General features: G+C 60.4%; 48 protein-coding genes and 1 pseudogene (2 of these 49 cut by a window edge). 28 read left to right on the top strand and 21 right to left on the bottom strand.

Features of this window, described 5'->3' with window-relative positions; genetic code table 11:
• From MLD24_RS01305 to MLD24_RS01320, 4 genes are all read left to right on the top strand, one after another.
• A protein-coding gene (locus MLD24_RS01305) for a Crp/Fnr family transcriptional regulator (RefSeq protein WP_248163289.1) crosses the window boundary here: on the top strand, window positions 1–401 show its 3' portion. It extends 292 nt beyond the left edge of the window; 401 of the gene's 693 nt are visible here — the last part of the coding sequence; its start codon lies off the left edge, out of view; the stop codon is at window positions 399–401.
• A gap of 44 nt (window positions 402–445) precedes the next feature.
• Window positions 446–1348, top strand: a complete 903-nt coding sequence (locus MLD24_RS01310) for a bile acid:sodium symporter family protein (RefSeq protein WP_227174434.1) — start codon at window positions 446–448, stop codon at window positions 1346–1348.
• Window positions 1349–1498: 150 nt separating this feature from the next.
• Window positions 1499–2620 carry a putative solute-binding protein gene (locus MLD24_RS01315; protein ID WP_248163290.1) on the top strand — a complete coding sequence of 374 codons (1122 nt, stop codon included), beginning with the start codon at window positions 1499–1501 and terminating at the stop codon, window positions 2618–2620.
• Between the two features lie 2 nt (window positions 2621–2622).
• Window positions 2623–4773, top strand: coding sequence for a TRAP transporter large permease subunit (locus MLD24_RS01320; protein WP_248163291.1), 2151 nt, complete (start codon window positions 2623–2625; stop codon window positions 4771–4773).
• Here MLD24_RS01320 and MLD24_RS01325 read toward each other — a convergent pair.
• From MLD24_RS01325 to MLD24_RS01340, 4 genes are all read right to left on the bottom strand, one after another.
• Window positions 4765–6744: an alkaline phosphatase D family protein gene (locus MLD24_RS01325; RefSeq protein WP_248163292.1), complete on the bottom strand. Its 1980-nt coding sequence runs from the start codon at window positions 6742–6744 to the stop codon at window positions 4765–4767. The genes MLD24_RS01320 and MLD24_RS01325 overlap by 9 nt on opposite strands.
• Before the next feature lie 9 nt (window positions 6745–6753).
• On the bottom strand, window positions 6754–8313 hold the full coding sequence (locus MLD24_RS01330) for a SpoVR family protein (protein WP_248163293.1): 1560 nt from the start codon (window positions 8311–8313) through the stop codon (window positions 6754–6756).
• A complete protein-coding gene (locus tag MLD24_RS01335) occupies window positions 8310–9596 on the bottom strand; it encodes a YeaH/YhbH family protein (protein ID WP_248163359.1) in 1287 nt (428 codons plus the stop codon). The genes MLD24_RS01330 and MLD24_RS01335 overlap by 4 nt, the downstream gene beginning before the upstream one ends.
• A 99-nt stretch (window positions 9597–9695) precedes the next feature.
• Window positions 9696–11618 carry a PrkA family serine protein kinase gene (locus tag MLD24_RS01340; protein WP_248163294.1) on the bottom strand — a complete coding sequence of 641 codons (1923 nt, stop codon included), beginning with the start codon at window positions 11616–11618 and terminating at the stop codon, window positions 9696–9698.
• A 57-nt stretch (window positions 11619–11675) separates the two neighbouring features.
• Here MLD24_RS01340 and MLD24_RS21500 point away from each other — a divergent pair, with 57 nt between their 5' ends.
• From MLD24_RS21500 to MLD24_RS01385, 8 genes are all read left to right on the top strand, one after another.
• Window positions 11676–11807, top strand: a complete 132-nt coding sequence (locus MLD24_RS21500) for a hypothetical protein (RefSeq protein WP_282450370.1) — start codon at window positions 11676–11678, stop codon at window positions 11805–11807.
• Window positions 11808–12094: 287 nt separating this feature from the next.
• Window positions 12095–13003, top strand: coding sequence for a glycine betaine ABC transporter substrate-binding protein OsmF (gene osmF / locus MLD24_RS01345; protein WP_248163360.1), 909 nt, complete (start codon window positions 12095–12097; stop codon window positions 13001–13003).
• A 15-nt stretch (window positions 13004–13018) separates the two neighbouring features.
• Window positions 13019–14203 (top strand): ABC transporter permease, encoded by a 1185-nt coding sequence (locus MLD24_RS01350; protein ID WP_248163295.1) that lies wholly within the window; start codon window positions 13019–13021, stop codon window positions 14201–14203.
• Window positions 14204–14207: 4 nt separating this feature from the next.
• Window positions 14208–15155, top strand: coding sequence for an ABC transporter ATP-binding protein (locus MLD24_RS01355; RefSeq protein WP_248163296.1), 948 nt, complete (start codon window positions 14208–14210; stop codon window positions 15153–15155).
• Window positions 15155–15895 (top strand): ABC transporter permease, encoded by a 741-nt coding sequence (locus MLD24_RS01360; protein WP_248163361.1) that lies wholly within the window; start codon window positions 15155–15157, stop codon window positions 15893–15895. The genes MLD24_RS01355 and MLD24_RS01360 overlap by 1 nt, the downstream gene beginning before the upstream one ends.
• Window positions 15896–16008: 113 nt before the next feature.
• On the top strand, window positions 16009–16869 hold the full coding sequence (locus MLD24_RS21630; RefSeq protein ID WP_344816003.1) for a GNAT family N-acetyltransferase: 861 nt from the start codon (window positions 16009–16011) through the stop codon (window positions 16867–16869).
• A gap of 77 nt (window positions 16870–16946) precedes the next feature.
• Entirely contained in the window at window positions 16947–17825 is an 879-nt protein-coding gene (locus MLD24_RS01375) for a hypothetical protein (RefSeq protein WP_248163297.1), read from the top strand.
• Window positions 17822–18301 (top strand): pilin, encoded by a 480-nt coding sequence (locus tag MLD24_RS01385; RefSeq protein ID WP_344816004.1) that lies wholly within the window; start codon window positions 17822–17824, stop codon window positions 18299–18301. Before MLD24_RS01375 ends, MLD24_RS01385 begins: the two co-directional genes overlap by 4 nt.
• A 7-nt stretch (window positions 18302–18308) precedes the next feature.
• Here the strand turns inward: MLD24_RS01385 and tmpT are convergent, their stop codons facing one another.
• Window positions 18309–18986 (bottom strand): thiopurine S-methyltransferase, encoded by a 678-nt coding sequence (gene tmpT, locus MLD24_RS01390; RefSeq protein WP_248163298.1) that lies wholly within the window; start codon window positions 18984–18986, stop codon window positions 18309–18311.
• Between the two features lie 88 nt (window positions 18987–19074).
• On the opposite strand from tmpT, the gene MLD24_RS01395 reads away from it, so the two are divergent.
• A complete protein-coding gene (locus MLD24_RS01395; protein ID WP_248163299.1) occupies window positions 19075–20037 on the top strand; it encodes a D-2-hydroxyacid dehydrogenase in 963 nt (320 codons plus the stop codon).
• A gap of 38 nt (window positions 20038–20075) precedes the next feature.
• Window positions 20076–21395, top strand: coding sequence for a YihY/virulence factor BrkB family protein (locus MLD24_RS01400; protein WP_248163300.1), 1320 nt, complete (start codon window positions 20076–20078; stop codon window positions 21393–21395).
• Here MLD24_RS01400 and MLD24_RS01405 read toward each other — a convergent pair.
• The 4 genes from MLD24_RS01405 to MLD24_RS01420 form a co-directional block, all read right to left on the bottom strand.
• Window positions 21392–22411: an HDOD domain-containing protein gene (locus tag MLD24_RS01405; protein WP_248163301.1), complete on the bottom strand. Its 1020-nt coding sequence runs from the start codon at window positions 22409–22411 to the stop codon at window positions 21392–21394. The genes MLD24_RS01400 and MLD24_RS01405 overlap by 4 nt on opposite strands.
• Before the next feature lie 121 nt (window positions 22412–22532).
• Window positions 22533–23768 carry a DUF445 domain-containing protein gene (locus MLD24_RS01410; RefSeq protein ID WP_248163302.1) on the bottom strand — a complete coding sequence of 412 codons (1236 nt, stop codon included), beginning with the start codon at window positions 23766–23768 and terminating at the stop codon, window positions 22533–22535.
• A gap of 190 nt (window positions 23769–23958) precedes the next feature.
• Window positions 23959–24699 (bottom strand): 16S rRNA (uracil(1498)-N(3))-methyltransferase, encoded by a 741-nt coding sequence (locus MLD24_RS01415; RefSeq protein WP_248163303.1) that lies wholly within the window; start codon window positions 24697–24699, stop codon window positions 23959–23961.
• 4 nt (window positions 24700–24703) lie between these two features.
• Window positions 24704–26053, bottom strand: a complete 1350-nt coding sequence (locus MLD24_RS01420; RefSeq protein WP_248163304.1) for an adenosylmethionine--8-amino-7-oxononanoate transaminase — start codon at window positions 26051–26053, stop codon at window positions 24704–24706.
• A gap of 310 nt (window positions 26054–26363) precedes the next feature.
• Here MLD24_RS01420 and MLD24_RS01425 point away from each other — a divergent pair, with 310 nt between their 5' ends.
• Window positions 26364–26861: a DUF2505 domain-containing protein gene (locus MLD24_RS01425; protein ID WP_248163305.1), complete on the top strand. Its 498-nt coding sequence runs from the start codon at window positions 26364–26366 to the stop codon at window positions 26859–26861.
• A gap of 68 nt (window positions 26862–26929) precedes the next feature.
• Here the strand turns inward: MLD24_RS01425 and MLD24_RS01430 are convergent, their stop codons facing one another.
• From MLD24_RS01430 to MLD24_RS01450, 5 genes and pseudogenes are all read right to left on the bottom strand, one after another.
• Window positions 26930–27676, bottom strand: coding sequence for an amino acid ABC transporter ATP-binding protein (locus tag MLD24_RS01430; RefSeq protein ID WP_282450371.1), 747 nt, complete (start codon window positions 27674–27676; stop codon window positions 26930–26932).
• Between the two features lie 13 nt (window positions 27677–27689).
• Window positions 27690–28355: an amino acid ABC transporter permease gene (locus MLD24_RS01435; RefSeq protein ID WP_227174465.1), complete on the bottom strand. Its 666-nt coding sequence runs from the start codon at window positions 28353–28355 to the stop codon at window positions 27690–27692.
• 67 nt (window positions 28356–28422) lie between these two features.
• Window positions 28423–29178, bottom strand: a complete 756-nt coding sequence (locus tag MLD24_RS01440) for a transporter substrate-binding domain-containing protein (RefSeq protein ID WP_227174467.1) — start codon at window positions 29176–29178, stop codon at window positions 28423–28425.
• Window positions 29179–29553: 375 nt separating this feature from the next.
• Window positions 29554–29736 (bottom strand): annotated as a pseudogene (locus MLD24_RS01445) (transposase); the annotation flags it as partial.
• 291 nt (window positions 29737–30027) lie between these two features.
• Complete coding sequence (locus MLD24_RS01450) at window positions 30028–31353, bottom strand: IS1182 family transposase (protein ID WP_248163306.1); 1326 nt, start codon at window positions 31351–31353, stop codon at window positions 30028–30030.
• A 349-nt stretch (window positions 31354–31702) separates the two neighbouring features.
• On the opposite strand from MLD24_RS01450, the gene MLD24_RS01455 reads away from it, so the two are divergent.
• The 5 genes from MLD24_RS01455 (at window position 31703) to MLD24_RS01475 (ending at window position 38952) form a co-directional block, all read left to right on the top strand.
• Window positions 31703–34291 (top strand): AAA domain-containing protein, encoded by a 2589-nt coding sequence (locus MLD24_RS01455; RefSeq protein WP_248163307.1) that lies wholly within the window; start codon window positions 31703–31705, stop codon window positions 34289–34291.
• Window positions 34288–35406, top strand: coding sequence for a hypothetical protein (locus tag MLD24_RS01460; RefSeq protein WP_248163308.1), 1119 nt, complete (start codon window positions 34288–34290; stop codon window positions 35404–35406). Before MLD24_RS01455 ends, MLD24_RS01460 begins: the two co-directional genes overlap by 4 nt.
• Window positions 35406–36935 (top strand): phospholipase D-like domain-containing protein, encoded by a 1530-nt coding sequence (locus tag MLD24_RS01465; protein WP_248163309.1) that lies wholly within the window; start codon window positions 35406–35408, stop codon window positions 36933–36935. Before MLD24_RS01460 ends, MLD24_RS01465 begins: the two co-directional genes overlap by 1 nt.
• Complete coding sequence (locus tag MLD24_RS01470; RefSeq protein WP_248163310.1) at window positions 36925–38352, top strand: sigma-54-dependent transcriptional regulator; 1428 nt, start codon at window positions 36925–36927, stop codon at window positions 38350–38352. Before MLD24_RS01465 ends, MLD24_RS01470 begins: the two co-directional genes overlap by 11 nt.
• Before the next feature lie 63 nt (window positions 38353–38415).
• The gene (locus MLD24_RS01475; protein ID WP_248163311.1) at window positions 38416–38952 is read left to right on the top strand and encodes a hypothetical protein; all 537 of its coding nucleotides are present in this window, start codon (window positions 38416–38418) and stop codon (window positions 38950–38952) included.
• Between the two features lie 45 nt (window positions 38953–38997).
• Here the strand turns inward: MLD24_RS01475 and metF are convergent, their stop codons facing one another.
• The 4 genes from metF to MLD24_RS01495 all read right to left on the bottom strand — a co-directional run bounded on the left by metF (window position 38998) and on the right by MLD24_RS01495 (window position 43691).
• Window positions 38998–39867 carry a methylenetetrahydrofolate reductase [NAD(P)H] gene (gene metF, locus MLD24_RS01480; RefSeq protein ID WP_227174469.1) on the bottom strand — a complete coding sequence of 290 codons (870 nt, stop codon included), beginning with the start codon at window positions 39865–39867 and terminating at the stop codon, window positions 38998–39000.
• A gap of 12 nt (window positions 39868–39879) precedes the next feature.
• On the bottom strand, window positions 39880–41274 hold the full coding sequence (gene ahcY / locus MLD24_RS01485) for an adenosylhomocysteinase (RefSeq protein WP_227174471.1): 1395 nt from the start codon (window positions 41272–41274) through the stop codon (window positions 39880–39882).
• A gap of 86 nt (window positions 41275–41360) precedes the next feature.
• Window positions 41361–42551 carry a methionine adenosyltransferase gene (gene metK, locus MLD24_RS01490; protein WP_227174473.1) on the bottom strand — a complete coding sequence of 397 codons (1191 nt, stop codon included), beginning with the start codon at window positions 42549–42551 and terminating at the stop codon, window positions 41361–41363.
• A gap of 135 nt (window positions 42552–42686) precedes the next feature.
• Entirely contained in the window at window positions 42687–43691 is a 1005-nt protein-coding gene (locus MLD24_RS01495; RefSeq protein WP_227174475.1) for a metalloregulator ArsR/SmtB family transcription factor, read from the bottom strand.
• A 210-nt stretch (window positions 43692–43901) separates the two neighbouring features.
• On the opposite strand from MLD24_RS01495, the gene tkt reads away from it, so the two are divergent.
• From tkt to fba, 4 genes are all read left to right on the top strand, one after another.
• Window positions 43902–45902, top strand: a complete 2001-nt coding sequence (gene tkt, locus MLD24_RS01500) for a transketolase (RefSeq protein ID WP_248163312.1) — start codon at window positions 43902–43904, stop codon at window positions 45900–45902.
• Entirely contained in the window at window positions 45902–46933 is a 1032-nt protein-coding gene (gap, locus tag MLD24_RS01505) for a type I glyceraldehyde-3-phosphate dehydrogenase (RefSeq protein WP_248163313.1), read from the top strand. The genes tkt and gap overlap by 1 nt, the downstream gene beginning before the upstream one ends.
• A 36-nt stretch (window positions 46934–46969) precedes the next feature.
• On the top strand, window positions 46970–48130 hold the full coding sequence (locus tag MLD24_RS01510; RefSeq protein ID WP_248163314.1) for a phosphoglycerate kinase: 1161 nt from the start codon (window positions 46970–46972) through the stop codon (window positions 48128–48130).
• A gap of 110 nt (window positions 48131–48240) precedes the next feature.
• Window positions 48241–49305, top strand: a complete 1065-nt coding sequence (gene fba, locus MLD24_RS01515; protein ID WP_248163315.1) for a class II fructose-bisphosphate aldolase — start codon at window positions 48241–48243, stop codon at window positions 49303–49305.
• A gap of 179 nt (window positions 49306–49484) precedes the next feature.
• On the opposite strand, the gene MLD24_RS01520 is transcribed toward fba, so the two are convergent.
• The 3 genes from MLD24_RS01520 to lhpI form a co-directional block, all read right to left on the bottom strand.
• The gene (locus tag MLD24_RS01520) at window positions 49485–50732 is read right to left on the bottom strand and encodes an NAD(P)/FAD-dependent oxidoreductase (protein ID WP_248163316.1); all 1248 of its coding nucleotides are present in this window, start codon (window positions 50730–50732) and stop codon (window positions 49485–49487) included.
• Between the two features lie 3 nt (window positions 50733–50735).
• Complete coding sequence (nhaC, locus tag MLD24_RS01525; protein WP_227174487.1) at window positions 50736–52211, bottom strand: Na+/H+ antiporter NhaC; 1476 nt, start codon at window positions 52209–52211, stop codon at window positions 50736–50738.
• Window positions 52212–52292: 81 nt separating this feature from the next.
• A complete protein-coding gene (gene lhpI / locus MLD24_RS01530; RefSeq protein ID WP_248163317.1) occupies window positions 52293–53258 on the bottom strand; it encodes a bifunctional Delta(1)-pyrroline-2-carboxylate/Delta(1)-piperideine-2-carboxylate reductase in 966 nt (321 codons plus the stop codon).
• Window positions 53259–53421: 163 nt separating this feature from the next.
• Here lhpI and MLD24_RS01535 point away from each other — a divergent pair, with 163 nt between their 5' ends.
• From MLD24_RS01535 to MLD24_RS01550, 4 genes are all read left to right on the top strand, one after another.
• Window positions 53422–54234 carry an AraC family transcriptional regulator gene (locus MLD24_RS01535; protein WP_248163318.1) on the top strand — a complete coding sequence of 271 codons (813 nt, stop codon included), beginning with the start codon at window positions 53422–53424 and terminating at the stop codon, window positions 54232–54234.
• Window positions 54235–54351: 117 nt separating this feature from the next.
• A complete protein-coding gene (locus MLD24_RS01540; protein WP_248163319.1) occupies window positions 54352–55299 on the top strand; it encodes a DnaJ C-terminal domain-containing protein in 948 nt (315 codons plus the stop codon).
• Window positions 55300–55312: 13 nt separating this feature from the next.
• Complete coding sequence (locus MLD24_RS01545) at window positions 55313–55651, top strand: chaperone modulator CbpM (protein WP_227174495.1); 339 nt, start codon at window positions 55313–55315, stop codon at window positions 55649–55651.
• A 282-nt stretch (window positions 55652–55933) separates the two neighbouring features.
• Window positions 55934–57094: the 5' portion of a DUF5666 domain-containing protein gene (locus MLD24_RS01550; protein ID WP_248163320.1), read on the top strand. 309 nt of this gene lie beyond the right edge of the window; 1161 of the gene's 1470 nt are visible here — the first part of the coding sequence; its start codon is at window positions 55934–55936; its stop codon lies beyond the right edge, outside the window.

Here is a 57094-nt window from a genome sequence, read left to right on the forward strand (position 1 = left end):
CCCATGAGGCCACCACACTGGTGGAGTTGCCCGGAGAAGGTTTTCGGCAGCTGCTGGAAGCCTATCCCCAGGCGTATCCGGTGGCGCTGGATCTGGTGAGTCGGCGGCTGTGGGCAGCCATGTCGATCATTGAGGACGATGCCCTGCGCAGTGTGGATGCCCGCATAGGTCGACGGCTGCTGTTCCTGGCCCAGATCCAGGGCGAAGGCGAGGCGGGCACCCAGCCGGTGACGTTTCGGCTGACCCGCGAGCACATTGCCAATATGATGGGGATGACCCGTCAGGGAGTACACAAGGTAATCAAAGGCTTTGAGCAGCGTGGGCTGCTGAGGCTGGATTATGGTCGGGTAACGGTGACCTGTCCGCGGGACCTGCAGGGCTACCTGCGAACCCTGGACTGAGTAACCCCGGCGCCACCAACAATAACAACAGAAGGAGGCTTAGCGTGGAGTCAAGCCCATTGATATCGATCGGATTGCCGATTTCCCTGTTCATCATCATGATCGGGATTGGCATGACCCTCACCCTGCGGGATTTCCGGCAGGTGACTCTTAATCCGAAGGGCATGATTGTCGGCACCCTGGCGCAGATTGTGATGATGCCGCTGATCGCTTTCATGATCGCCAAGCTGCTGGGTCTGGGGCCAGCCCTGGCGGTGGGTCTGGTCATCATCGCCGCCTGCCCGGGAGGGACCACCTCCAACCTGTTTGTGCTATTGGCCCGCGGCCACATCGCCCTGTCTATCCTGCTGACGGTGTCGGCCAGCCTGATCACCATTCTGTCCTTGCCCTATTTCACCAACTACGCCCTGCAGCTCTATTACGGCGAAGGTGCCGAGATCGCGTTGCCAGTGGGCAAGACCATTATCATGCTGGTGGCCATCGTGCTGCTGCCGGTCACCATTGGCATGGTGGTACGCACCCGGGCACCCGCACTGGCCCAGCGGGTGGAGGGCATTGTGAGTATTTTCGGCGGCGTGGTGCTGCTGTTTCTGGTGGTGTCGTTGCTGTGGGATGCCCGCGACCGCCTGCTGGACTTGCTGGCCCAGGCCGGACCGGCTGCCTTTATGCTCAATGCGCTGGGGGTTGGCCTGGGGCTGGCGGTCTCACGCCTGGTGGGGCTGTCCCAACGCGAGGCGCTGGCGGTATCGGTGGAGCTGGGCATCAAGAATGGCACCATTGCGTTGATGGTGACCCTGACGCTGCTGGAATCCAGCGAGATGTCGATTCCAGCGGTGGTTTACAGCGTGATGATGTTCCTGGTGGGCTTCGTGCTGGTGGGCTTCGGCCGACGCTACATTCCCTCGCCAACATCGTCGCAGCCATTGAAGGCGGAAGGCGCCGGCTAGTGTCCCAAGTGCCACAGTGAGAGGTGGGTCATTTCTGCTGGCCCTGAATGACAGGCTGAAGCCCGGGATTGCCTTGGTAACCTGAGATGTCCATCGGCGCCCCGCGAGGGGCGCTCTCAGGTATAACAACAAATCCCGGGAACGACGACCATGCCTGTTCGATTCTCCCTTGCCCAAGGTATGGGCCGCTGGTGCCTGCTCGCCATCGGCCTGCTGTTTACCCTGCCTGCCCTGGCCAACGATGCCCAACTGCGGCAGCAGGTTTACGATCAATCCCTGCCGCTGTCCGAGCGGGTTGAAGCCATGCAGGCCCTGACCGGTCTGGAGCCGGACCCGGAGCGGGTTTACCGGGTCTGCATCTGGGACATTTTTGGTCGCTCCGGCCCGATATTTGCGGCCGCGCAGGACCAGCGCAGCAAGATCATCCAGTACGGCATCAACGTCGATATGGTGCCGTACACCAGCGAATCGGTGATGGTGGAGGAGCTCAAGTCCGGCACCTGCGACGCTGCCCTGATGAGTGGCCTGCGGGCCCGGCTGTTCAACCGTTACACCGGAACCCTGGATTCCATTGGTGGTTTCCCGGAACGTTCACAGCTCCGCCTGGCCCTGCAGCTGATGGCCGATCCCCGCAGCGCCGAGCGGATGGTCAGCGGCAACTACGTGGTGATGGGGGTTGCCCCGGGCGGTGCCGCCCATGTGTTTGTCAACGACCGCGCCATCAACACCCTGGCCAAAGCCTCCGGCAAACGGGTGGTGGTGCTGGACTACGACCCGACCCAGGCGCGGATGATCGCCGGCGTTGGCGCCACCCCGGTGGTGGCGGACATCGTCAATGCCCCCAATATGTTCAACACCGGTGTGGTGGACGTACTGGCGGCACCGCTGGCGGGCTATGAGGTGCTGGAACTGCACAAGGGCATGGAGCCGGACGGCGGCATCATCGATCTGCCGCTCACCCACATCACCATGCAGCTGATCGGTCGGCGGGACATCATTCCCAACGAACTGGCCCAGTTCGTGCGCGAAGCCTTCTACGACGGTTTTGACCAGATCATTGCCCGGGTGGCGGAAGAGGAGAAAAAGGTACCCGAGCGGTGGTGGATCTCCATTCCGGAGCCGGATCGGGTGGAGTACGAACGCATGATGCAGGAGGCCCGGCTGCAACTGCGGGACGAGGGCTACTACAGCGGCGACATGCTGACCCTGCAACGCAAGATCCGTTGCCGGGCTGATGCCAGTCGCCAAGAGTGCAGCAATCCGGTGGAGTAACCATGGCCTCACTGGAGCAAAGCCTGGCCCGTCCGGGTGTGCTGGGGGGTTCCCGCTGGCTGTCCGGATTACCGATGCTGGTGATTCTGGTGCTGACGCTGCTGGCGTCCGTCGGCGAGACGCTGCATTCCCGTCTGCTGGAGATTGGTGGCGCCACCTGGCCGGACTATTTCAACCTGCGGGTCATTGATCAGGTCGGAGAGCCGGCCTGCAACCCGGAGCGAAACCTGGAGCAGGCGGTGGAACGGGCGGTCGCAGCCCGCCGCCAGGAGTTGGCAGACGACCCGTTTGCCGATGTGTTCGGTGGCCAGGTGGACCGCGGCGCCATCCGTGAATCCCTGGCAACCCAGGCAGAGGCCTGCCAGCGGGACTGGGCCAGCTGGCACCGGCTGCAGTCGCTGGATACTCCCGCGGTACGGGTGTTTGCCACCCTGGAAGCGGGATTGTCCCAGGCGGTGGTGCTGGTGACCGGCAACCGGCGGGTGTTGCTGGGGCTGATGCTGCTGTTCTGTGCCGCAGCCGCCACCCTGCGGCGCCAGCACATCGCCCTGAGGCCGGTGGAGAGCCAGCGCGATGACCGGGTCGCGACGGTTGCCCAGTTGGTGGCCAACTCGCTGCTGTTGGGATCGGCCTGGCTCTACCGCAATCAGGAACTGGCCCAGGCCGCGGCCGGGATGCCGATCGCCCACCTGTTCATGCACGATGTCTGGGTGGTCGGGTTTGGCGTACTGACCCTGATCTCACTGTGGCAGCTGGGGCGGCCCCGCACCGACCTGCCGGCCCATGGTGGCTGGGGGCGGGCGCTACTCAGCGTACCGCTTTACAGCATCATGTGCTTGAGCGCGGCGCTGCAGTTTGCCGGCCATGGCTTCTACCATGGTATCGCGGTGTACCTGAACATGATGGCGGAGCTGTCGGCGCTGTTTCTCAGCCTGGGGCTGTATGTCTGGGTGGGGATGCTGCTGGCCCGTACCCATCTGCCCCGCAAGGTGTTCGACCTGGTCCGGCCCTGGCAGTTGCCGCCCAAGTGGCTGGGTGTCGTGGTGCTGCTGCTGACGGCGCTGCCTACGGCCTACAGCGGAGCTTCCGGTATCTTTATCCTGGCGGCGGGGATGACGCTGTACCGGGAACTGCGTCGTGCCGGCACATCGGAACAGCTGGCGCTGGCCACCACCGCCATCTCCGGCTCCATGGGTACCATGCTGCGGCCCTGTCTGCTGGTGGTGATCGTGGCCACCCTCAACAACACCGTCACCACCGACGAACTGTTTTCCGCCGGTGCCCGGGTGCTGTTGCTGACCACCCTGATGTACGCCCTGTATGTGCTGTTCCTGGGTGGTCGATCGTCGCTGCGCATCGCGCCGTTGTCCCAGGCGATTCCCGGGACGTTGCGGGCGCTGGTGCCGTTGCTGCCTTATGTGGCAGCGTTCGCGGCGGTGGTGCTGGCCTGGGAATGGCTGTTGGGGCGGGGACTGGACGAGTTCTCCGCGCCGGCGATCCTGCCGCTGGTCATGTTGTTGATTGTGGCGATGGAACGATGGTGGCTGAAGGCGCCCGACCCGGAGTCAGCAGACGCTGCCCCGGACACCGTGCCGCCAACCGAGACGCCGCCGACCCCGCCCGTCGGTTTTCGTCAGGCGGTGCTGCGGGCCACCGACGATTCCACCGCGTTGATTGGTGCGCTGCTGATGCTGATGGCGCTGTCGGTCAGTGTCGGTGGTTTGGTGGAGCGCTCCGGGTTGCTGGCGCTGTTCCCTGAAACCCTGGGGGCGGTGTGGCTGACCCTGGCGCTGCTGATGGCCATGCTGGTGCTGATCGGCATGATCATGGACCCCTACGGCGCGGTGCTGCTGGTCAATGCCACGTTGGCGCCGATTGCCCTGGACAACGGCATTCATCCACTGCATTTCTGGGTGATGACGGTGCTGGCGTTTGAGATGGGGTACCTGACCCCGCCCGTGGCCCTCAACCACCTGCTGACCCGCCAGGTGGTGGGCATGCCAACCTCCTGGGAAAGTCTCCATGGCAGCTTCTGGCAGCGCAATTTCCGCTACATCCTGCCGGTGCTGGTGATGGGGACGACACTGTTGCTGGTAACCTTCGGCCCGGCTGCCTGGCCTGCATTCGGTGATCTGGTGCTGGCGCTAGGTTGACTCGCGGCTGGTGCGGCCGAGCTGCCTGGCGTCGGTTGTTGGTGCGTCAAATTCGGTGTCGCGGCCGTCGGCGCCGAGCTGGCGTATGCGCCGGGGCTGGCCGCTGGCGTCCAGGCACACCTCGCCGATGCCCGCGCCATTCCATAGCCGTTCGCCCCGACTGCGGCCCCGGGGGGAGCGCGGTCGTATGCGCATGCGTCGGCGCTTGGTGAACCAGTTCAGCGGCGACCAGCTGGCAAACAGCCAGCGGTTGATGCGGTCCAGCCAGTCCAGCAGGGCACCGGGAAACTGGTTCTTCAACCCGCTGCTGGTGATCTGCCAGATTCTCGGCGCATCCGGCCGGTGGCGCAGCCGCACGTCGTAGACGAAGGAATAGTGTACATCGCCGGACAGCAGCACGAAGTTGGCGGGGGTGCGGGAGTGCCGGAAAATGTTCAGCAGCACACTGGCCGCGCCGCGATGGGCCATCCAGTTTTCCGCATCCACCATCAGCGGCTGGCCAAACCAGGTGAACACCGCCTGAATCACTTCGATCAGTTTGACCCCGAACACCGGCGCAGGAGACACCACGATCACCGAGTCGCGGCCAATCAGCTCATGCTGGAACTCGGTCAGCGCCTCCCAGTCCATCAGTCCCGAAGGCCGGGCCCGTGACACCTCGCTGCGCCAGCGGCGGGTGCGGGTGTCCAGCACCACCAGCGGCGGGGTGGTGTCCAGAGTGTAGTGCCACTGCTGGCTGGCCAGCAGGGCGTCGATCAGTTGGTCGAGCGTGGCGGCGTCCAGGCGGCCGTCGCGGGTGTTGGCCAGCAGTCGGTTGAGGGTCTTGAGATGCTCACCGAAACGCTCCGGCGTATTGCCCCAGGCCTGGTTGACCAGGTAGCCGACCAGTGCGTTGCCGATGATGCGGCGGGAAAAAGGATGCTCGTACGCCGTCGATTCCCACAGTGCCGACAGGTTCCAGTCGTCGGTGATGTCGTGGTCGTCGAAGATCATGTAACTGGGCAGGTGAGCCAGTGCCCTGGCGGCCTGGGGCAGGGTCTGGCGAAAGGCCTGCAGGGTCTGGCGCTCTTCCAGGTAGCGGTCCCGTTCCCGGGGCAGCGAGACCGGTATGTGGTCGTCCACCAGCTCCCAGGGCCTGGGGGACCAGACCAGCAGGTACATGGCCATCACCTCGGCCAGGGTGATCAGATGGTTGCCGGCACTGGCGCTGGTGAAGACGGGTTTGCGGACGCCGCCGAAAAAACGTTCGGTGACCGCCTCGTTGAACTCGCTGTGGGGCAGTAGGTCGTCCCGGTGGTAGAAGCCGTAGGGATGCAGACGCAGCGCCTCGCTGTCGGCGGGCTCCTCTGCCGGCAGCGGTTCAACGGGCAGTTCGAGACGGCGGATGACTTCGTGGCAGGCATGGAGCATGGGGCCGGCCACGTCGTCGGCATAGATCTGATCGCCCGTCAGCATCAGCAGCGCCGGACGTTGTTCCGGAGTGCTGTTCTGCAGTTCCAGGTCAACCCGGGCCAGGCCATCACCGGCGGGATGGTGTGGCCGTCGGCACGACCCGTGAAACACCCGGTCGAGACGCTGCTTCAGAATGAAGTTGGGGCTGTCGTGCCCCGGCAGGCACAGGTGCGGCGCCCATTCGGCGATCCAGTGCCAGTGGTGGCTGTTTTCACCATCGCCCTGAAGGCCGAGGTTGTAGTGGATCAGCTGATCCCGGGGCAGTGGGGTCGTCAGTTCTACATCGAGAAGGTACACCCGCAACTGGCCACCGAAACGCAGCTTGGTGTGCTCGGCGTCTGTCAGCGGGCGATCCAGCAGTGGCTGGTCATCGCCGTCCACGGTCAGTTTCAGGCGCCACCGTACCGGCTCACGGGCGGCAACCCAGAGCGCCAGGCGCTGCTCGCTGACCCGGCGCAGGATGGGGCCGGCGAGAACCTGTGGAATGGCGTCAGAACGGGAGGCGCCCGCTGTGGTCATGGTGCCGGTCTATTCGTCGTCGAGTTTCTTCGGCGGACAGTGAAACTCCTGAACCACCGTACTGTCATCGACGCTCTCCAGATGGACGTCGAATCCCCATAGCCGGTGAGTGTGCCGCAGCACTTCGGCAGTGTCATCCCCCAGCGGCACCCGATCCACCGGCACATGCCGCAGGGTCAGCGAACGGTCGCCCCGCAGGTCGACGTTCCAGACCTGAATGTTGGGCTCGCGATAACTCAGATTGTACTGGCGTGCCAGTTTCTCCCGCAGTTTGCGGTAGCCCATTTCATCGTGGATGGCGGTGACCCGGTAGACCTCCTCGCGGTCGTCATCCTCGATCGAGAACAGTTTCAGGTCGCGCATTACCTTGGGGGACAGGAACTGCAGGATGAAGCTCTCATCCTTGAAGTTCTTCATGGCGAAGTGCAGCGTTTCCACCCAGTTACTGCCGGCGATGTCAGGAAACCACTCCCGGTCCTCGTCGGTGGGATTCTCGCAGATGCGACGCAGGTCGGTGTAGATCGAGAAGCCCAGGGTGTAGGGGTTGATGCCGCTGTACCAGGGACTGTTGAAGGGCGGCTGGTAGATCACCGCGGTGTGGCTCTGGAGGAACTCCATCATGAAGCCGTCGGTTACCAGCCCTTTCTCATACAGCCGGTGCAGCAGGGTGTAGTGCCAGAACGACGCCCAGCCTTCGTTCATCACCTGGGTCTGGCGCTGGGGGTAGAAGTACTGGGCGATCTTGCGCACGATCCGAATGATCTCTCGTTGCCAGGTCTCCAGCAGCGGTGCGTTCTTCTCGATAAAGTACAGTAGGTTCTCCTGGGGTTCTTCCGGGTAACGCTGCTTGCGGCGTTCGCTGTCGCCGTCGTCCTCACCAGGGCGGGGAATGGTGCGCCAGAGATCGTTGATCTGCCGTTGCAGGTACTCTTCCCGCTCTTTCTGCCGCCGCTGCTCCTCGGAGGCGGAAATGGGGGCTGGGCGTTTGTATCGGTCCACGCCGTAGTTCATCAGCGCGTGGCAGGAGTCGAGGATCTCCTCCACCGCATCAACGCCATAGCGCTCCTCACACTCGGCGACGTAATGACGGGCGAACACCAGGTAATCGATGATGGCGCTGGCGTCGGTCCAGGTCCGGAACAGGTAATTGCCCTTGAAGAAGGAGTTGTGGCCGTAACTGGCATGGGCGATCACCAGTGCCTGCATGGGCAGGGTGTTTTCCTCCATCAGGTAGGCAATACAGGGGTTGGAGTTGATCACGATCTCGTAGGCCAGCCCCATCTGCCCACGCTGGTAGCCTTTGGAGGTGTTGAGGAACTGCTTGCCGAACGACCAGTGGTTGTAGCCCACCGGCATACCCACCGAGCTGTAGGCGTCCATCATCTGTTCGGCGCTGATGACCTCGATCTGGTTGGGGTAGGTGTCGAGGCCGAATTCCTCGGCGCACTTGGCGATTTCCTCGTCGTAGCGGCCAATCTGCTCGAAGCTCCACTCCGAGCCGGTAGAAATGGGTTTCCGCGCGTCCTCTTCGGACGGGCGCTCAGGCGCTTTGTCGATGGTGTCGGTCATGCGGCTTTCCTCTCGAACAGCTGACGAAAGACCGGATAGATCTCACTGGCGTCGGCAATCTGTTGCATGGCGAAGCTGTTGGGGGCCTGCTCCATGATCTTTTCATACTCGTACCAGAGCATCTGGTGATCCTGGGGCGTGATCTCGACATAGGCGAAATACTGCACCAGCGGGAGAATGCCATCCTTCAGCAGCTTGCCGCAGATGGGGGAGTCGTCGTTCCAGTTATCGCCGTCCGAAGCTTGGGCGGCGTAGATGTTCCATTCCGCGGGCGAATAGCGGGCGTCGATGATTTTCTGCATCAGCTTCAGCGCGCTGGAAACGATGGTGCCGCCGGTTTCGCGGGAGTAGAAGAACTCTTCTTCGTCCACCTCCTTGGCGCTGGTGTGGTGGCGGATGAACACCACATCGATCTTCTTGTAGTTCTTCTTCAGGAACAGGTAGAGCAGGATGAAGAAGCGCTTGGCGATGTCCTTGTGCATCTGGGTCATGGAGCCGGAAACGTCCATCAGACAGAACATTACTGCGCTGGTGGCCGGTTGTGGCTGCTTCTGGTGCTGGCGGTAGCGCAGGTCGATCTCGTCGATGAACGGGATGCGCTTGACGTTGGCCTTCAGGCGGGCGATCTCCGCCTCCAGGGCCTCGATCTGGTCTTCGTGACGAAACGCCGCATCCAGGTCCGGTGGACCGCTTCTCAGCTCCGTCAACTGGGCTTCCAGCTCGCGGATCTTGCGGCGGCGGGCGCCGCCCAGGCTCAGCCGGCGGGCGTGGGCGCCACGCAGGGAACGCACCACATCGAGCCGGGCGGGCACCCCCTGGGTGGAGTAGCCGGCCCGAACGTACTTGAACGTTTCGGTATCCTTGAGTTTCTTGCGGGCCAGGTTGGGCAGTTCCAGGTCGTCGAACAGGAAGTCGAGAAATTCTTCCTGGGTGATCTGGAAGGCGAACTCGTCCATGCCCTCGCCGTCGGGGCTGGCCTGGCCTCCGCCCTGTCCGGCACCGCCGCCCTGGGGCTTGGGCAGGGTGTCACCGGCAACGAACTCCTGATTGCCCGGGTGTACCATCTCGCGGCGGCCACCCTTGCCATGGTGAAAGGTCGGTTCCTGGATGTCGCGGGAAGGAATGCTGACGCTCTCCCCCCGTTCGATGTCGGTGATCGAGCGTCGCTGGACCGCGTCGGCCACGGCTTTCTTGATGTGCTGGCGGTAGCGGCGCAGGAACCGCTCCCGGTTCACCGCACTCTTGTTCTTGCCGTTCAGCCGCCGGTCGACGATGTGAGTCAAACCCATAACTGCACCTCTTCAGTAACCCATGCTCCGGGGACTTGCAGAGGGGCGGTAGCACCACCGCAAGGTTCGGTGATGCCCGGCCCCTCGCAGCCCTTACTGGGACTTGCGCACCCGCAGGTACCACTCGGCAAGCAGTCGCACCTGCTTCTCGGTGTAGCCCCGGTCGACCATCCGTTCGACGAACTGCTTGTGCTTGTTCTGGTCTTCCTGGCTGGCCTTGGGATTGAAGGAGATCACCGGCAGCAGATCCTCGGTGTTGGAGAACATTTTCTTCTCGATCACGCTGCGCAGCTTCTCGTAGCTGAGCCAGGACGGGTTCTGGCCCTGGTTGTTGGCCCGGGCCCGCAGTACGAAGTTGACGACCTCATTACGGAAATCCTTGGGATTGCTGATGCCGGCCGGCTTCTCGATTTTCTCCAGCTCGTCGTTGATGGAGGAGCGGTCGAGGATCTCCCCGGTTTCCGGATCACGGTATTCCTGGTCCTGAATCCAGAAATCGGCGTAGGTGACGTAGCGGTCGAACAGGTTCTGGCCATACTCGCTGTAGCTTTCGAGGTACGCGGTCTGGATTTCCTTGCCGATGAACTCCACATAGTGGGGCGCGAGGAATTCCTTGATAAACCGCAGGTAGCGCTCCTGGGTTTCGGTCTGGAACTGTTCCTGCTCGATCTGCTTTTCCAGTACGTACAGCAGATGCACCGGGTTGGCGGCCACTTCGGTGGTGTCGAAGTTGAACACCTTGGACAGGATCTTGAAGGCAAAGCGCGTCGACAGACCCTCCATGCCTTCGTTGACCCCCGCAGAGTCCCGGTATTCCTGGATCGACTTGGCCTTGGGATCGGTGTCCTTGATGTTCTGGCCATCGTAGACCCGCATCTTGGAGAAGACGGAGGAGTTCTCCGGCTCCTTCACCCGAGACAGTACTGAGAACTGGGCCAGCATGTTGAGGGTGTCCGGAGCACAGGGTGCGCCGGCGAGGGAGCTGTTCTTCAGCAGCTTCTGGTAGATCTCAATCTCTTCGGTGACCCGGACGCAGTAAGGCACCTTGACGATGTAGACCCGGTCGAGGAACGCCTCGTTGTGCTTGTTGTTGCGGAAGGTCTGCCACTCGGATTCGTTGGAGTGGGCCAGGATAATGCCGTCGAATGGCACCGACCCCATGCCCTCGGTGGTGTTGTAGTTACCTTCCTGGGTCGCGGTCAGCAGCGGATGCAGGACCTTGATGGGAGCCTTGAACATCTCCACGAACTCCATCAGCCCCTGGTTGGCCCGGCACAGGCCGCCGCTGAAGCTGTAGGCGTCGGGATCATCCTGGGAGTAGTCCTCCAGCATGCGGATGTTGACCTTGCCCACCAGCGAAGAAATGTCCTGGTTGTTGTCGTCGCCGGGCTCGGTTTTGGAGACGGCGACCTGGTCAAGGATGGAGGGGTAGCGTTTTACCACCCGGAACTTGCTGATGTCGCCGCCGAACTCGTGCAGGCGTTTGACCGCCCAGGGCGACATGATGTTGGTGAGGTAGCGGCGGGGGATGCCGAACTCTTCTTCCAGGATCGGGCCGTCCTCGCCGGGATCAAACAACCCCAGCGGGGTTTCGTTCACCGGCGAATCCTTGATGGCGTAGAAGGGCACCTTCTGCATCAACTGCTTGAGCTTCTCCGCCAGCGAACTCTTACCGCCGCCGACCGGCCCGAGCAGGTAGAGGATCTGTTTCTTCTCTTCCAGACCCTGGGCGGCATGGCGGAAGAACGACACGATGTTTTCCACCGCCTCTTCCATGCCGTAGAACTCGCAGAATTCCGGGTAACGTTTGATGACCTTGTTGGAAAAGATGCGGGAAAGACGGGCGTCCCGCGAGGTATCCACCAGTTCCGGCTCGCCGATCGCCAGAAGCATGCGTTCGGCGGCGGTGGCGTAGGCGGATTTGTCCTGTTTGCAGATCTCCAGGTATTCCTCCAGGGAATACTCTTCCTCCTGGGTTGCGTCATACCGTGTCTTGAAATGCTGCACAATGCTCATGGTGACCCCTCGCTGCAGTGATCTGGTCCTGAACCTGGTCATTCAAGAACCGTACCCATGGGTAAGGTGAGCGTTCAGGAACCCGATCTGTTTTTAGTGATTCACACAAAAATTCCCCATTTCCTGATGGCGGCAGTCGCTGGCGCCGCCAATGGCAGTGATTGTTGGTTGATGGATCGTCAGAAATGATGGCGGGGCTCTGGGGCCTCTGTTCCCGGGCTGGTTCAGGGGTTCCCGGCTCCCCGCTGCTGGTAATTTCAGCTTAGTCCAGTCTTTCACCCTTGGACAGTTGGAAGTCAGGTTTTGTTTCAGATAATTGGCGAATTGATGACAGTCTCTCCACGCCATTGAAAGCCCTGATCCGGCCCGCCCCTTGCGATCGTACGTCAGTCACTTAGACTGATTTGAATTACGCATTTTTCATTCACTGTTCGAACCAACGACCAAGAGGCCTGGCCGTGTTCCCGAAAAAACTGGTGGCGACCTGTCGCACCCTGCTGACCCTTTCATTTCTGTCCCTTTCACTGACGACGTACGCGGCCGACGCCGTTGTGGTTTCCTCCAAGATTGATACCGAAGGCTCGGTCCTTGGCCAGATGATCCTGCAGTCTTTGCAGCGGGCGGGCATTCCGGTGGAAAATCGTATCCAGCTCGGCGGCACCAGCATCGTGCGCAATGCCATCAAAGCGGGCGAGATCGACATCTACCCGGAGTACACCGGCAACGCGGCGTTCTTCCATGACCGTGCCGACAGCCCGGTGTGGAACGACGCCGAGCAGGCCTACGCCACCGCCCGTGAGCTGGATGCCGAAGCCAACAACATCGTCTGGTTGCAGCCGGCGGACGCCAACAACACCTGGGCCATGAGTGTCCGGGGTGACCTGGCCGCTGAGCACGACCTGGAGACCCTCGACGACCTGGCCCGTTACCTCAACGATGGCGGCCAGTTCCGGTTTGCTGCCAGCGCGGAGTTCGTCGAGTCCGCCAGCGCGCTGCCGGCATTCCAGGCCGCCTACGGTTTTACCCTGTCGTCGGATCAGCTGCTGGTGCTGTCCGGTGGCAATACCGCCGCCACCATGCGGGCGGCGGCGCTCAGTAACAACGACGTCAACGGTGCCATGACCTACGGCACCGACGGCGGTCTCAACGCCCTCGGCCTCAAGGTGTTGACCGACACCAAAGGTGTTCAGCCGGTGTATCAGCCGGCGCCGATCGTTCGGGCAGAGGTGCTGGAACAGTACCCTGCGATTGCCGAGGTACTGGCGCCGGTGTTCCAGTCCCTCGATCTGGAGACGCTGCAGCGCCTGAACGGTGATGTCGCTGTCAACGGCGCACCGCCAGAGCAGGTGGTGCGCACTTATCTGGACAGTCTGGCCGGGAACTGACGGTTGGCTGCGTCGATGCTGGCCCCCAACCGGGTGATCCTGGTCTTGGGGGCCATTGCCCTGCTGCTGTTCTGCAGTCTCGATTTCGGCACTATCCAGCCCAACCGCATTGTGGAAGGCACGCCCTATGGTGCGCTGGATGCCCTAGAGTGGGGCGGCTTCGCCCTGGTGACGTTACTGCTGGCGGTCACGCTGGTCGCGGCGGTGCTGGCGTTGCCTGGCCGCTACTGGGCCATTCTGGTGAGCGTCGTGCTGCTGCTGATGGCCTTGCCCTGGCTGTTTTCCGGCTTCCTCGAAGACCAGTTGGGGGAGCGCTATCCCTACGGTCGCGGGGGCTTCGCGGCCGGGTTCTGGAGTCTGCTGTTTTTGCTGGCGCTGATGCTGGTGGAAGGCTTGCGACAGGTTGGCGCCAGCGCCTGGTTGCGGCTGACGGCGGGCGTGCTGGTCCTGCTGAGCTGGTGGCGGGCACTGGAGGTAGAGGCCCTGGCAGGGCTGTCCCTGGTGATGGAATTCCAGACCCGACCGGACCAGTTTCAGCAGGCGTTGCTGGATCACCTGGCGCTGACCCTTGGTGCCGTGATGGTGAGCCTGCTGCTGGCGGTGCCGCTGGTGCTGGTGATGATCCGCCGGGTCCGCTGGCAGCGGCCGGTGTTCGCCCTGGTCAGTTTTCTCCAGACCATTCCCAGCCTGGCGCTGTTCGGCCTGCTGATTGCCCCCCTGAGTTACCTCTCCGCCAACCTTCCGCTGTTGCAGCAGCTGGGCATTCGGGGAATTGGCTGGGCGCCGGCGATGATCGCACTGGTGGCTTACAGTCTGCTGCCGATGGTGCGGAACCTGTTTGTTGCCCTGACGGAGGTACCGGCGGATCTGCTGGAGGCGGCTGAAGGCATGGGCATGAACCGCCGTCAGGTGTTCCTGCGGGTGCAACTCCCGCTGGCGTTGCCAGTGGTGATCGAAGGCGTACGGATGACCACCATCCAGGCGACCGGCCTGACCGCGGTGGCCGCCCTGGTGGGGGCCGGTGGTTTTGGTACCTTCATCTTTCAGGGACTGGGCCAGGCCGCAATGGATCTGGTGCTGCTGGGGGCGTTGCCCACCGTGGCGCTGGCGCTGGCCGCCGACACCCTGTTTACCGCCCTGGCCCGGCTGAGTGCCCGCCTCAATGGGGCGACGGCCCAACCCTCGCTGATATACGAGTGAACACATGATTGAACTGACGAATGTCTCCCGCCGGTTTGGTGAGGTGACCGCGGTGGACCGGATCAGCCTGACGGTCGAAACCGGTGAGACCTGTGTGCTGGTGGGCAGCTCCGGCTGCGGCAAGTCCACCACCCTGCGGATGATCAACCGCCTGTTGCCACACAGTGCCGGCGACATCCGGGTGGACGGCCAGGACATACGTGAGGTGGACCTGCAGCAACTGCGGCTGAACATGGGCTACGCCATTCAGGGCACCGGCCTGTTTCCCCACTGGACCGTGGCCCGCAACATTGCGCTGGTGCCGCAACTTCAGGGCTGGGAGCGAGCGCGGGTCGAGGCCCGGGTAACCGAGTTGCTGGACATGCTGGGACTGTCACCGGCGGAGTACGCCGACAAGTACCCGGCCCAGCTCTCCGGCGGACAGGCCCAGCGGGTGGGTGTGGCACGGGCACTGGCGGCGGACCCCAACATCCTGCTGATGGATGAGCCGTTTGGCGCCCTCGACGCCATCACCCGGGAAAACCTGCAGAACGAAATGCTGCGCATCCAGCGCCGGCTGCGTAAGACCACGGTGTTTGTGACCCACGATATCGACGAAGCCCTGCGCCTGGCGGATCGTATTGCGGTGATGGACCAGGGCCGTATCCTGCAGCACGATACCCCCGATGCCATTCTGCGGCAGCCGGCTTCGGCTTTTGTGGAAAGCCTGGTGGGCAGTCAGGATCGGGGACTGAAACTGGCGGCACTGCAGTCGGTGGCCGAGGTGATGCAGCGCCATCCCCAGCCGCGTCAGGCGGTGCCCGAGAAAGTCAGCGTGGGGGCGCAGGATTCGCTGCGCCAGGCCCTGTCGGTGATGCTGTGGCAACAGCTCAGCGAACTGCCGGTGGTGGATGACCAGGGCCTGGAACTCGGTGTCCTGACCCGGGAGCGGCTGTGGCGGGAAACCGCATGATGCGCCACTGGCTGACGCCGGCTTTGTGGCTGCTGGTGCTTGTCGCCGGATGTCTGGGCCTGCCTGCCCTGGAGCCCTGGCTGCAACCCTTGGTGGACGGTCGCCAGGCGGTGATTTACCCCCGCGATAGCTTTGTCACCCTGTTGCTGAACCATCTGCAACTGGTGGCCATCTCTGCCGCTGCCGCCACGTTGGTGGCGCTTGGGGGCGGTATCGCGGTGACCCGTCCCTGGGGCCGGGATTTCCTGCCCATGGCCAGTCAGTTGGCCTCCATTGGCCAGACCGTGCCGCCGGTCGCCGTGCTGGCACTGGCCGTGCCGGTGATGGGGTTTGGTGACGGACCCACGTTCGTTGCCCTCGCGCTGTATGGCCTTTTGCCGATCCTGCGCAATACCCTGGCGGGCCTGCAGGGCATTGACCCGGCGGTTCGGGAGGCGGCCACCGGCATGGGCATGTCCTCCTCACAGGTGCTGCTGCGGGTGGAGCTGCCCCTCGCTGGACGGGTCATCCTGGCGGGCATTCGCACCTCGGTGACCATTAACATTGCTACCGCGGCCATTGGCTCTACCATTGGTGCGCAGACTCTGGGTGATCCGGTGATTGCCGGCTTAGTGAATGGCAATACCGCCTATGTGTTGCAAGGGGCGGTACTGATCGGGCTGCTGGCGGTGACAGTAGACAGCCTGTTCGAAGCCCTGGAACAGCAGTGGCTGAAGCGCACGCCCGGCCTTTCCGGTTAGCAGCCTTGCCGGAAGGGAGGCCGCGCCGGCTCCGAACCCAGCATTTGTTCAAAGACGATCCAAGGAACTCTTTATGAAAGGAAGTTGCCTGCTATGAAAGGACGCTGCTTGCTATGAAAGGAAGCTGCCTGTGTGGCGCGGTCCGCTATCAGGTCGATCGGCTGGACCTGCCAATCATGCATTGCCACTGCCAGACCTGCCAGAAAACCCACGCCGCCACGGAAGTGCCTACGGCGGGTGTGCTGCGGGAGGCGTTTCGGTGGTTGCAGGGCGAAGCCTCGGTGACGTCGGTGGTGTCCTCACCGGGTAAGCAGCGGCATTTCTGTCAGCACTGTGGCACCCATCTGGTGGCGGAGCGAGAGGGCAAGCCGCATCTGATCCTGCGGGTTGCCACCCTCGACGAGACGCCGGACAGCCAGGTGCAGGGTCACATCTGGACGGCTCACGATCGCACTTGGCTGACGACGGCGGCGCCACGTCATCGAGCCTGGCCTCAGGCGCCGGAGCAGGGTGAGACGGTCGCGCTGACGATCCGGCGTGCCGGGCCAGACGAGCTGCCGCAGGCGCTGTTGCTGCTGGCGGACCCGGACTGGGACACCATTGCCGGCTATCTGCCGACAGCGATCTGCTATGTGGCTGAAGCCGGTGATGAGATCGTGGCCGTCTGTGTGGTCGCGAAGCTGGCCGGGGCAGAGGCGTTCGAGATCATGAACCTGGCGGTGGCGGAAGCCCGCCAGCAGGCTGGAATCGGCGCGAGGCTGTTACAACAGGTCATCGACGACGTGCGTGCCCGGGGTGCCAGGCGGCTGGAACTGGGCACCGGCAGCTTCGGCCACCAACTGGGGTTCTACCAGCGTCACGGCTTCCGGGTGGTGGCGGTGGAGCCGGATTACTTCCTCAACCACTACCCGGAGCCGATCCACGAAAACGGCCTGCAGCACCGGGATCGGCTACGGCTTGCGGTGACCTTCTGAGAGGGTTCAACGCTGGTTTTTCCGGACCCCGGTCAGGCATAATCGCCGACCGGGGCGTGGAAGCGCCCTGAGCCTACATGGACGATACCACCAAGGACCAATGGATGGACTGGGAACGTTTTGCCTGCCACTGCCGATGGCTGGCCACAGGCCTGCCCGCTGATATCGGCGCCACCGATTACCTGCGCCAGGTGGACCGCATTCTGCCTCCTGAGCTTTACCCTCAATCACGTCAGAATTCCGGCCTGGCCGGGCATCTGCACTCACGGTTGGTCGCGGCCGGTAACAACCAGGCGATCCGTGCAACCGCGGCCCTCTACATTGCCCTCACGCCCGCCAGCCTGGCCAAGCCGCCACCGGCGTTCCGGCGGGCGGCGCTTTACCTCGGGTTGCTGGTGTTTATGGCGATAGGCATGTCGATGCTCTATCAGGCCCGGGTTCTGCCGGAACTGATGGCGATGGTGGCGTTGTCCGCCCCGGAAATGGCCATGGAAACCCGCGATCAGTTTGCATTCCTGCAACTGATGACGGTGCTGATCCTGCCGCTGTTGCTGCTGCTTATGGTGGCCATGGGGTGGCGCCTGTCCGGGTTGATGAAATTGCGATGGACCGAGTCTGGCGGCGGCGCCCTGGGCTGGTTGGCCTTGCCGCCGGTCCGGAGGGCCTATGACCGCCTGCAGGCGACGCTGCGGTATCCGCTGGTGCATCAGGGGATTCTGGCCCACCCCGATGGCTGTGCAGTTTCAGACTACCTGCGGGCGGCAGAGCGCAACGGCAATGCCCTGGATACCGAACTGCAGGCGGTGGTGGCGGAGGCACTGGATCGTCTGCAGGAGGCTGCCGGCTGGCAGCTGAGGCTGGCCACTGCGGTGGTCGCCGTGTTGGTGGCGCTGACCATTGCCTGTTTCCTGGTCAGTGCCTACTCACCAATCTTTGCCATGGGAGACATGATGTGAGACAGAAGGGATTCACTCTCATCGAATTGATGGTCACAGTGATGATCATCGGGATTTTGGCCAGCGTTGCCTTGCCCAACTACCGCACCTACATCCAGCGCAGTGAAATCACCGAAGCAATGAGCATCGTCTCAGGTATTCGGGACGCGGTGGCCGCGCACTATGTGGATCAGCTGGACTTCCCCGCCAATAACGCCCTTGCCGGCGTGCCTGCGCCGGACAAGCTGATTGGTAACCGGGTGACCGGGGTTACGGTCGCCGATGCGGCGATTCATGTGACGCTGGGCAACAAGGCATCGAAGCCGTTGCAGGGCAAGGTGCTGAGCTTTCGCCCGGCGGTGGTGGACGGCAGTCCCAGCAGCCCGATTGCCTGGCTGTGTGGTTACGACGGGCCAGTGTCCGGGATGTCAGCGGTGGCAGACAACCGCACCGATGTCCCCGCAACGCTGCTGCCGACCAACTGCCGGCAGCGGTGAGCGGGAGTCAGTCAGAGGCTTCCTGGCGTTTGCGCAGCCGGAACACGCTTTCCCGGGCCTGTTCGAGGCCGCGGCGGGTGGCGAAGGGGCTATCGGCGGGAATCTGCTGGGTCAGCAGTTGCTCCACCTCGTAATCTGCACTGAACAGTTCCCTGACTTCGTCATCGGTGACGTTGAATGGCGGGCCCTGGACGTCGTCGTTGTCGTAGTCGAGGGTGAGCAGCAGGATCTGCAGGTCATCGGGAGTGACCGCAGTCAGGTGTTCAACGTAGTCCCGTCGCATGGCCGGGGGCAGGGCGATCAGCGCCGCCCGGTCATAGACCAGCCGGACGTTGCGCAGGTCTTCCGGCACCAGCTGGAAGAAGTCCCCACACCACAGTTCCAGGGTGTCGTGGCGGAAGCGGGTGAACGGCTCGCCGGGGTGAACGTGGGCCTTTTCCTCGGCTTCTTCAAAGAAATCCTTGCAGGCGATGTCACTGAGCTCCACCCCAATCACCGGATGGCCGCGATCGTTGAGCCACCACATGTCGACGGCCTTGCCACACAGCGGGACCAGCACGGTCTGATCGCTCCGGCCTTCGCCGGCAAGGGCGGTCCAGTGGTCGTGGAGAAACTGGTTGACGGTTCCTTCATGAAAGCCGATTTGGCTCTTGGCCCAGCGGTTGTGCCAGAATTCATGTTCCATGGGTGCTTTCCTGTCGCGAACGGTTTCCCTGAGTGTAATCGAATGGTCGACAGTTGGAACCCCCGCAAAGTCTTATAAGGAAGGCAGTATGAAAGCGGTTTTTCTGGATGCGGACACGCTGGGCAACGACGTTGATCTGGCCCCCATTGAGCAGGTCACGGATGAGCTGGTGTGTCACCCGCGGACCCAGCCGGCCGAGGTCACAGAGCGGCTGCAGGGATTCGATACCGTGCTCACCAACAAGGTGGTGCTTGGCCGTGAGCACTTCGAGGCCTGTCCCGGCATCCGGTGGGTGGCGGTGGTGGCGACCGGCGTCAACAACGTAGATCTGGAAGCGGCCCGGGATCACGGTGTACGGGTGGTGAACGTACTCAACTACGGCCGCTCCACGGTGGCCCAGCATACCCTGGCGCTGATGCTGGCGCTGGCCACGCGCTTGCTGGACTACCAGCGGGATGTGCGCCAGGGCCGCTGGGGCAGGAGTGACATGTTCTGCCTGATGGACCACCCCATTATGGAACTGGAGGGGCGGACCCTGGGGATCGTCGGTTACGGTGACCTGGGTCAGGGCGTGGCGGAACGTGCGCGGGCGTTTGGTATGAACATTCTGCTGGGTGCCCGACCCGGCCAGCCCGCCGGGGAGGTGGATGGCTACCCGCGACTGCCGCTGGCGGAGCTGTTGCCGAAGGTCGACGTCCTCTCACTGCACTGCCTGCTGACCGAAGACACCCGGCACATGATCGGCGCGGCGGAATTGGCGCAGATGAAGGCGGACGCTCTGTTGATCAACACCAGCCGTGGTGGTCTGGTGGATGAGCAGGCGCTGGCGGATGCGCTGCGCAACGGCACCATCGGCGGTGCCGGTTTCGATGTGTTGACCGAGGAACCACCAAGGCACGGCAACCCGCTGCTGGCCGATGATCTGCCCAACCTGATTGTGACTCCCCATTCCGCCTGGGCCAGCCGTGAGGCACGGCAGCGGATTGTCGGGATCACCGCAGCCAACCTTGCCGGGCTGCGCAGCGGCGGCGACGCCCACATTGTGGTGTGATGCCTGACGAGCCCCAATCCCGAACGGACGGACAGCCTGTGACCGCTAGCCAACTGAAAGATCGACTGAAGGCCGCTGAAGACTGGATTCTGGCCAACCCCAACCCGCCTCGGCACTGGCCCTGGCGATGGGCCTACAGCTGCGGCCGGGTGGCCTATGCGCTGGTGCGGGATCTGATCAACGGCAACCTCACCCTGCACGCCATGAGCCTGGTCTACACGACCCTGCTCAGTGTGGTGCCGCTGCTGGCCCTGAGTTTTTCGGTACTCAAGGCGATGGACGTACATCAGCGTATGGAGCCACTGCTGTTCCAGTTCTTCGAGCCCATGGGGCCTCAGGGTATCGAACTTGGCAACAAGATCCTGGAGTTCGTCGACAACATGAAGGTCGGGGTACTGGGGTCGGTGGGTCTGGCGTTGCTGGTCTACACCGTGATTTCGCTGGTGCAGAAAATCGAGCGTTCTTTCAACATGATCTGGCGGGTGCCGGACATGCGCTCCATGGCCCAGCGTTTCAGTAACTACCTCAGTGTGATCATGGTGGGGCCGCTGCTGATGGTGTCGGCCATCGGGTTTACGGCCACCATCCTGTCGTCTGACTTTGTTGTCCGGCTGATGGAGATTGAGCCGTTCGGCGTGATGATCCTTCAGGCCAGCCGCCTGATGCCTTTCTTCCTGGTGGTGGGCGCCTTCACCTTTGTGTACATCTTCATGCCCAACACCCGGGTGCGGCTGCGCTATGCCTTTACCGGAGGCCTGATTGCCGGCATCAGCTGGCAGGCGGGCAGCATGCTGTTCGCCTCGTTTGTGGCCGGGTCTGCCAAGTACGCGGCGATCTACTCCAGCTTTGCCATCGGCATCATCCTGCTGATCTGGATCTACGTGAACTGGATGATTCTGCTGCTGGGGGCGAGTCTGTCGTTCTATCTGCAGAACCCGGGGTCCATTGCCCGTCGCCAGCGGGTGCGTCACTCCGCCGAGCTGCAGGAGCAGACCGGGCTGGTGCTGATGTGGCTGGTGGCCCGGCCATTCCAGCAGGGCGAGCCTGCGCCCCAGCAGGAAGCGCTGGAGGCCGAGCTGCGAGTGCCGGGGGAGGTGACCCGGCGAATCAGCGACAAGCTGATTGCGGCGGGGCTGCTGTCACTGGCAGGGCCGGACGGTGATCGGCTGGTGCCGGGCCGGTCGCTCGACCGGATCACTGTGGCGGATATCCTGGCGGCGGTGCGCCGGGACGACGACGGCGTGGCCAGGAAGTTGCCACGGGTATTGCCGCAGGCGTTGACCGACGCCCGCCTTCCCCAGGGAGACGAGACCCTGGCCGAGCTGTTATCGCGGGAAAGTGGGGGAGCGGAGCGTTAGCCGCCTTCCTTGAGCATGCCCAGGATGGTCTGCCGAATGCTGCCAAGCTCTCCCCGTGAGACAGAGACGGCGGCTTCCAGGTCTTCCTCGGCGAGGTTGCGCTGGTTGGCGAACCGCAGCACCTCCCGGGTGCCAATCAGGATACCGTCATACAGTGGCGTTTGCGGTTGCCCCGGCACCGGCCGCTCGGCCGCCAGCAGATGGGCGAAGTAGCGGGGCGGCAGATTCCAGTCGTTGGCGAGGATCTGGGTGCAGGTCCAGTCGAACTGTTGCAGGGCACCGGTGACCGCTCCCGGAGGCAGCGGGGTGTTGTCGCCGTGCAGGCGATGGTGGATGCGGCGAACCTCGCGGAACAGGGTGATGTGCGCCAGGGCCGGCAGCAGGGAGACCATGAAGTAGGCGCTGGTGTCCTTGCCGTGCTGGCGTGCCACCAGCTCGGCGGCGCGGGCGCAGGTCAGGCCCCAGCGCCAGACCCGCTGGGCGAACTGGGCTTCCGAACTGTTCCGGGCTGACAGCATGGGGCGCATGATGGCAGCGGAAATAACGCTGCGGATGCCCTGGAGGCCCAGCACGAACACCGCCTGATCCACCGTTTCGATGGTTTGTTCGCTGGGGCGGAAATAGGGACTGTTGGCGACCTGGAGCAGATGTTCGGTCAGCGCCGGATCATCGAGAATGATGCGAGTGACCTCACTGCGGGAAATGTCCGGATCGGACAGCGCCCGCAGCAGCATGGGCAGGGTCATGGGCTGGCGTGGCAACTCATCCAGCTTGCCTTGGCGAATATGCTGTCCCAGTTCGGCGAGGATGCGACCGACATGGTCCTGGTGGCGCTGGAAATCCCGGGGAGAGGCCTCCAGCAGCCAGCAGAACAGATGCTGTTCCAGTTTTTCCATCGCCCAGCTTGCCGGAGTGCTGATGAACTGGCGGCGGGGACTGGCGGTGTGACGGTTGGCGGATGACTCGGCTTCGCTGGGCACCTTCTTTTTCGACAGCCAGTTGAACAAGCCGGGCATCCGCGGACTCCATAACCAAATACTGGGCCCAGCGCCGATTGCCTGGACCACCCTGTTGCTACCCACCAGATCGTGCCGAGCTGGAGTTAATCAGAGGTTCTCACGTAAGTATATAGTAAAGCTACAGGATATTCAGCGACTGCCCGAACACAAAAATGAACTGGCAGACCCCGGCGGCAAAGCCGAGGAAGGCGCCCACCAGGATCAGCTTGATCTCGTCTTCCTGGAAGCAGGGGCGCAGCAGATCCTGGAACTCCTCCGACGACAGCGCCACCATCCGTTCCACCATGATGCGTTCCACCGCCTGCGCCCGGTCCTGTTCGAACACCGGGTTATTGAAGGAGGTCTGGGAGATCTCGATGGCCTTCTCACCGACCTGGTTCTTGAGGGTGGCAAACCCGGTTGGGCCAAAGGCCATCTGGGTCAGTGCCTTGCCCATGCCGGCGGTCTCGTCCACCAGCGGCTTGATGTGCTTCTTCACCATGTTGCGGGCACGGTCGCCATTGCTGCCATTGAGGATGGCGTTGATGATGTTGCCAACCGTGAGGATCTCGTGGGTGACGATGTGGCAGAAGGACTCGGCAACCTCGGTCTGGCGCCGCAGGAACAGGCCCTGGATCTTGAATGGCCCCACTTTCTTGGGCTGTAGCGGCCGGAAGATGACGTTGAGGGCGATCCAGTTGGTGGCCCAGCCGACCAGCAGACCGAAGAACGGCAGTACCCACCAGCTCTGGTAGAAGTACCAGACCGCCATCTGGATCAGGCCGAACAGAAAGCCAAAGTAGAGCCCGGAGTTGATGATGAAGCGGAACTCCACCTCCCCGCACTCAAGGAATATGCGGTTCAGCAGCCGCTTGTCGGTGGCCAGGCGGTCGATCACCATGCTCTTGATGTCCAGCAGGCCCTCGATGTTATCGGACAGGTCATCCACCAGATTGTCCACCAGTTGCGGGGTGGATTTGCGGACCCGGTCGTACACCATGTTGCGGGCGGACGAGGGCAGGTTCTCCCAGAAGGTGGGATATTCCCGCAGCATCAGTTCATCCACGTACTCTTCGGTGCGTGGTTCCACCGACGTCAGGATGTGGGCGGCGAGTACCTTGGGATCAATTTGTTCGAAGATCTCCTGCACGGTGCCGATCTTGGAAATGGTCGCGTCGACACTGATAGCGGCCATCTTGCGTGCCTTGGAAGGGATAATGCCCTGCCAGCCCCAGATCGGCCGCTTGCCGACGAATTCGAGGGGGTAGAACGTCATCTTGATCGCCAGCCAGTTGGTGGTCCAGCCGATCAGCGCAGCAATCACCGGAATACTCAGGTATTGCCAGAATTCAGCTTGGTAGAACAGGTCTGTCATCCGGAACTCGCCTGGTGTCTTGTCGTTTTTAGTTGTTTGCGGTGACCGGCAGCGGTCGGTCCAGCCACGCGCGCGAGATGTGCTGGGAGCCTGAAGCAACCGCTGGATAATGTTGCGCTTGGGTAACGTTGTCAATGACTGAGCCGCCGGCGAAAACGGGCAAAATGGTCTGCTCAGCCGGCGCCCGGGATCAGTCGGCGGCGTTGAAATCGCCCCAAAGCCACTGGCACAGGGCCATGGCAGCCACCGGGGCGGTTTCGGTCCGCAGCACCCGTGGGCCCAGGGCCGTGGCCAGGAAGCCGGCCTGTTCCGCGGCGGCAATCTCATCGGCACTGAGGCCGCCTTCCGGCCCGATCATCAGTGCCACGGACCCCGGCCGGGCCAGGGTGGTCAGTGACTGTCGGGTACGGTGATGCAGCACCAGGCGGGCGTCGAGGCTGGCGCTGTAGTCAAACCACTGAGGCAGGGTCATTACCGGCTCGATGGTGGGCACCACCGCCCGGCCACACTGCTCCGCCGCACTGACGGCGACGCCCTGCCAGTGGCGCAGGCGCTTCTCTTCGCGGTCGCCCTTGAGCCGGACGTCGCAGTGCTCGGTCACCAGCGGGACGATGGCGGAGACCCCCATTTCCACACTTTTCTGGATGGCGTAGTCCATCCGGTCGCCCTTGGACAGGGTCTGGCCCAGGACAATGCGCAGCGATGATTCGCTGGCGTTGTCCAGCGGTTCGCCAAGCGTTGCAGTGACCCGGCGTTTGCCGGCCTCGGTGATGGTGGCGGGGAAATCCCGGCCGTCGCCGTTGAACAGCTCCAGCGCCTGGCCAGGCTGCATGCGCAGCACCCGACCGACGTGCTGGGCGGCGTTGTCATCCAGTTCAATGGTCTGGCCGGCGGCGAGGGCGACGGGGGTGTAGATCCGGGGAATACGCATCGACTCAGTCCCTCACCGCGATTTCAATGCCTTCGGTGGCGACCTGGGCGAGATGGCGGATCTGTTCCTCGGTGATGACGTAGGGCGGCATGAAGTAAACCACGTTGCCCAGCGGTCGCAGCAGTGCCTGTCGGGTCAGGGCATGCTGGTAGACCCGCAGACCGCGGCGCTCCTGCCACGGGAACAGGGTGCGGGTGTCGCGGTCCTTGACCATTTCGATGGCCAGGGTCATGCCGTGTTGGCGGATGTCGCCGACGTGGGGATGGTCCGCCAGATGGGCCACGGACTCGGCCATACAGGCGGCGAGCTGGCGGTTGTTCTCGACCACGTTGTCGTCGCGGAAGATGTCGAGGGTCGCCAGAGCAACGGCGCAGCCGATGGGGTTGCCGGTGTAGCTGTGGGAGTGCAGGAAGGCCCGCATGGTTTCGTAATCGTCGTAGAAGGCGTCATAGACGTTGTCAGTGGTCAGCACCACCGACAGGGGCAGATAGCCGGCCGTCAGGCCTTTGGACAGACACATGAAGTCCGGGGAAATGTCGGACTGCTCGCAGGCGAACAGGGTGCCGGTGCGGCCGAAACCAACGGCGATCTCATCGGCAATCAGGTGGACGCCATAGCGGTCGCAGGCTTCCCGCAGCTTGGTGTGGTAGATCGGGTGATGCATGCGCATGCCACCGGCGCACTGGATCAGCGGCTCCACCACCACTGCGCAGATCTCCTCGTGCTGTTCGGCGAGAATGGCCTCCATCGCTTCGAACTGTCGCAGCGCATAGTCCTCATCGCTCTCGCCCGGTTCCTTGTTGAAGGCGTCCGGTGACGGCGCGGTGATAACCTCCATCAGCAGCGGTTCGTAGGTGTCCTTGTACAGTGACACGTCGCCGAGGGCGAGGGCCCCGAGGGTTTCACCGTGATAGCTGTTGCTGAGGTTGACGAAGTTCTTCTTGCCGGCCCTGCCCATATTGCGCCAGTAGTGATAGCTCATCTTCAGCGCCGCCTCGATGGCGGAGGAGCCGTTGTCGGCGTAGAAGCACTTGTTGAGCCCTTCCGGAGTGATCTCGATCAGTCGCTCGGACAGGTTGACTACTGGCTCGTGACTGAAACCGGCAAGAATGACGTGCTCCAGCTGGCCGATCTGTTCCTGAATGGCGGCGTTGATCCGGGGGTTGGCGTGGCCGAACAGGTTGACCCACCAGGAGCTGACCGCATCGATGTAGCGGTTGTTCTCAAAGTCTTCCAGCCACACCCCTTCACCCCGTTTGATCGGGATCAGTGGCAGGGTCTGGTGATCTTTCATTTGGGTGCAGGGGTGCCACACAGACTTGAGATCGCGGGCGACGAGATCGGCGTTGCGCATGGGGGTCTCCGTCCAGCTGGGAAGTGGGTTCTGTTTCGCTGTTAACCAAGGCGGATATTACAGTTAACAGCGCCGGCTGACCACCGTGCTGCGTTGCCCTGGCGCCGTCATTCAGCGCTGCCTTGAAAACGGCCATGATACTGGGCCGGCCAGCCCGCTGGCCAGTCGACGGTTGCGAATCGTTGTCACCGGCGCTGGCTGCGCAGCCAGACGGGGCTGCCGACGCGGCCAATGTGGGCCTTGCCTGGCAGGCAGGACAATACCGTCGACTATCTATCAGGAGCTCCCGAAGAACAATAAGGAGGTAACCATGGAGCTGGAAGTGACACACGCCTACGACTCGGGGCTGGAACGGGTATTGGCGGCCTTCTTTGCAGAAGACCACATCCACAGCCGGAACGAGAAGGTGGGTGCGCGCAATGTGGAGATCCAGGAACGGGCGTTGTCAGAGCAGACCGGTAAGCTGGTGATCAGCCGGGAAGTGCAGTCCACGACCCAATTGCCGGGCATTCTTGCCAGTTTCCACCGCGACTGGCATCGGGTGCGCCAGGAAGAGCACTGGTTCTGCAAGGACGAAGGGGAATGGCACTGCGAGTTCCGGGTGCACATCGATGGTGTGCCGGCAAAGATCAAAGGCACCATGCGGTTACAGGAGCTTGAGTCGGGCTGTCAGAACCAGCTGACCCTGAACGTGCGCTGTGAGCTGCCGTTGATCGGCAAGACCGTGGCCAAGTTCCTGCTGGATGATTCCCGTCGCAAGATCGAGCGGGAGCATCTGATCACACGTGAGTTGCTGGCCTGGGGGTAGGACTCCCCGCCACCGGCGGGCGGGGAGTTGGCTGCGGGGTTCACCAGTGCTGGTTTCCCCGCAGTGGCTCAGTGAGCCAGAACCCGTGACAGGAATGCCTGGGTCCGCTCGTTCTGCGGGGCGTCGAACACCGCCTCGGGCTTGCCCTGCTCAACGATCTGGCCTTCGTGGATGTAGATCACCCGATCCGCCACCTCGCGGGCAAAGCCCATCTCGTGGGTGACGACCATCATGGTCATCCCTTCCCGTGCCAGTTCACGCATGACATCCAGCACCTCGCCGATCATTTCCGGATCAAGGGCCGATGTCGGCTCGTCAAACAGCATCAGGCGGGGTTCCATGGCCAGTGCGCGGGCAATGGCTACCCGTTGCTGCTGACCGCCTGAGAGCTGGGAGGGGTATTTCTCCGCCTGGTTGGCAATGCCGACCCGCTCCAGCAGGCGCAGTGCGGTGGCCTCGGCATCCGCTTCTGACGTCTGTTTGACCTTCATTGGCGCCAGCATGATGTTGCGCTTGACGGTCAGGTGCGGGAACAGGTTGAACTGCTGGAACACCATGCCGACTTCCTTGCGGATGGCGGACAGTTCGGTCTGGTTGCCGCCTTTGGGGGACAGCGGGTGGCCGTCGACGATCAATTGGCCGGATTCGTACTCCTCCAGCCCGTTGACGCAGCGGATCAGGGTGGATTTACCGGAGCCACTGGCGCCGATGATCACCACCACTTCGCCGGAGTCCACCGACAGGTCAATGTTTTTCAGGACATGATGGGTGCCGTAGTACTTGTTCATGTCCTTCATCTGAACGATCTGGGTCATAGCGACAGTTCCTTCAAACGGAGCCCAGGCCGCGGCGCTCGAAGAAGCGCAGGGCCAGCGACAGGGACAGGGTGATGATCAGGTACAGCACTGCCACCGCGAAGTACACCTCGAATGCGGTGAAGGTGTTGGCAATGTAGACCTGACCCTGGCGAACCAGTTCGCCAACGCCGATCACCGAGAACAGCGAGGTGTCCTTGATGCTGACGATCGCCTGGTTGCCCAGGGGAGGGATCATCCGTCGGAAGGCCTGAGGCCAGATGATGGACCAGAAGGTCTGGGTACGGGACAGGCCCAGTGACAGGCCAGCCTCGGTTTGGCCGCGGTCGATGGACTGAACGCCACCGCGAACGACCTCGGAAATGTAGGCGCCGGAGTTGAGCGCAATTGCCGCAATGCCCGCTACCAGCGGGTTGATCGGCGCGCCGATGATGTCGGGCAGGCCGTAGAAAATGAACAGCACCTGAACCAGGATTGGTGTGCCGCGGAATATTTCAATGTAGGCGGTGGCGGGCCAGCGCATCAGCCGGCTCTTGTTCAGGCTGAGCAGGCCGAAGAGGATGCCCAGTACAAAACCGATGGCGAGGCCGCCGAACGAAATCAACAGGGTATAGGGAATACCCTTGATCAGGTATGGAATGGAATTGATGGCTGCCTGCCAGTCAAACTGGAATTCCACGTGTGATGTCTCCCTGAGGCAATGAGTGGTGTGCCGGGGGCAGGCCCCGGCACCCGGAGATCAAGCGTTACTCGCCTTCAGGCATGGGGCCGAACCATTTCTCGTAGATGGTCTTGTAGGTACCATCCGCGCGAATGCTTTCCAGGGCCTCATTGACTTCATCCACCCACTCGCTGCCGTTGGTCAGCGCGATACCGTACTGCTGGCCTTCATACAGCGGGCCAGCGGTCTGAACCTTGCCTTTGCCGCGGGTGCTGGCGAAGTAGCCAACGTTGGGGGCGTCGTAGAAGACCGCGTCAACAGCGCGGGACATCAGCGCCATGTACATGTCGGAGCTGCCCGGGTAAGGGGTTACACCGTCGTCTTCCTCCAGGTTGGCAACCAGGTAGTCGTAGCTGGTGCTGCCGATCTTGGTGCCGATTTTCATGCCTTCCAGGTCGCTCATCTCATCAACAGCGTCGTTGCCGGCGCGAACCAGGATGCGAAGACCGGAATCGTAGTAGGGATCAGAGAAGTCGACGATTTTCTCGCGTTCTTCGGTGATGGTGATGCCGGCGATGGCGATATCAACGTTACCGGTCTGCAGGGCCGGGATGATGCCGTTGAAATCCATGGTCTGGAGGTCGTATTCGAAGCCTGCGCGCTTGGCGACTTCAGCGATGATTTCCATGTCGAAACCGATCATCTCGCCGGTTTCCTGGTCCATCATTTCGAACGGAACGAAGCTCGGGTCGGTAACGACCTTGAGGGTATCTGCCTGGACACCAGCGGTGCCGGCGATCAGTGCGGCCGCAGTCAGCGATTTCAGCCATTTCGTGCTCATGGGATCTCCTTTCAGATTCTTATTACGCACTGGGAAGCGAACAGAATCGGCATTGACCGTCCTGCAGGCTCCCCAGTCCAGAGGTATGAAACCTCTTACATTTTAGACTATGTGGGCAAGCGTGTCGGCAAATCAAATGTTTAGGTGTGGCCAAAGGTCGTATTGACATGAGTTTGGGTGCTTCGCGGCGTTTCGTGTACGCAAAAATCACCCGTTGGGCGTGTAGTCTTTTGAGTGGTCCGTTGACCGTCATCCGGATATGTTTCAGTAGCAAAGTGAACCAGCCCTGGACATTCTGAGGTGGACCCAATCAGTTGGACAGGCTGATGGTGTTCCCTAAACTACGATCCGGCATTGCAAGGCGGGAGTTGGCTGCCGGACCATCTCTGGTGTTCGCGGGTCTTGTAGCACTGAAGCCAGGCGCGGAGTCAGCCGATGTTGTCTGTCGACTTCACGGAGTAGCAGTAATCCGGCATCGGAGGTGATGTGGCCACCGGAGAAATCGGCTTCAATCTGGCGGCGTGCGAGTGGCGAGAAGGTCAGTTTTTCAGGTACCATTTTGGAAGCGGCTGTTGGTGCTTGGTGGATTGGTTAGGCTCTTGAAACCATAGCACTTTCAGCCGCTTTCTTTTATCCCCCTTGAGAAATCCGGGCTAGGAGTCTGCGCGGCAGAAGTATTTTGAGCAAGCACCTCTGTCGTGCCGCCTTATAATTCGGGACCGCGAACGTATCCGCAAAATCCAACCGGATAAAGCCTTGGCTTTATATTCTGGCAACCAGGACGGTTATGAACGAGCTCGCGACCGTATGCCGATAGCCCAACATGCCCAGTAACCCCCTTCAAAGCGCCTACGTCAGCCTCATCAGCGAGCTCATTCGCCGGAGGTTGAGCGACAAGCAGACCAGATCCCACTCACCTTGCACAGCGTCGAGCCCCCGCAGACTGAACTGGCGGAAGCCCAGAGCCTGTTTGATCCAGCCATTGACCGCCTCAACCAGGTGCTTACGCTGGGCGTAAACCGATCGACCTGTCGCGGTGGCCAGTTTCTCGGCCATCCGGGCCGTCGCGGGGTAACGGTTCGCATCGATCTCAGTGGCCTTTTTGCCTTCCCGCCGTAGTGAGACATAGCCGTCGATGCCCCGGATCTCCAGGGCCTGAAGATCCTCTTCCTTACGATAACCGGCATCGGCCAGGCATTGATGAGAATCGCCACCCAGGATGTCTTTTACCTCGTTCAACAAGGGCAGAAGGCAGCCGTTATCACTGGGATTGTTGCCCTGGCGGTTGGCAACAATCAGTTGGAACTTACCGTCCACGGCCAGTTGGCCGTTGTAGCATTGCTGGAAGCCATCCGCCGTTTTCATGATCCGGCTCTGGGGATCGGTAAAGTTGCTCTGATCCTTGTCATCCGGCACCCCGTAATCCCGTTTGAAATTCCGACCGCCACGGGGCGAGCGACGATCATTGTCCGGAGAACGCCCGCGAGCCTTGTCCCGCGCCTTCTGGTCTGCTTCCAGCTTCTCTTTGGCGGCCCGGATCTTGTCGAGCCGAGCCTGACGATATTGCAGTTCTTCCGGCAGCTCATCGCCCCGGCAATCCGGGCCGAACTGCCGGTCTTCCGACTCGTCCGTCCGACGGGCCTGACGACATAGCTCGTCGATTTCGTTTGATAACCGGTCGTCTTCCTCTCTCATGCGGCCATAGCTCATGGCTTTGTGTTTGCTGGCGTTGGCCCGGACTTTGGTGCCATCAATCGCCAGTGTTCCCAGCGTGATCAGCTCCGCTTCCCGGGCAATTCGGACCACCTGAACAAACACAGCTTTGAAGGCAACCAGATGGTGTTTGCGGAAATCGCAGATGGTGCGATGCCTGGGGAAATTGCCCGCTGCCAGAACCCGAAAAGCCACATCCTCTTCGAGCTTTCGGGCGATCTTGCGTGAGGAGAAAGTGCCGGTGGCGTAGGCGTAAATTAGAACCTTCAGCATCATCCGAGGATCAAAGGGGGAGTTGCGTCGTCCGTTTCCTTCATAGCGGGCATAAAATGCGCTTAAATCCAGCTCGTCAACGACATCGCTGATAAAATAAGCCAGATGGCCTTCAGGCAACCACTCGTTCAGGCTTGGAGGGAGAAGCAATTCCTGGTTGGGCGAATACGGGCGGAAGGTGGTTCCCATCTGACTTCCTGTTGCTGAAGAATTTTGTCCCAGTGTGCCAGAAAGTGGCTTCTGCCGCGCAGACTCCTAGGAAACTAGTCAGCGTTGTACCTGCCATATTTCCTCTCACCCTGCTCCCCTCTAGCTTGTACTGGGCTCGCCCTCGAATCTACAACGCTGGCAATTTCTCATGGCTGGTATAAAAATACCCAATAGAGGAATTAAAATGCGCACCCAGTGCCTGCCTCTAGATCGTATCTTGCTAAAAAATATAGGAAATAGAAAATAAAGAATCTGGTATGGTGGTTGCTCCCCTTTCTAGCGTCGCAAGTTGAGCGATGTATTCCGACTTACTAATAGGGAGAATAATGTGGCGCTACTCCACTACCAGAATCTGGGCGTCGGACGTCCTGACGTGCTTATGCAACGAGCTTTCTTCGGGCTCAAGACGTTCCATGATTTTTTGGGCCGGACCAAGAAGTACATGGAAAGTGATGCTGCCGTTGTTCGTTTGGCCTGGAAGGATGGGCTTCCGCCCGAGTCCAGAGGGTCTGATGCTTCAGAGCAAAAGCAAGGTTTTTGGATTCAGCTAGAGGAGCCAAAGGATCGTCCTAACGAGTCCGAATCGAGTTTCAGAGCGTTCATGGACGAGAACAACCGCGAAGTGTATGCAGTACAGGTGCGCGAGGGCGAAGGGAAACATTCTTTTGGACGAAGCGCCTTTAGTAAATCCAACCGTATTCAGGTGGTGGATCGTGATGTTGAAAATTACCAACTGCTTTTGGACCACCGCCCCTCATCTAACCATCTGGTTCTGAGGCCCGAAACATACACGCTGTTTCGACAACTGGAAGCTCTCAGGCGGCTTCAAGATAGCCCTTCTGATGCTCACGTTCCTCTTCTTCGGTTGTTTGAATCACTCGGACATGCCAAATGGTCGTCTTTTATAGAGGACAACATCGCCAACTGGTGCGTGCTCACCGACGAAACACGTCAGGGGACTGATGAACAACGCCAATTCGTCAATAGAGCATTGGCGACGCCTGATTTTGCATTTTTGGAAGGGCCTCCGGGGTCGGGCAAAACAACCGCCATTTGTGAACTGATTCTTCAGTGTGTAAGCAGAGGGGACAGAGTGCTGCTGTGTGCTTCCACCCATGTAGCGGTCGACAATGTGTTAGAGCGGCTGATGGACGAGCGCAACCCGCACAGGGATATGGTGATACCCGTGCGGGTCGGTGATCGTAGTAGCGTTTCAGAGAAGGCGCGTCCCTGGCAACTGGATACTTTCGTTAAAACCGAACGGGACCGCTTGTTGCGTGAACTAAAGGGCACGGCACATCGTTCAGAATCTCAGAAAGCGTTCCTTGAGGCCCTGCGGCACGGCAGCTCTGACGTAGAGAGAATGGTGCTCGATGCCTCAAATCTTGTCTGTGGAACGACCATCGGCATTCTGCAACATCCGGATATCAAAAATCGCAGAAACCATTCTGCCGACTTTGACATGCTCATCGTAGACGAGGCTTCGAAAACGACGTTTCAGGAGTTTCTTGTTCCCGCATTACTGGCTAAAAGATGGGTTATCGTTGGTGATCCCAAACAGCTATCGCCCTATGTGGATGATGCGGCCATGGCGTGCAATGTAGAAACATGTTTGCCTGATAACGTGGCTCGTGAGGCTTGTGTTGATGTGTTTTTAGCGGCGCATCAAAATCTCAATAAGCACCGGTCTGCAGTTGTCGCAGTCGGTAGCGAGGCAGACCGGCAAAAGTATTTGAGTCAGGCCAGGGCGAGAGGTGTGGATATTGCGGGTGCAGTCGACGACCAAGCTGCCATCTCGTCGATTGTTTTGGACAGCAAGTCCGAGCTCGAAAAGCACCTTGATAACTTACCACTTGATACCAATACGGTCCGCGCTCCTCAGACTTCGTTAAAGCCTCTGCGGAGGCAGGTAAGCGCTTGGAGAAGGATCAATCGGGAAAGAGAAGCTGAACTACCAGACTGGTCAACGGAACTGAGCTGGCGGTTAGCCAGGCTATATGAGCAACGCTTTGCTGAAGACTCTGAATCTGGAATGCGCAGCAAAACGGCGGAACGGTATCGCAGCGACATTAACCGTCTGCTGCCGGCTGATGATCTAGCTACTGGCCGTAAAAACGTATTTGAAGGTATCGGGCGTGTCAGGCGGGTTGCCTTACCTTCGATTCTTGAGTCCCTTCGCCATGGTTTTGAGCGAGACACGAATCAGAAACAGGGCACAGCATTATCTGACGGTTTACCAGCTGATGTATTGGCAACGCGGCATGTGCTTTTGAGTACGCAGCACCGGATGCATGACGAGATTGCCGAATTTTCTCGGAACCACATCTACCAAGGAAAAGCATTACAGACGCCGGCAGATATGGCTGACCGTCGGCGCTGGGGGTACTCGCAGCATGACCATCGTGCTCTTTGGCTTGAAGTGAAGGGCAAGTTTCACAGCAAAACCAATTCCAATCCTCCAGAAGCGAAAGCCGTTCTTGACGAGGTAACCGCATTTGATAGCTGGGCCAAGCAAAACCCGCAGTCTGATGGCTCGCCGTGGGTTGTTGCCGTGCTCTCTTTTTATCGTGGACAAGAGAGGGAAATCCGAAATCATCTGCGTCAATGGACTGGGATGTCCGGGACAATGCGTCATTTCCGTCGTGGTGAAAAACAGAAGCCATATTTGGAGATAGAGCTATGCACCGTAGACCGCTTTCAGGGCCATGAGGCGGACCTGGTGCTCATCAGTTTGGCCAATGACCATCCCACCAGCTTTTTGGAAAGCCCCAACCGTCTGAATGTGGCGCTAACCAGAGCTCGCTATCAACGAGTCGTTATAGGCAATCGTAAAGCCATGCGAAGGGCTAAACAGAGTGTGCTCGGTATCTTCGCAGATAACGAAGAATGGGCTATGCCGGGGGATGGGGCTTTATGAAACACAAACTAATTTTTCGTCGGACCCTCAATGTACAGTGCTGGCGTGTGTCGGGGCAGGTAGCTATTGCGAAGAAGCGCAGTGACCTTCTCCCCGTGCTGCTCCGTGTGCAGGAGGTGGAGCAAACCGACCCAAAAGATATCGCCGATCACCTTTTCTTTGAGCGGGATTCCAGGAGAGTTGTCGCTGAGCGCCTTCTAAAAGTCGCTCATAACTATGGGCTGCTGAAAAAAGAAAATGACGGGGCATACTCTCTCAGTGAGGAGGGTAAGCGGGCAATAGCAAAGGAGCGTGTTTATGTACCTCAGGAGGGTACCTGGACCATATGGGCAAGTGACGACTCAATGCTCGAATACCCGATTTTGCACGTTGTTGCTTGGGAAGAACCCAGTGCCTTTGATGAGGTGTGGGGCAAAGACAAAAAAGAAAATTCTAATAGGGCCTTTAAGACGCTGCCACCTTGGGTGACGAAAGGTGTAGGCCGAGTCTTTGATGCGATGGGTAAAGCAGCAGAATCCAGTCGTATCGACAAAATGCACAGCATTGCTGAGAGCGTGCCGGACCAGGCCTCTCTGGAGCTGAAGTGGGATGTCGGAACAGGCGATTTGAGGCTGCGGGGGGATCTGGCAGGTCAATCCGTTGATTCAGTTCTGAAAGCTCCTGACATCGAGCCGGATCAGGTTTGGAAGAGTCTGCTTAAGCAGGCTGCGCTCTGGTCTCGATGGGATGGGGATCGAAAGGCTTTGAAAGTCACCTTCAGTGAAAGTGAGATTTCTGAGCGAGAGCGTTTAACCCGAGATTTGACATTCAAGAATCCGATGATTCCCGGTGTGGGTCAGTTTAAGGACATTGATGTTCAAAATATCCCCTTGTTTCCCCTATTGGCTGGGGATGCAGAAAAATGGGCGGACTGGCGCCTAAAAGCTCGGATCAATGATTACGCAACGAACCCGCGATATCAGCAATGGGTTAAGGAAGCGGCAGAGCCTTTTTCGGAGTTCTCTCCCGCTTTACGCGAAAGGGCTGAGTTGGCGGAGGTGGCTTGGGCCGATCGAGGTAATCGACCGACAGCATACTGCTGGCACCTTGTGGCGTCAGAGGATTGGGGGCTTTAATGAACAACACAATGAACCACTGGAAAAAAGAGCATTCTGAGATTATCGATCAACGTGAGTGCAAGTTGCCGCCAACCTGGGTGATGGAGTCTGACCCCCAATTCGAGCGCGTAGAAGCGATTTACGAGGTGTTTCAGTCGGGGCCAATGCGGGAGATCGCAGAACAGATAGTAAGAATGACACAGAGAGCTCATCAAATGGTTGTTCTATCGAGCTTTCTTTTGGCAGATCGGGAAATCGAGGACGCCCTGCTGGCGGCCTCCCATCGCGGCATTCGAGTTTACGTCATGCTCGCGTCGGAAACTCGCCTGGAGAATGATGATAGCGAGGAGTCGTTTGATAAGCACGTTATCAAACAGCATAAAGAAATGCTCTCACGCCTGAGTGGCCACGTGCTTTTCCGTTCGGCGCCACAGTTCCATGCGAAGGTTGTCTTGGCCGATCCGTTTACTTCTGACAGCTCTGGTCTCTTACTCACCGCGAATCTTACGGAAGCTGCTTTGGAGCGAAACCCTGAATTGGCGGTGGAGCTCAACTTGGCAGAGGTGGAGCGAGTTGCCAAATTACTTCGCTGGGCTATGTGGGAGAGTGCCGCACATGAAAAGGCTGGGCCCGAGGAGCAGTTCAGGCCGGTAAAACCGCTGGGTGTCGTCGATTATCCGGAGCTCGGGAGCGAGATTGTAGCAACCACCGAGAAAGAGCAGGGTATATTTCGATGCGTGCTATCGGTAATCGACAGTGCAACAGAGGAACTGCTTGTCAGTAGCTTCGGCTGGGACGCGAATCATCCTGTCGTTCAGCGTTTGTGTGAACGGGCTCGAGAGGGCTTGAAGGTTACTATCCTGGCCAGGAAAAGGCCTGCTTCAATGCCTGCTTTGATAGCCCTTCGAGAGGCCGGGGCAACAGTTTTTGCGTACAGGTGGCTCCACGCAAAAGCGATATGGGCTGACTCAGGTCAGTCGGTTGTTATGTCTGCCAATCTTCAAAGTCATGGGTTGGACAATGGCTTTGAGATAGGGGTTCATCTGTCGGATTCCCGTTCAGAATGGCTGAGGGAGCACCTCGAGGATTGGATTTCCCAGGCGCCGGCATCTTTAGAATTAGCCCCCCTGGTAGGAAGCTTGGCTGGTAAGGTCGAAGTATGGAGTCAGGGCAAGTTCACTGAGGTTGATGTCTGTGAAAGAGAGGACATCAACCTGGGGACGCACCAATCCGAGTCGGCAGATGATCTTGAATACAGACCAGATTTTCCGCGCAGGCCGTCGATTCCCAGCGCGCATCAGCTTCATTTCCATTGGGAAGTTACCGCCCCGCTGTTGAGCCCCATGTCAAAGCTGCAGCACCGGAAGGAGAAAGATAAATCTAACAATGCCATTCCGTTTGCGCTTCCAGTTTTCAAGGAGCCGGGTGGGCGCAAGGTGGTAGCAATTGAAACCCCAGAGCAGCTGCCGGAAGCGAAGTCGGTTAAGGCAATCGCCCAGGCCGCAGCTGTGGTGATTGATGCAGAGCGGTTGCGTCATGACAACTAACAAAGGCATTTTGCTATGCTGGCACGCTGAGCGTGCTGGCCTTGAAGTTCTTGAGCGAACACTCAAGGCATTGAGTAATCGAAGAATTAAAATTGCCGAAGTGTTTTATCTGGTGCAAGGAAGGAAAGGTGATACGTTCCCTTCCACGCTCGACGGTGCTTTGCTTAGGGTTATCGAAGTACCGCTCGAGGACCCGACGCATCACGTCGAGATATACTCCCGAGTGCGCAAGGAAATCCTGCCCCGTCTGCATGACTTGGGCCATCAACTACACATTAATATCTCGCCTGGCACTCCCGCTATGCACAGTGTGTGGTTGATTCTGCATGCAGGTGGAAGTCTACCTCCGGATTGTCGACTTTGGTCGTCGCAGTACAGCAAGCAGACGAAACGAACTCGCATTGACGAAGTGGATTTTCCGATCACGACGTACTTGTCAGAGATCCACGAAATTGAGTACCAGGAACCCGAGCTTGCGGTATACGAGCCGGAGGCTCGCTCCGCCTCCCGCCGGGATTCCCTGGAACGACTTGCCAGGTATTCGCAGGTGCCAGGTGCGCCAGTTTTGCTACTGGGAGAGCGAGGGACCGGCAAGACCCGGCTGGTTGAAACATTTGTCGCTAAGCTCAAGCAGCGCTCCAAGGTGGCTACAGTTCCTTGTGGCAGTTTGGATAGCGAACTGGCCGAAAGCTTTCTCTTTGGGCATCTGAAAGGAGCATTCACGGGGGCAGGTGAAAAACGAGAAGGCATTCTGAAGGAAGCTGATGGCGGTATTCTGTTTTTAGACGAAGTTCAGGATTTACCAAGGCCTGTACAGCGGAAACTTGTGCGAGTATTTCAGGATCGACGTCACCGTTATCGGCCGATAGGAAGTGACCAAGAAGAGAGTGCGGATTTTGAAGTCATTTGTGCTTCCAATCTCCCCATGCAGGAACTTCGTGAGCGCCTGGACCCAGACTTGTTTGACCGATTGAGTCAACTGGTTGTGTCTATTCCGCCGCTTCGGGAGTGCAGTGAAGACTTACATGAGGACTGGGGGCGCGTCTGGCGAGAGCTCCAAATATCTCACCAGGGCCCCCCAAATCCGCCATGGTCGGAGGAGATTAAAGCGACACTGGTCCGAAGTTCATTGCCCGGGAACCTTCGGGACTTACAACGCCTTGCTTTGTTGATAATGGCCTGGTGCCCTTCAGGCGATCTATCCCGAATTGATGACGCCGTAGGGGAGTGGTCAAGACAAGAAGATTCCTTGTCGTCCGAAACGATATTTCTTGGTTCCGGAACAAGGTTTGAGAGGTTACGTTGGTTCCGTAAGCAATTAGCTATTTGGGCGAAAGAGCAATACGGTAACTGGAGTGCTGCTTCTGAAGCATTAGATTGTGACCGAAAAACATTGCAGAATGATGCTTCTGCATGAGGTGGTCTCTGTTGAAAGTAGATGCTGTGGAGTTCGTTGGGGCTTTGGAATTGGCGGTCTAGCGTGAGATTTTCTAGCCTTTTGGGCGTGATTGCTCTCTGTCACCTTCTCTCCGGGTGTGACGCGTTTGCCGGTTTTCCTCAGGATCAGAAGGTTGAAGGGCCTTTTTTAATATCTGAAAGCTGGTTATACGTGGAGCCGGATAGTCCGTTAGAGGTAAGTGCTCGTGGAATACAGCGATTGCACTTAGTTGTGGACGCTGATCTCTATCAGGCAAATAGTCTTGTTGCTAATGAGGGTGTCGAAGATCCTGGGGGGCTTTTTGGATTGCGCGATGCTAAGGGTAACCTGGTGGTTCCGGAGGTTACGCTGGTGGCGGAAGATGGTTCAACCGTTACATTGTCGCCAGCAAGTAATATGTTCCCCTATTCGGGTGGTTTGACCGTGGGGATGGGGTTGTTCAATGGTGTGTATGAGCCTGCGCCACCCTTTCCAGATGGCGTTCAGCGCTTCACTTCGTTTCGTGTGCGCAGCAATCAGCCGTTGAGCGTGGAGTATTTCTGGTGGTCCGTTGACCGTCACCCGGATATGTTTCAGTAGAAACGCGAGCCAGCCCCGCACTGTCAGGGGGCTGGCTGCGTTTCCTCAGAACGAGATTTTATCCCGGTCTGCAAGGCCCAGGTTGTTCCAGATGTTGAGGCTGGCTTCGGCCTGGTTGAGGGTGTAGAAATGCAGGCCGGGGGCGCCGGCATCCAGCAGTTTCTGGCACATCTCGGTGACCACCTCTTCGCCGAACTTGCGAATGCTGGTGGTGTCGTCGCCGTAGGCTTCCAGCTGTTTGCGGATCCAGCGGGGAATCTCCGCACCGCACATATCCGAGAACCGCACCAGGCTGGAGAAGTTGACGATGGGCATGATACCCGGCACCACCGGAATGGTGACGTCCATTTTCTCGAGCCGGTCAATGAAGTAGAAGTAACTGTCGGCATTGAAGAAGTACTGGGTGATGGCGCTGTTGGCGCCGGCCTGTACCTTCCGGGCGAAGTTCTTCAGGTCTTCCTCGGCATTGCGGGCCTGGGGATGAAACTCCGGGTAGGCGGCCACTTCCAGATTGAAGTGATCGCCACTGTGCTCGCGGATGAACGCCACCAGGTCGTTGGCGTAACGCAGCTCTCCGGAGGCACCCATGCCCGAGGGCAGGTCGCCCCGGAGGGCGACGATGCGGTTGATGCCGTTCTCCCGGTACAGATCCAGCAATTCGCCGATTTCCTCACGGGTACCACCAACGCACGACAGGTGCGGTGCGGTGGAAATGCCCTGCTTGTGCAGGTTCAATACGGTCTCGATGGTGCGATCCCGGGTGGACCCCCCGGCCCCGAAGGTGACCGAGAAGAAGTCCGGGTTCACCTCCGCCAGCCGGTTGCGCACCAGCTGCAGCTTTTCCCGGCCCTGGTCGGTCTTGGGCGGGAAGAATTCAAAGCTGAACCGGCGCTTGAACTGTTTCTGGCTTTGCATGTCGTTACCTGATCAGTATTTGTAGCTTTCCGGCTTGTACGGGCCTTCCACCGCCACACCGATGTATTGGGCCTGTTCCGGGGTCAGTTTGGTGATCACGCCACCAAAGCCTTCGACCATGGCGCGGGCCACTTCCTCGTCCAGCTGCTTGGGCAGAACCTGAACGTATACACCCTTGGCCTTGGCGTCTTCCGGCAGTTCGGCGAATTTGCGCTCAAACAGGTACATTTGGGCCAGCACCTGGTTGGCGAAGGAGCCGTCCATGATCCGTGACGGGTGACCGGTGGCGTTGCCCAGGTTCACCAGGCGGCCTTCGGAAAGCAGGATCAGGTGATCATTGCTGGCCTTGTCACGGTAAACCACGTGAACCTGTGGCTTGACCTCGTCCCATTCCCAGTTCTTGCGCATGAAGGCGGTGTCGATCTCGTTGTCGAAGTGGCCGATGTTGCACACGACGGCACCGGATTTCAGCGCCTTGAGCATGTTGGCGTCACAGACGTTGTAGTTGCCGGTGGTGGTGACCAGCAGGTCGGTGTTGCCCAGCAGGTCCTTGTCGACGCCGGCTTCGGTGCCGGTGTTGACGCCGCCGATGTAGGGGGATACCACTTCAAAGCCGTCCATGCAGGCCTGCATGGCGCAGATCGGGTCCGCTTCGGTGACCTTGACGATCATGCCTTCCTGACGCAGCGAGGCCGCGGAGCCCTTGCCCACATCGCCGTAGCCAATCACCAGTGCTTTCTTGCCCGCCATCAGGTGGTCGGTGCCGCGCTTGATGGCATCGTTGAGGCTGTGGCGACAACCGTACTTGTTGTCGTTCTTAGACTTGGTGACGGCATCGTTGACGTTGATGGCCGGTACTTTCAGGGAGCCGTCCCGCAGCATTTCCTGCAGGCGGTGAACGCCGGTGGTGGTCTCTTCGGTGACGCCGTGGCAGTTGGCCAGGATGTCCTGATGCTTGTCGTGGAGCAGGGCAGTGAGGTCGCCACCGTCGTCCAGGATCAGGTTGGGTTCCCAGCCTTCGATGTCTGCGCCGACGGTGCGTTCCAGGCACCATTCGTATTCTTCCTCGGTTTCACCTTTCCAGGCAAAGACCGGAATGCCCTGGGCGGCAATCGCTGCAGCGGCGTGGTCCTGGGTTGAGAAAATGTTGCAGGAAGACCAGCGCACATTGGCTCCCAGCTCCACCAGCGTCTCGATCAGCACGGCGGTCTGGATGGTCATGTGGATGCAGCCCATGATGTTGGCGCCTTTGAGTGGCTGCTCCGCTTTGTACTTGTTGCGCAGGGCCATCAGGGCCGGCATCTCGCCTTCGGCGATCTTGATTTCCTTGCGGCCGTAGTCGGCGAGGGAGATATCGCGGACCTTGTAATCCTGGTTGGCGTTCAGTTGCTCTGCCGGAGTGCTCATGGTGTTCTCCTGTCGCTTGCTGTGTTTTGAGAAACCGTCGGCGCGCCACCGTCAAAGTGACAGGCCGACTGGGTTAATTCTGAGGATCAGATCCCGGCTGCGTCCTTCAATGCCGCCGCCTTGTCGGTTTTTTCCCAGGGGAAGGCGGTGAAGGTGTCGCCGTTCACGGTCATTTCGTAGGGATCACGACCGAAGTGTCCGTAAGCCGCTGTTGCCCGGTACATCGGGTGCAGCAGGTCCAGCATGCGGGTGATGGCATACGGACGCAGGTCGAAGTGTTCGCGGACCAGGGTAATGATCTTGTCGTCGCTGATCTTGCCGGTACCGAAGGTGTTGACGGAGATGGAGGTCGGTTCCGCCACGCCGATGGCGTAGGACACCTGGATCTCGCACTTGTCAGCAAGACCGGCGGCCACCAGGTTTTTGGCTACGTAGCGGCCGGCATAGGCTGCCGAGCGGTCAACCTTGGACGGGTCTTTACCGGAGAAGGCGCCGCCGCCATGACGGGCCATGCCACCGTAGGTGTCGACAATGATCTTGCGGCCGGTCAGGCCACAGTCGCCCACCGGGCCGCCGATCACGAACTTGCCGGTCGGGTTGATGTGGAACTGGGTGTCGGCGTGCAGCAGCTCCGCCGGGATCACGTGCTTGACGATCAGTTCCATGACCGCTTCTTTGAGATCGGCCTGGCTGACGTCTTCATCGTGCTGGGTGGACAGAACCACCGCGTCAATGCCGGTCACAATACCGTTTTCGTAGCGGCAGGTTACCTGACTCTTGGCGTCCGGGCGCAGCCAGGGCAGCAGGCCGCTTTTGCGGGCCTCGGCCTGACGTTCCACCAGACGGTGGGCGTAGCAGATAGGGGCGGGCATCAGCACGTCGGTTTCATTGCTGGCGTAGCCGAACATCAGGCCCTGGTCGCCGGCGCCCTGGTCTTCCGGTTTCTGACGATCAACGCCCTGGGCGATGTCGACGGACTGTTTGCCGATGATGTTGATAACACCGCAGGTGTCGCCGTCAAAGCCAACGTCGGAAGAGGTGTAGCCGATGTCCTTGATGACCGAGCGCACCAGATCTTCCAGGTCGACCCAGGCCGAGGTGGTGATTTCGCCACCAACAATGGCAACACCGGTTTTTACCAGGGTTTCGCAGGCAACCCGGGCATGGGGGTCGCTTTCGAGAATGGTATCCAGAACGGCGTCGGAGATCTGGTCAGCCAGCTTGTCCGGATGGCCTTCAGAGACCGATTCAGAGGTAAAGATGCTGTAATCAGACATTGTTTTTGGCTCCTGTTATGAGCTGAATAAGCTGTTAAGCGTCTGCCGGCCGTGATCGGCGCCGGAATACCGTTGTGTCAGGGATTGCATTGTATATCAAAAAAAATTGATATTGCTCGTAAAAAGTTCGAATTGTTAACTGCTGCCGATGGATTTCCAGAATTCCCGTACCTGTACCTGGAAGCCGTTGCGCAGACCAATGAACAGTGACTCGCCACTCACCAGGCCGGCATCGTCGGCCCAGGCAGTGAGTTCTTCCGGCTCAAACCCCAGCCAGAGGTCGCCGCAGTTTTCCTTGGCCCAGTCCTGATCGTGGCTGCACAGGTCGCTGACCACAAAGCAGCCGCCATTGTTCATCAGGGCGGCGGCATCGAGAAAGATGTCCGCCGGGCTGGGAACGTGATGCAGCACCATATTGGCGACCACCAGGTCGAACGCGTCGCCGCGGGCCAGCAGGGTGTCGGTCACCCCTTCAATCAGGTCGACGTTGTTCAGCCGCTCGTCGATGCAGGTCCGGGTGGCCTTTGCCAGCATGTCGCGGGAGTTGTCCAGCGCCACCACCTGTTCACAGAGCGCGGCCAGCACATTGAGAAAGCCTCCCTCGCCAGGACCGATCTCCAGCGCGGTGTGCCAGCCCTGACGACTGGCGCGCTGGCGGATCAGCTCCGCTGTTGGTTCAGCGTACAGCTCGAAGGCGGCAATCAGCTCCTGTTGTTCCCGGAATTGGGCGGCATGCCGGGAAAAGAACGCCTGGGACTGATTGGCCCGTTGCAGGCGAATGGCTTCAATCCGGTCCTGCAGGTGTTCCGGCATCGGTACCTGATCCACCATGTCGAAAATCTGCCGGATGGTCTGGTCGGCGAGTTTGTCGCTGTCTAGGTTCAGTGGCCGGCGGTAAAAGATGGCGTTGCCCTCCCGCTGGGGCTCCAGCAGACCGGCCTTGTTCATCACCTTGAGGTGATGGCTCATGCCGGATTGGCGCATGTCGAACAGTTGGCTGAGCTCCATTACGCCAAAGGTGTCCCGTCGCAGCACCCGCAGGATTTCCAGGCGCAGGGGGTCGCCGCTGGCCTTGAAGATCGGCGCCAGGGAATCGAGGCTCGTCGATTCAATGCTGGGGGTGGGGGCGTTGTTGGTCATGGCTGGCAGTTTAGGGAGGCATGGCTGGTTAATCAACAGTCATATCAAAATATTTTGATATAGATTTATGCGCCGCGGCAGGGGCGGAATCCGGCAGGATGACCGCTTGTCTATCCGATTTGCCCCAACGGTGCCTAATCGGCGAAAATACGCGCCAGTTTTTGTACCCCCTAAATCTTTTCTTTTCCTGAAGCCAGTGGAGAACAGTCAATGCCGTCTCGCCAAGATCTCGCCAACGCCATTCGCGCGCTGAGCATGGATGCGGTTCAGAAAGCCAAGTCCGGCCACCCGGGTGCGCCCATGGGTATGGCGGATATCGCCGAGGTGCTGTGGAACGAGTACCTGAGCCACAACCCGGCCAATCCGGAGTGGGCCAACCGTGACCGCTTCGTCATGTCCAATGGCCACGGCTCGATGCTGGTGTACTCACTGCTTCACCTGACCGGCTACGATCTCTCCATTGACGATCTCCAGAACTTCCGTCAGCTGCATTCCAAGACGCCGGGTCACCCCGAGTACGGTTACACGCCGGGTGTTGAGACCACCACGGGGCCGCTGGGTCAGGGCATTGCCAATGCGGTTGGCTTCGCCATCGCCGAGAAGGCCATGGCTGCCCAGTTCAACCGTCCCGGTCACAACATTGTTGACCACTACACTTATGCGTTCCTGGGCGACGGCTGCCTGATGGAGGGCATCTCCCACGAAGTCTGCTCGCTGGCGGGCACCCTTGGGCTGGGCAAACTGGTCTTCTTCTACGACGACAACGGCATTTCCATCGACGGTGAAGTGGACGGCTGGTTCACTGACAACACCCCGCAGCGTTTCGAGTCCTATGGCTGGCAGGTCATCCCGGCGGTGGACGGCCACGATGCCGAGGCCGTACGCAGCGCCATCGAGCAGGCCCGCGCCAACACTGAGCAGCCGACCCTGATCTGCTGCAAGACCGTGATCGGTTTCGGCTCCCCCAACAAGCAGGGCACTGAAAGCTGCCACGGCGCGCCACTGGGCGAGGATGAGATCGCCCTGGCCCGTGAGAACCTGGGCTGGAATCATGGCGCGTTTGAAGTGCCTGACGACATCTATCAGGCCTGGGACGGTCGCGAGAAGGGCTCTGCCGCCGAGCAGGCCTGGAACGATGCCTTCGCAGCCTACCAGCAGGCGGAGCCTGAGCTGGCTGCCGAGTTCCAGCGTCGCATGGCGGGCGAGTTGCCGGCAGACTTTGCTGACCAGGCCCAGGCCTACATCCAGCAGATTCAGGATAAGGGCGAAACCATCGCCAGCCGCAAGGCCTCGCAGAATGCTCTGAATGCCTTTGGTCCGTTGCTGCCGGAATTCATGGGTGGCTCGGCGGATCTGGCCGGCTCCAACCTGACGCTGTGGGACGGCGCCAAGGGGCTGAGCCGTGAAGACGCCAGTGGCAACTACATCTATTACGGCGTTCGTGAGTTCGGGATGTCCGCGATTATGAACGGCATCGCCCTGCACGGTGGCTTCGTTCCTTACGGTGCGACGTTCCTGATCTTCATGGAGTACGCCCGTAATGCGGTGCGGATGGCGGCACTGATGAAACAGCGCGCCATCTATGTGTTCACTCACGACTCCATTGGTCTGGGTGAAGATGGCCCGACCCACCAGCCTATTGAGCAGCTGGCGAGTCTGCGCACCACTCCGAACATGAGCACCTGGCGTCCGGCGGATGCGGTGGAATCCGCAGTGGCCTGGAAAGCCGCGATCGAGCGCCAGGATGGCCCGACAGCGATGGTGTTCTCCCGTCAGGGCCTGCCACACCAGGACCGCAGTGCCGAACAGTTGGCCAACGTCGCCCGCGGTGGCTACGTGCTGTCTGACAGCGACGGCACCCCGGATCTGATCCTGATTGCCACCGGTTCCGAAGTGGCGCTGGCCCAGGACGCTGCGGCCCAGCTGCGTGAGCGAGGCTCGCGGGTGCGGGTGGTGTCCATGCCGTCCACCGACGTGTTCGATGCCCAGAGTGCCGATTACAAGCAGCAGGTGCTGCCGCTGGAAGTGACCAACCGTATCGCCATTGAGGCGGCTATTGAGGACTACTGGTACAAGTACGTCGGTCTGGATGGTCGCGTGGTGGGCATGAGCTCCTTCGGTGAATCCGCCCCGGCGGGTGAGCTGTTCAAGGAATTCGGTTTTACCGTCGACAACGTGCTGGCGGTGGCAGGGGAGCTGCTGGAAGCCTGATGAACAGTCCGGGCCGTCCCTATCGCATTGCCCTCAACGGCTACGGCCGGATCGGGCAATGCGTGCTGCGAGCGTTGTACGAAAACGGCTTTCGCGACCAGCTGCAGGTGGTCGCGATCAATGAGCTGTCGGACATCGACACCATCGCCCACCTCACCAAGTACGACTCCACCCACGGGCGGTTTCGTGGGGAGGTGACTGTGGAGGCCGAGCGCTTGCTGGTCAATGGTGATCCCATCGCCGTATTGCGGGGCACCAGTCCGGAAGGGCTGCCCTGGGGTGATCTGGACATCGATCTGGTGCTGGAGTGCTCCGGCTCGTTCTCCGACCGCGCGACCGCTGAACAGCACCTGGCGGCGGGAGCCCGTCGGCTGCTGTTTTCACAACCCGCGGAAGCCGATGTCGATCGCACGGTAGTGTTTGGGGTTAATGAGCACTCACTATCTTCGGCGGATCGAATCGTTTCCAACGCGTCGTGCACCACCAACTGCATCGTGCCGGTCATCCGGGTGCTGGATGAGGCTTTGGGGGTGGAGCAGGGCGTTACCACGACGATTCACGCGGCAATGAACGATCAGCCGGTTATCGACGCCTACCATCATCACGACCTGCGCCGGACCCGCAGTGCATTGCAGAACATTGTGCCGGTGGATACTGGCCTGGCGCGGGGGATCGAGCGTCTGTTGCCGCAGATGAAAGGCCGTTTCAGCGCTGTGGCCATGCGGGTACCGACCACCAACGTGTCCGCCATCGATATGACCCTGAATGTGCGTCGGGAAACCTCGGTGGCGGAGGTAAACGCCCTGCTGCAGCAGGTGGCGGGTGGACCGCTGAAAGGCATCCTGGGCTACACCGACGAGCTGCTGGCGAGCTCCGATTTCAACCACGACGCCCACTCCGGCGTGGTGGATGGCGGCCAGACCCGGGTGACCGGCGGCCGCATGGTGAAGGTGCTGTGCTGGTTTGATAACGAGTGGGGCTTTGCCAACCGGATGCTGGACGTCAGCCGAAGCTGGCTGCAACTGAACTGAACCCAACCTACTTAACATTTTTGAAGAGACGACCCTATGGCCATCAAAAAAATGACCGATCTGGATCTCGCTGGTAAGCGCGTACTGATCCGGGAAGACCTGAACGTGCCCGTCAAGGACGGCAAGGTGACCAGTGATGCCCGGATCCGCGCTTCACTGCCGACCATCAAGGCGGCTTTGGACGCTGGCGCCAAGGTCATGCTGATGTCTCACCTGGGCCGACCGGAGGAAGGTGTTTTTGATCAGGCCGCGTCCATGCAGCCGGTGGCGGAGCACCTGTCCGGTCTGCTGGGTCAGGACGTACGTCTGGCCGCGGATTACCTGAATGGCGTTGATGTTGCCGATGGTGAGGTGGTGCTGTTCGAGAACGTCCGTTTCAACAAGGGCGAGAAAAAAGACGACGAAGCCCTGGCCAGGCAGTACGCCGCGCTTTGCGACGTGTATGTGATGGATGCCTTTGGCACCGCCCATCGTGCTCAGGCTTCCACCCATGGCGTTGCCCGGTTTGCCCCGGAAGCCTGCGCCGGTCCGCTGCTGGCGGCCGAGCTGGAGGCTCTTGGCAAGGCGTTGGATAATCCGGCCAAGCCGGTGGTGGCCATTGTCGGTGGCTCCAAGGTGTCGACCAAGCTGGACGTGCTGAATGCCCTGTCCGAGATCTGCGATCAACTGATCGTTGGTGGCGGCATTGCCAACACCTTCCTGGCCGCTGCCGGCCACCCGGTGGGCAAGTCGCTGTGCGAACACGACCTGGTTGATACAGCCAAAGCGATCGCCAGCAAGGTCAACATCCCGCTGCCGAGCGATGTGGTGGTGGCCAGTGAATTTGCTGAGACCGCTGAGGCGACGACCAAGTCCATTGACGAAGTGGCCGAGGGCGACATGATTCTGGATGTGGGCCCGCAGACTGCCGCCCAGTTCGCTGAGCTGCTGACTTCGGCCAGGACCATTCTGTGGAATGGCCCGGTAGGTGTGTTTGAGTTTGATCAGTTCGGTAACGGTACCAAAGCCCTCGCCGATGCCATCGCACAGAGCGATGCCTTCTCGCTGGCGGGCGGTGGTGACACCGTGGCGGCCGTTGACAAGTACGGTGTGGCTGACAAGATTTCCTATATTTCCACCGGTGGCGGAGCCTTCTTGGAGTTTGTGGAAGGTAAGGTGCTGCCGGCGGTTGCGGTATTGGAAGAACGCGGCGCTTGAGGAATGCCGGCGGTTGTGGATGGCCGCCGCTCCCGAGTCGGAAGCCTGGGAAAGGCCCCGGGCTTTTTTCGTTTTAAGCAGAATTCACAGAATTTGAGGAGATAGATCCCATGGCCCTGATTTCGATGCGCCAGTTGCTGGACCACGCGGCTGAGTATGGCTACGGTGTGCCCGCGTTCAACGTCAATAACCTGGAGCAGATGCGTGCGATCATGGAAGCGGCGGACAAGACCGATTCCCCGGTGATCGTGCAGGCCTCTGCCGGTGCCCGCAAGTATGCCGGTGCGCCGTTCCTGCGCCACCTGATCCTGGCGGCGGTGGAAGAGTTCCCCCATATCCCGGTGGTCATGCACCAGGATCACGGCACCAGTCCGGCGGTCTGCCAACGCTCCATCCAACTGGGCTTCAGCTCGGTGATGATGGACGGCTCCCTGGGTGAGGACGGCAAGACCCCGACCTCCTACGAGTACAACGTAAACGTTACCCGCCGTACCGTGGAAATGGCCCACGCCTGTGGTGTCTCGGTTGAGGGCGAGCTGGGTTGTCTGGGCTCCCTGGAGACCGGTCAGGCCGGTGAGGAAGACGGCATTGGTGCCGAAGGTACCCTCAGCCACGAGCAGATGCTTACTGATCCGGAAGAGGCGGCGGATTTCGTCAAGAAAACCCACGTTGACGCCCTGGCCATTGCCATCGGTACCAGCCACGGCGCCTACAAGTTCACCCGTCCGCCTACCGGTGACATCCTGGCGATTGACCAGATCAAGGCCATCCACAAGCGCATTCCGGACACCCACCTGGTGATGCACGGCTCCAGTTCCGTGCCCCAGGACTGGCTGGCGATCATCAACGAGTTTGGTGGCGAGATTCCGGAAACCTACGGCGTGCCAGTGGAAGAAATTGTTGAAGGCATCAAGCACGGTGTTCGCAAGGTCAACATCGATACTGACCTGCGCCTGGCCAGTACCGGTGCCATCCGTCGCTTCCTGGCAAACAACACCGCCGAGTTTGATCCGCGCAAATACCTCAAGGAATCCATGAAGGCGATGACGGATATCTGCGTGGACCGTTACGAAGCCTTCGGCACTGCCGGCAATGCCAGCAAGATCAAGGCGATGGATCTGGAAGTCATGTTCCAGCGCTACGAAGCCGGTGAGCTGGACCCGAAGGTCAACTGATCCACACCGCACTGCGCATGTAATCATCTGGGGCGGCCTTCGGGCCGCCCTTTTTCATGGTTAATCAGAGGCTCCCCCAAAAAAAAGCCCGCCGGGTGGGCGGGCGAAGGTGCCGGGGCACCGGGAGTCCAGAGGAATGGACGAAGGGAATCGGGCCTTGGGGTTAAGTCAGAAGCTCGTTAAAACCGGTTGATGCGATAAGGCGTGAGGTCTATCCGGGTGTCCTGTTGGGTCATCCGGGCGGCCAGCAACTCCGAGGTGATGGCGGCCTGGGTCAGTCCCAGATGCTGGTGACCGAACGCCGCATATACCGAAGGTTGTTGCGGGTGCTGGTCGATCACCGGCAACGAGTCCGGCAGGGTGGGGCGATAGCCCATCCAGGTGGTGTGATCCTGGGTGACCGGCTCCGCATCGGCCAGCAGGGCGCTGGCATGATGGCGCAGGGTATCGAAGCGCTGCTCGATCGGCGGCTGATCGAGCCCGCCGAGCTCAGACATGCCGACCACCCGCAGGCCGCAGCTCATTGGCGTCATCACCACATGGCGGTCCGCCGATCCCACCGGGCGGCGGAGAACGCTGCCGGCCCGGGGCAATGTCAGGTGGTATCCTCGTTCCGCCTGAAGCGGGACATCGACACCGGTGGATTTAAGCAGTTGTCGGCTCCACGCACCGCAGGCAATGACCAGCTGGTGTGCATCCACCGCGCCCTGTTCGGTGACCGCCTGTGCCGCCATCTGTCCGCCTCGGACGCTGATGACCTGGGTTTGCTGGAAGCGTCCATCCGCCTCCATGAAGCGTTCGAACAGCCGCTGCACCAGATGGTAGGGATCTCGTACCTGGTGCGACGCGGGTAGCAACAGGCCGTGACGTACCCGCTCATTCAGCCCTGGCTCCAGCTCGGCAACCCCGGCGGCTGACAGCACGGTGCTGTCAATGCCCCAGCCGGCCAGCTTCTCCGCCTGCTGCTCGGCCTGGCTCCCGGCGTGCTCCGCCTCCCAGACCTGCAGGTAGCCGGACGGCACCAGTTCGTCGATCAGGTCCAGCCGCCGCAGCAGCCGTTGCCAGGCGCCCAGGGCTGACTGGTTCAGTGCCCGAAGCCCTTGCTGTCCCACCTGCACCTGCCTGGGACTGGCAGCTTTCACGAACCGCCATAACCAGGGCGTGATCTGCGGCCAGTGTGCCAGTGGCAGTGACACCGGGCCGCGAGGATTGGCCCACAGCAGCGGCGCCGCTTTGAGTGTGTCAGGGGTGGCCAGCGGGTCGTTCAGTTCTGTGGCAAGAAAACCGGCGTTGCCGAAGGACGCACCTTCACCCGGGCGACTCCGGTCAAGCAGGGTGACCTGGCGGCCCCGCTGCTGCAGGGCGATGGCGATGCTCAGGCCCACCACGCCGGCTCCCACAACAACGGTTTCACATGGCTGATTCATGGCTCAGGCTTCCTGCTGCTCGCCAATCAGGCCGGGACCGGAGGCATTGCTCTCACTCTCAGTGGTTTCGGCGCGCTTGGAAAACCAGCCCAGTTGGGCGTAAAGAATGCCGAACAGTGGTGAGAGCCAGCAGGCAAAGGCCAGCGGAATATAGAGCAGGGCAGACAGGTCGCCGTTGACCACCGTCAGTCCCAGTGCGCCCATCACAAAGGCACCACCGGCATTCCAGGGCACCAGCGGGGACACCAGCGTGCCACCTTCCTCAATCGCCCGCGACAGGTTCAGCCGGGAGTAGCCCAGCTTGTCGTAGGCGGGCTTGTACATCCGGCCAGGCAGGGCGATGGACAGGTACACATCGCCGGAGACAATGTTGGTGGCGATGGAGGTGAGGATGGCGCTGGTCTGCAGCCCACGGAACCGGGTAATGACCTGCATGATGGCGGCTACCACCGATTCCAGGCAGCGGGTGCGCTCGAGGGCGCCGCCGAAGGCCAGGGCAAACATCATCAGCGTGACCACCCAGGTCATGGAGGTCACACCCCCTCGGTTGAGCAGGCTGTTGAGGGCGTCATCACCGGTATCAATGCTGTAGCCCGCATGGGCGAAGGTCAGCGCGTCATGGATGCCGGCTCCCTGATCCAGAACCGCGACGACGCCACCGAGCACGGCGCCGGTGAACAGGGCCGGAATCGGTGAAATGCGCAGAAAGGCCATCACGATCACCACCAGCAGCGGTAGCGCCTGCCAGAACCCGAAGTCGAAGTTGGCGCTCAGCCCTTCCTGAATGGCAGCAATGCGTGCCAGGGAGTCACCAGAGGTTTCGGTGGAACCACCAACCACGTAATAGATCACCAGCGCGATCAGCATGGCCGGAATGGTGGTCGGGAGCATGTTGCGGATGTGCTCGAAGATATTGGTTTCGGTCACGGCCGGTGCCAGGTTGGTGGTGTCTGACAGAGGCGAGATTTTGTCACCAAAGAAGGCGCCGGATACCACGGCGCCGGCGGTCCAGTAGATGGGCACACCAAACGCATTGCCGATGCCGATCAGCGCCAGACCAATGGTGCCGACGGTGGTCCAGGATGAGCCGATCGACAGCGAAATCAGTGAACACATCAGCATGGTGGCAGCGAGGAACCAGGAGGGATCGATCAGCTCAAGGCCGACGTGAATCAGCAGCGGTACCGTACCGCTGGCCAGCCAGGTCCCGACCAGCATGCCAACGATGATCAGGGTGGCGATCGAAGGCATAGCGACATGAAGCACGTGGAAGGCGCCGCCTTCGATGTCCTTCCAGCGGTAGCCCTGGGCCCAGCCAACGATTGCAGTGATGGCGAAGCCAATGGCCAGTGGAATGTGGGGAGTAAAGTCGTCGTAGTAGAAGATCTGTATCCCCAGCAGCCCGATCGTGAGCACGATGGGAATCAGGGCAATCGGGAGGGCGGGCATGGCGACCGTTGGGGTGTTGGTATCCGACATGGTGCGGTCCTCAGGGTGCATTGTTGTTATGGCACAGCGCTTATGGTGACGCCGGCGCGGAGGGAGCGCCAGCGAACCGATTCATGCTGCGTGGTGTGTCGCCTGGCGGTAGGCCAGGATGGCCGCGGCAAGATCCTCTTCCGAGGTGCCGACGGATTTGAACACAGTGATGGCCTCGACGGCTGACGGCAGCCCGGCACGCCCGGCATGGTGGCCGCCGCAGAGGTCGCGGAACTCTGCCAGAACGTCCTGCTCAGTGATGGCGCCCTCTCGGATCGGGTCAATCAGGTCACCGGTTTCCTTGAGCGCGCCAGCGCGGGTGTCGACAAAGACGCTGCCGCGGGTCATGACGGCGTTGTCGGCTTCGCGCATTGCCGGTGTGAAGCTGCCCACCAGGTCCAGGTGGGTGCCGGGCCGGAGCCAGTCGCCCTGGATCAGCGGGTGATTGGCGAGGGTGGCGCAACTGACAATATCGGCCTGCGCCACCGCTTCGGCGAGCCCGTCCACGGCGACCTGTTCGCAGGTGATGCCTTCGGCGGCCAGGGTATTGATGCAGTTAGCCACCGAGTTGTCGTCAATTCCCCACACCAGCACCCGTTCAATATCCCGCACGGCCAGGTGGGCCGGGATCAGGTGAGTGGCCATCCGTCCGCTACCCACCATCAGCAGGGTTTTGGCATCCGGACGTGACAGGTAGCGGGAGGCCAGGGCCGAGGCGGCCGCGGTGCGCCGGGCGGTGATGGTATTACCGTCCATTTCCGCCAGGTGATGGCCGGTACGGCCGCAGCTCAGCAGGTAGTGACTGGTAAGGCCGGGAATCTGGCGTTTGTTGTTGCCGGGAAATACGTTGACCTGTTTAACGCCAACGTACTCGTTCTCGATCCAGGCGGGCATCAGCAGCAGGGTGGCGTCCGGGTCGTCACCCACATGAATGTGGTGGTGGTGGCGGATGGGTACGACGATGTCGCGGGTAAACGCCTCATCGAGGGCATTGATCAGGTCTTCCCAGGGCAAACACGCGGCAACTTGATCGGCTGAGAGATACATGCAATTCTCCTGTAAGTTGTCATCGGGGTGAAACACCTCGCTATGTGATCGAGTCTATCTGGGGTTTCCCGGATGCCTTTGTTTCAGAATCCACACTCGTTGTCTGAGTGTCGCGAATGCATCAGCGTCCAGGGACCGGGCCGGCAGTTACAGGTCGATAACCATGGGGCAGACCCTGCTTCGAAAGAATCGGATCGCCCGCACCAGCGGCGAACACCGCCACGATTTCCCCCAGTTGCTGCTGGGGTGTCGCGGCGTCACCGAGTGCGAGTTTGACAGCAACGGTCAGGGGGTCGGTCCCGACAAGATGGTGCTGGTGCCGGGAGATGCCAGTCACGGCTATGAAGGTAAGGGGGAGGACAGCGAACTGCTGGTGATTGATATCCAGTTCGACGATCCGGCGGTTCAATTGTTTGAGTCCACCGCCGACCGGGCGCTTAACGATCATCTGTTCAACAGCCCCCGCTTTCTGGATATGTCACCGTCGATTCGCTCGCTGGTGGCTCACGCTGCCTGGCAACTGGGGCACCCGACCACGACGGGTGACAGCGGGCAGGTGCTGGCCCAGCAGTGGGCCCTGATGCTGATTGCCCAGATCTATCAGACGCTGGAGCAGTCACCTGAGCATGCGTCGCGAAGGCAGCTGCTCAGCCCGGCGCTACTGAACCGGCTCATTGATCAGCGCATCGCCGAGCCTTTGGATAATCGCCAACTTGCCCACCTGCTCAACATGAGTGTGAGCCGCCTGCATCGGCTTTTTGTGATGGAATTTGAGGCAACGCCCCAGCAGTACATCATGAGCCGACGGATGGAATGGGCTCGCCACTGGCTGAAGCTGAGCCAGAAACCCGTTGGGGTGATTGCCCTTGATCTCGGCTTTGCCGATACCGCCAGTTTCTCCCGGGCCTTCCAGCGTTGCTGTGGTGTGTCTCCCAGCCGTTTCCGCCAGCAACAGCCGGGTCTGTCCGCTGTCTGATATCGATCAATAATTGATCGTTCCTGTCTTGTAAATTTCCTCGAATCACCAAATATTTGTTATCAGAGGGTGGCGTTGAGCGCTGCCCGTTCTGACCGCTTTGGTGTGAGAGGAATCATGGACTTCAAGGACTACTACGCCGCTCTCGGGGTGGGTGAGTCGGCCTCGCCCGAGGAGATCAAGAAGGCCTACCGGAAGCTGGCACGGAAGTATCACCCCGACGTCAGCACCGAGGCCGATGCCGACAACCGCTTCAAGGACATTGGCGAAGCCTACGAAGTGCTCAAGGACCCGGAGAAACGGGCAGAGTATGACCAGCTTCGCGCCTACCGCGATCGCGGCGGCGAGTTTACACCGCCACCCGGCTGGGAAAGCAGCTCGGGGTTCGCCGGCGGAGGCTATACCGAGGCCGATGCCCGCCAGTTCAGCGACTTCTTCGAATCCATCTTTGGCCGTGCCGGCGGTTTTGGGACCGGACCGGGTTACCAGGCGCGTCGGCGTGGAGAGGATGTCCACGCCCGTCTCGCGTTGTTTCTGGAAGAGGCCTATCACGGCTGCGACAAACAGGTTCGTTTCACCGTCCATGAAGTGGACGACCAGGGACGCCTCCGTGCCCGCCAGAAAACCCTCAACGTCAAAGTGCCCGCCGGACTGCGAGAGGGCCAGCATATGCGCCTGAAGGGGCAGGGCTCACCCGGCCAGAACGGTGGCGAGCATGGCGATCTGTTTATCGAAATCTCGCTGGCGCCCCACCCGATGTTCAGTGTCGAAGGCCGGGATGTCCTGGTGACGGTTCCGGTCACCCCCTGGGAGGCCGCCCTGGGGGGCAGCATCACCGTGCCAACCGTTGGTGGCCGGGTCAGCGTCAACGTACCGCGGGGATCTTCCAGTGGTCGCAAGCTCCGCCTCAAGGGCAAGGGGTTGCCGGGCAAGCACCCCGGCGACCAGATCGTGGTGCTGCAGGTGGTGATGCCGGAACAGCACAGCGATGAGGCCGAAGCACTGTATCAGCAGTTGGCGAAGGCGGAAAAAGCCTTCAACCCACGTGAACGCATGGGCGTGTGAGCTGGAGAGAGTGATGGAACGACAGCAACCCAATATCGAGGTCGAGCTGCTGGAGCAGCAGGCAACCTTCAGCCTGCGGGAACTTTGCGAGCGCGGCGATGTGCATGCGGAGTTTGTGGTCAAGCTGGTGAGCTATGGCGTGATCTCGCCACTGGCTGAGGGGCAGGTCACCGAGTGGCGTTTCGACCTGCCTTCGCTGGCCCGCCTGCAGAAGGCTCAGCGTCTGCAGCGGGACCTGAAACTCAATCTTCCGGGCCTGGCCATGTCGCTGGATTTACTGGACGACGTCAACGAGCTGCGGCGGGAAGTGGAGCGGCTGAATCAGCGTGTCAGGCAGTTGATGGGGGAGTGATTGTGAGTATGGTGAGCAATCAATCAAAGATTACTAATTCGTAACAAAATTATTTTCTGTCTATAAATTCAGCAATAACAATGCGTTAGGTTCTGTTTTTGCGAGCTTTGCGTCGCCATTGGGGACATGCAGTGTAGACAACCAAAAAAATGGGAATAAAATCCCAATCCAAGTTTCAGGGAAAAATATCCCAAAACGAGAATCGAGCGTGGTAATGGACCTGAATCTCAGAAATTCGGGCCAAATGAAAGATAACGAGTTGGCTTAATCAAGGAGATAACTATGAGGCGTAAAGCCCTTGCTGGAGCTGTGCGGGCAACCCTGGTCACGATGGCGGTAACGACCCTGGTTGCCTGTGGCAGCGACAGCGATGATAAATCGGGCACGGATCAGCCCGGGGAATGGGATGCGATTGGTAACAGTGTCGGTCCCGTTTCCGGTTTTGGCAGTGTGTACGTTAATGGCGTACGTTTTGACACCGACGGCGTCGTCACCAGTGATGATGGTATTGATCGCGAGGAGCAGCTCGAGAAAGGCATGGTTCTGCGGGTCAATGGCAGTTGGAAGGAGACTGGCCAGGGTGAGGCTTACGAGATCTTCTACGACGATCTGCTACGTGGCCCATTGACGACGGCGTCCTGGGACAGCGAGCAGCGCACCGGTGAACTGAAGGTCCTGGGGCAGACGGTTCTGGTCGATGCTCAGACGGTGTTCAAGGGAGCCTCTGTGGAAGAGCTGGAAGCAACGCCGGAAGCTTTCCAGGTGCGCATCAGCGGCTGGTACCAGCAGGAAGGGAATTTCCGTGCATCCTTTGTAGGTGCCGCCCAGCTTGAGGCCATTTTCGACGAGCATCAGGACGTTGAACTGGAAGGGAAGATTTCCAATCTGGATCAGCTTGCGGAAACCTTCAACATCAATGATCAGCCGGTAAGCTACGACCTGGCGCAGTTCGATGACGACCTTGATGAAACAGAGCTCAGTAACGGCATGTTGATCGAGGTTGAGGGTACGCTGAAAGAAAATGGCGTATTTGTTGCCAAGGAAATTGAGCGTCAAGGTGATTATCTGGCTGGCGAGGAAGGCGATGACCTTGAATTGTCCGGGCCGGTGATGGGTGAGTACGATGTCGCCAACCGACGGTTCATGCTGAATGGCTTCACCGTTCAGGTGTCCGATGCAACGGAGTTTGAAGATGGGGCTCAGGAAGAGTTGCTAACCAATGGTGTTCGGGTTTCGGTAGAAGGACAGGTGAGTGGTGGTGTGTTGCTGGCCGAAGAGATTGAGCTGAAAACGGTGGATGCCGAAGTTGAGGGCGTCATTGTCGGTATCGATCTCAGCACCAATACCATCGATGTAGGCGGCGTAACGGCTCTGATCTCCTCGGGCTCTCTGCTGGAGAACGACGAGGATGACGCTCAGGACCGGCTCAAGATTGATGAGCTG

This window comes from Marinobacter xestospongiae (assembly GCF_023156385.1).
Classification (GTDB): domain Bacteria; phylum Pseudomonadota; class Gammaproteobacteria; order Pseudomonadales; family Oleiphilaceae; genus Marinobacter; species Marinobacter xestospongiae.

What these genes read in the sequence shown, in the direction of transcription:
- gap (WP_248163313.1), top strand. Translation starts at nt 45,902, where the DNA reads ATGAACAGTCCGGGCCGTCCCTATCGCATTGCCCTCAACGGCTACGGC.
- MLD24_RS01415 (WP_248163303.1), bottom strand. Translation starts at nt 24,699, where the DNA reads ATGCGTATTCCCCGGATCTACACCCCCGTCGCCCTCGCCGCCGGCCAG.
- tkt (WP_248163312.1), top strand. Translation starts at nt 43,902, where the DNA reads ATGCCGTCTCGCCAAGATCTCGCCAACGCCATTCGCGCGCTGAGCATG.
- MLD24_RS01320 (WP_248163291.1), top strand. Translation starts at nt 2,623, where the DNA reads ATGGCCTCACTGGAGCAAAGCCTGGCCCGTCCGGGTGTGCTGGGGGGT.
- metK (WP_227174473.1), bottom strand. Translation starts at nt 42,551, where the DNA reads ATGTCTGATTACAGCATCTTTACCTCTGAATCGGTCTCTGAAGGCCAT.
- MLD24_RS01405 (WP_248163301.1), bottom strand. Translation starts at nt 22,411, where the DNA reads ATGCCCGGCTTGTTCAACTGGCTGTCGAAAAAGAAGGTGCCCAGCGAA.
- MLD24_RS01465 (WP_248163309.1), top strand. Translation starts at nt 35,406, where the DNA reads ATGAACAACACAATGAACCACTGGAAAAAAGAGCATTCTGAGATTATC.
- MLD24_RS01360 (WP_248163361.1), top strand. Translation starts at nt 15,155, where the DNA reads ATGCGCCACTGGCTGACGCCGGCTTTGTGGCTGCTGGTGCTTGTCGCC.
- MLD24_RS01450 (WP_248163306.1), bottom strand. Translation starts at nt 31,353, where the DNA reads ATGGGAACCACCTTCCGCCCGTATTCGCCCAACCAGGAATTGCTTCTC.
- MLD24_RS01315 (WP_248163290.1), top strand. Translation starts at nt 1,499, where the DNA reads ATGCCTGTTCGATTCTCCCTTGCCCAAGGTATGGGCCGCTGGTGCCTG.
- MLD24_RS01410 (WP_248163302.1), bottom strand. Translation starts at nt 23,768, where the DNA reads ATGACAGACCTGTTCTACCAAGCTGAATTCTGGCAATACCTGAGTATT.
- MLD24_RS01510 (WP_248163314.1), top strand. Translation starts at nt 46,970, where the DNA reads ATGGCCATCAAAAAAATGACCGATCTGGATCTCGCTGGTAAGCGCGTA.
- MLD24_RS01520 (WP_248163316.1), bottom strand. Translation starts at nt 50,732, where the DNA reads ATGAATCAGCCATGTGAAACCGTTGTTGTGGGAGCCGGCGTGGTGGGC.
- MLD24_RS01395 (WP_248163299.1), top strand. Translation starts at nt 19,075, where the DNA reads ATGAAAGCGGTTTTTCTGGATGCGGACACGCTGGGCAACGACGTTGAT.
- MLD24_RS01460 (WP_248163308.1), top strand. Translation starts at nt 34,288, where the DNA reads ATGAAACACAAACTAATTTTTCGTCGGACCCTCAATGTACAGTGCTGG.
- ahcY (WP_227174471.1), bottom strand. Translation starts at nt 41,274, where the DNA reads ATGAGCACTCCGGCAGAGCAACTGAACGCCAACCAGGATTACAAGGTC.
- fba (WP_248163315.1), top strand. Translation starts at nt 48,241, where the DNA reads ATGGCCCTGATTTCGATGCGCCAGTTGCTGGACCACGCGGCTGAGTAT.
- MLD24_RS01330 (WP_248163293.1), bottom strand. Translation starts at nt 8,313, where the DNA reads ATGACCGACACCATCGACAAAGCGCCTGAGCGCCCGTCCGAAGAGGAC.
- MLD24_RS01470 (WP_248163310.1), top strand. Translation starts at nt 36,925, where the DNA reads ATGACAACTAACAAAGGCATTTTGCTATGCTGGCACGCTGAGCGTGCT.
- MLD24_RS01325 (WP_248163292.1), bottom strand. Translation starts at nt 6,744, where the DNA reads ATGACCACAGCGGGCGCCTCCCGTTCTGACGCCATTCCACAGGTTCTC.
- MLD24_RS01340 (WP_248163294.1), bottom strand. Translation starts at nt 11,618, where the DNA reads ATGAGCATTGTGCAGCATTTCAAGACACGGTATGACGCAACCCAGGAG.
- MLD24_RS01425 (WP_248163305.1), top strand. Translation starts at nt 26,364, where the DNA reads ATGGAGCTGGAAGTGACACACGCCTACGACTCGGGGCTGGAACGGGTA.
- MLD24_RS01440 (WP_227174467.1), bottom strand. Translation starts at nt 29,178, where the DNA reads ATGAGCACGAAATGGCTGAAATCGCTGACTGCGGCCGCACTGATCGCC.
- MLD24_RS01540 (WP_248163319.1), top strand. Translation starts at nt 54,352, where the DNA reads ATGGACTTCAAGGACTACTACGCCGCTCTCGGGGTGGGTGAGTCGGCC.
- MLD24_RS21630 (WP_344816003.1), top strand. Translation starts at nt 16,009, where the DNA reads ATGAAAGGAAGCTGCCTGTGTGGCGCGGTCCGCTATCAGGTCGATCGG.
- MLD24_RS01430 (WP_282450371.1), bottom strand. Translation starts at nt 27,676, where the DNA reads ATGACCCAGATCGTTCAGATGAAGGACATGAACAAGTACTACGGCACC.
- MLD24_RS01420 (WP_248163304.1), bottom strand. Translation starts at nt 26,053, where the DNA reads ATGCGCAACGCCGATCTCGTCGCCCGCGATCTCAAGTCTGTGTGGCAC.
- MLD24_RS01535 (WP_248163318.1), top strand. Translation starts at nt 53,422, where the DNA reads ATGGGGCAGACCCTGCTTCGAAAGAATCGGATCGCCCGCACCAGCGGC.
- MLD24_RS01350 (WP_248163295.1), top strand. Translation starts at nt 13,019, where the DNA reads ATGCTGGCCCCCAACCGGGTGATCCTGGTCTTGGGGGCCATTGCCCTG.
- MLD24_RS21500 (WP_282450370.1), top strand. Translation starts at nt 11,676, where the DNA reads ATGGGTAAGGTGAGCGTTCAGGAACCCGATCTGTTTTTAGTGATTCAC.
- MLD24_RS01355 (WP_248163296.1), top strand. Translation starts at nt 14,208, where the DNA reads ATGATTGAACTGACGAATGTCTCCCGCCGGTTTGGTGAGGTGACCGCG.
- MLD24_RS01375 (WP_248163297.1), top strand. Translation starts at nt 16,947, where the DNA reads ATGGACGATACCACCAAGGACCAATGGATGGACTGGGAACGTTTTGCC.
- lhpI (WP_248163317.1), bottom strand. Translation starts at nt 53,258, where the DNA reads ATGTATCTCTCAGCCGATCAAGTTGCCGCGTGTTTGCCCTGGGAAGAC.
- MLD24_RS01495 (WP_227174475.1), bottom strand. Translation starts at nt 43,691, where the DNA reads ATGACCAACAACGCCCCCACCCCCAGCATTGAATCGACGAGCCTCGAT.
- metF (WP_227174469.1), bottom strand. Translation starts at nt 39,867, where the DNA reads ATGCAAAGCCAGAAACAGTTCAAGCGCCGGTTCAGCTTTGAATTCTTC.
- tmpT (WP_248163298.1), bottom strand. Translation starts at nt 18,986, where the DNA reads ATGGAACATGAATTCTGGCACAACCGCTGGGCCAAGAGCCAAATCGGC.
- nhaC (WP_227174487.1), bottom strand. Translation starts at nt 52,211, where the DNA reads ATGTCGGATACCAACACCCCAACGGTCGCCATGCCCGCCCTCCCGATT.
- MLD24_RS01545 (WP_227174495.1), top strand. Translation starts at nt 55,313, where the DNA reads ATGGAACGACAGCAACCCAATATCGAGGTCGAGCTGCTGGAGCAGCAG.